This is a genomic window from Phaeovulum molybdatiresistens (assembly GCF_023544865.1).
Classification (GTDB): Bacteria; Pseudomonadota; Alphaproteobacteria; order Rhodobacterales; family Rhodobacteraceae; genus Pontitalea.
On the sequence record NZ_JAMJFX010000001.1, the window covers coordinates 280472 to 336204 of the forward strand.

At 66.1% G+C, this 55733-nt stretch carries 54 protein-coding genes (2 of these 54 running past the window's edge); 25 read left to right on the top strand and 29 right to left on the bottom strand.

Annotated elements, in window-relative coordinates:
• From MXB90_RS01370 to MXB90_RS01420, 11 genes are all read left to right on the top strand, one after another.
• Nucleotides 1-203, top strand: the 3' end of a protein-coding gene (locus MXB90_RS01370; protein WP_250040061.1) for an AAA family ATPase. 1063 nt of this gene lie to the left of the window's left edge; only the last 203 of its 1266 coding nucleotides appear in the window; its start codon lies beyond the left edge, outside the window; its stop codon occupies nucleotides 201-203.
• A gap of 13 nt (nucleotides 204-216) precedes the next feature.
• Complete coding sequence (locus MXB90_RS01375; RefSeq protein WP_250040068.1) at nucleotides 217-1668, top strand: CpaF family protein; 1452 nt, start codon at nucleotides 217-219, stop codon at nucleotides 1666-1668.
• Between the two features lie 5 nt (nucleotides 1669-1673).
• Nucleotides 1674-2642 (top strand): type II secretion system F family protein, encoded by a 969-nt coding sequence (locus MXB90_RS01380; protein ID WP_250040070.1) that lies wholly within the window; start codon nucleotides 1674-1676, stop codon nucleotides 2640-2642.
• A gap of 11 nt (nucleotides 2643-2653) precedes the next feature.
• Complete coding sequence (locus tag MXB90_RS01385; RefSeq protein ID WP_250040072.1) at nucleotides 2654-3667, top strand: type II secretion system F family protein; 1014 nt, start codon at nucleotides 2654-2656, stop codon at nucleotides 3665-3667.
• A gap of 6 nt (nucleotides 3668-3673) precedes the next feature.
• A complete protein-coding gene (locus MXB90_RS01390; RefSeq protein ID WP_250040075.1) occupies nucleotides 3674-4240 on the top strand; it encodes a tetratricopeptide repeat protein in 567 nt (188 codons plus the stop codon).
• A 38-nt stretch (nucleotides 4241-4278) separates the two neighbouring features.
• Nucleotides 4279-5136: a tetratricopeptide repeat protein gene (locus tag MXB90_RS01395; RefSeq protein ID WP_250040078.1), complete on the top strand. Its 858-nt coding sequence runs from the start codon at nucleotides 4279-4281 to the stop codon at nucleotides 5134-5136.
• Between the two features lie 6 nt (nucleotides 5137-5142).
• Nucleotides 5143-5637 (top strand): prepilin peptidase, encoded by a 495-nt coding sequence (locus MXB90_RS01400; RefSeq protein ID WP_250040088.1) that lies wholly within the window; start codon nucleotides 5143-5145, stop codon nucleotides 5635-5637.
• 108 nt (nucleotides 5638-5745) lie between these two features.
• Nucleotides 5746-7056 (top strand): P-loop NTPase family protein, encoded by a 1311-nt coding sequence (locus MXB90_RS01405; RefSeq protein ID WP_250040090.1) that lies wholly within the window; start codon nucleotides 5746-5748, stop codon nucleotides 7054-7056.
• 166 nt (nucleotides 7057-7222) lie between these two features.
• Nucleotides 7223-9610: a ligase-associated DNA damage response DEXH box helicase gene (locus MXB90_RS01410; protein ID WP_250040092.1), complete on the top strand. Its 2388-nt coding sequence runs from the start codon at nucleotides 7223-7225 to the stop codon at nucleotides 9608-9610.
• Between the two features lie 63 nt (nucleotides 9611-9673).
• The gene (pdeM, locus tag MXB90_RS01415) at nucleotides 9674-10342 is read left to right on the top strand and encodes a ligase-associated DNA damage response endonuclease PdeM (RefSeq protein WP_250040095.1); all 669 of its coding nucleotides are present in this window, start codon (nucleotides 9674-9676) and stop codon (nucleotides 10340-10342) included.
• 64 nt (nucleotides 10343-10406) lie between these two features.
• Nucleotides 10407-10835, top strand: a complete 429-nt coding sequence (locus MXB90_RS01420) for a PaaI family thioesterase (protein ID WP_250040097.1) — start codon at nucleotides 10407-10409, stop codon at nucleotides 10833-10835.
• A gap of 5 nt (nucleotides 10836-10840) precedes the next feature.
• Here the strand turns inward: MXB90_RS01420 and folD are convergent, their stop codons facing one another.
• From folD to ruvC, 17 genes are all read right to left on the bottom strand, one after another.
• The gene (folD, locus tag MXB90_RS01425) at nucleotides 10841-11731 is read right to left on the bottom strand and encodes a bifunctional methylenetetrahydrofolate dehydrogenase/methenyltetrahydrofolate cyclohydrolase FolD (RefSeq protein ID WP_250040098.1); all 891 of its coding nucleotides are present in this window, start codon (nucleotides 11729-11731) and stop codon (nucleotides 10841-10843) included.
• On the bottom strand, nucleotides 11728-12033 hold the full coding sequence (locus tag MXB90_RS01430) for a chorismate mutase (protein WP_250040099.1): 306 nt from the start codon (nucleotides 12031-12033) through the stop codon (nucleotides 11728-11730). Before MXB90_RS01430 ends, folD begins: the two co-directional genes overlap by 4 nt.
• 73 nt (nucleotides 12034-12106) lie before the next feature.
• A complete protein-coding gene (locus MXB90_RS01435) occupies nucleotides 12107-13777 on the bottom strand; it encodes a formate--tetrahydrofolate ligase (protein ID WP_250040100.1) in 1671 nt (556 codons plus the stop codon).
• 115 nt (nucleotides 13778-13892) lie between these two features.
• Nucleotides 13893-14684: a methyltransferase domain-containing protein gene (locus tag MXB90_RS01440; protein WP_250040101.1), complete on the bottom strand. Its 792-nt coding sequence runs from the start codon at nucleotides 14682-14684 to the stop codon at nucleotides 13893-13895.
• A gap of 31 nt (nucleotides 14685-14715) precedes the next feature.
• Nucleotides 14716-16626, bottom strand: a complete 1911-nt coding sequence (gene ftsH / locus MXB90_RS01445; protein WP_250040102.1) for an ATP-dependent zinc metalloprotease FtsH — start codon at nucleotides 16624-16626, stop codon at nucleotides 14716-14718.
• 80 nt (nucleotides 16627-16706) lie between these two features.
• Entirely contained in the window at nucleotides 16707-17933 is a 1227-nt protein-coding gene (gene tilS / locus MXB90_RS01450) for a tRNA lysidine(34) synthetase TilS (RefSeq protein WP_250040105.1), read from the bottom strand.
• On the bottom strand, nucleotides 17930-18757 hold the full coding sequence (gene ybgF, locus MXB90_RS01455) for a tol-pal system protein YbgF (protein WP_250040562.1): 828 nt from the start codon (nucleotides 18755-18757) through the stop codon (nucleotides 17930-17932). The genes tilS and ybgF overlap by 4 nt, the downstream gene beginning before the upstream one ends.
• A 17-nt stretch (nucleotides 18758-18774) precedes the next feature.
• Nucleotides 18775-19305 (bottom strand): peptidoglycan-associated lipoprotein Pal, encoded by a 531-nt coding sequence (gene pal, locus MXB90_RS01460; protein ID WP_250040107.1) that lies wholly within the window; start codon nucleotides 19303-19305, stop codon nucleotides 18775-18777.
• Nucleotides 19306-19379: 74 nt separating this feature from the next.
• On the bottom strand, nucleotides 19380-20699 hold the full coding sequence (gene tolB / locus MXB90_RS01465; protein WP_250040109.1) for a Tol-Pal system beta propeller repeat protein TolB: 1320 nt from the start codon (nucleotides 20697-20699) through the stop codon (nucleotides 19380-19382).
• A 110-nt stretch (nucleotides 20700-20809) separates the two neighbouring features.
• On the bottom strand, nucleotides 20810-21997 hold the full coding sequence (locus MXB90_RS01470; RefSeq protein ID WP_250040112.1) for a TonB C-terminal domain-containing protein: 1188 nt from the start codon (nucleotides 21995-21997) through the stop codon (nucleotides 20810-20812).
• A gap of 7 nt (nucleotides 21998-22004) precedes the next feature.
• Nucleotides 22005-22496, bottom strand: coding sequence for an ExbD/TolR family protein (locus tag MXB90_RS01475; protein ID WP_250040114.1), 492 nt, complete (start codon nucleotides 22494-22496; stop codon nucleotides 22005-22007).
• A 3-nt stretch (nucleotides 22497-22499) separates the two neighbouring features.
• Entirely contained in the window at nucleotides 22500-23195 is a 696-nt protein-coding gene (tolQ, locus tag MXB90_RS01480; protein WP_250040116.1) for a protein TolQ, read from the bottom strand.
• Nucleotides 23196-23310: 115 nt separating this feature from the next.
• Complete coding sequence (ybgC, locus tag MXB90_RS01485; RefSeq protein ID WP_250040119.1) at nucleotides 23311-23712, bottom strand: tol-pal system-associated acyl-CoA thioesterase; 402 nt, start codon at nucleotides 23710-23712, stop codon at nucleotides 23311-23313.
• Nucleotides 23709-24338, bottom strand: a complete 630-nt coding sequence (locus MXB90_RS01490) for a hypothetical protein (protein WP_250040122.1) — start codon at nucleotides 24336-24338, stop codon at nucleotides 23709-23711. The genes ybgC and MXB90_RS01490 overlap by 4 nt, the downstream gene beginning before the upstream one ends.
• Before the next feature lie 51 nt (nucleotides 24339-24389).
• The gene (ruvB, locus tag MXB90_RS01495; protein ID WP_250040134.1) at nucleotides 24390-25463 is read right to left on the bottom strand and encodes a Holliday junction branch migration DNA helicase RuvB; all 1074 of its coding nucleotides are present in this window, start codon (nucleotides 25461-25463) and stop codon (nucleotides 24390-24392) included.
• 88 nt (nucleotides 25464-25551) lie between these two features.
• Nucleotides 25552-26220, bottom strand: a complete 669-nt coding sequence (gene ruvA, locus MXB90_RS01500; protein ID WP_250040137.1) for a Holliday junction branch migration protein RuvA — start codon at nucleotides 26218-26220, stop codon at nucleotides 25552-25554.
• A complete protein-coding gene (gene ruvC, locus MXB90_RS01505; RefSeq protein ID WP_250040140.1) occupies nucleotides 26217-26723 on the bottom strand; it encodes a crossover junction endodeoxyribonuclease RuvC in 507 nt (168 codons plus the stop codon). Before ruvC ends, ruvA begins: the two co-directional genes overlap by 4 nt.
• Before the next feature lie 309 nt (nucleotides 26724-27032).
• Between ruvC and MXB90_RS01510 the strand changes: the two genes are divergently transcribed.
• Nucleotides 27033-27224, top strand: coding sequence for a DUF1127 domain-containing protein (locus tag MXB90_RS01510; RefSeq protein ID WP_250040142.1), 192 nt, complete (start codon nucleotides 27033-27035; stop codon nucleotides 27222-27224).
• Nucleotides 27225-27295: 71 nt separating this feature from the next.
• On the opposite strand, the gene MXB90_RS01515 is transcribed toward MXB90_RS01510, so the two are convergent.
• Together MXB90_RS01515 and MXB90_RS01520 are read right to left on the bottom strand one after the other, a co-directional pair.
• The gene (locus MXB90_RS01515) at nucleotides 27296-27643 is read right to left on the bottom strand and encodes a hypothetical protein (protein ID WP_250040144.1); all 348 of its coding nucleotides are present in this window, start codon (nucleotides 27641-27643) and stop codon (nucleotides 27296-27298) included.
• 82 nt (nucleotides 27644-27725) lie between these two features.
• Nucleotides 27726-28595: a 50S ribosomal protein L11 methyltransferase gene (locus MXB90_RS01520; RefSeq protein WP_250040146.1), complete on the bottom strand. Its 870-nt coding sequence runs from the start codon at nucleotides 28593-28595 to the stop codon at nucleotides 27726-27728.
• A 173-nt stretch (nucleotides 28596-28768) separates the two neighbouring features.
• Between MXB90_RS01520 and MXB90_RS01525 the strand changes: the two genes are divergently transcribed.
• Entirely contained in the window at nucleotides 28769-29833 is a 1065-nt protein-coding gene (locus MXB90_RS01525; protein ID WP_250040148.1) for a YeeE/YedE family protein, read from the top strand.
• Nucleotides 29834-29925: 92 nt separating this feature from the next.
• Here the strand turns inward: MXB90_RS01525 and MXB90_RS01530 are convergent, their stop codons facing one another.
• Nucleotides 29926-32124 (bottom strand): primosomal protein N', encoded by a 2199-nt coding sequence (locus tag MXB90_RS01530; RefSeq protein WP_250040150.1) that lies wholly within the window; start codon nucleotides 32122-32124, stop codon nucleotides 29926-29928.
• A 170-nt stretch (nucleotides 32125-32294) separates the two neighbouring features.
• Between MXB90_RS01530 and fsa the strand changes: the two genes are divergently transcribed.
• The 4 genes from fsa (at nucleotide 32295) to MXB90_RS01550 (ending at nucleotide 35459) form a co-directional block, all read left to right on the top strand.
• A complete protein-coding gene (gene fsa, locus MXB90_RS01535; protein ID WP_250040152.1) occupies nucleotides 32295-32945 on the top strand; it encodes a fructose-6-phosphate aldolase in 651 nt (216 codons plus the stop codon).
• 124 nt (nucleotides 32946-33069) lie between these two features.
• Entirely contained in the window at nucleotides 33070-33801 is a 732-nt protein-coding gene (locus MXB90_RS01540; RefSeq protein ID WP_250040565.1) for a DUF484 family protein, read from the top strand.
• Between the two features lie 38 nt (nucleotides 33802-33839).
• Nucleotides 33840-34724, top strand: a complete 885-nt coding sequence (locus MXB90_RS01545) for a tyrosine recombinase XerC (RefSeq protein WP_284040689.1) — start codon at nucleotides 33840-33842, stop codon at nucleotides 34722-34724.
• Nucleotides 34725-34763: 39 nt separating this feature from the next.
• Nucleotides 34764-35459, top strand: a complete 696-nt coding sequence (locus MXB90_RS01550) for a CDP-alcohol phosphatidyltransferase family protein (protein ID WP_250040156.1) — start codon at nucleotides 34764-34766, stop codon at nucleotides 35457-35459.
• 59 nt (nucleotides 35460-35518) lie between these two features.
• On the opposite strand, the gene MXB90_RS01555 is transcribed toward MXB90_RS01550, so the two are convergent.
• The 3 genes from MXB90_RS01555 to MXB90_RS01565 form a co-directional block, all read right to left on the bottom strand.
• Complete coding sequence (locus MXB90_RS01555) at nucleotides 35519-36355, bottom strand: DMT family transporter (RefSeq protein WP_250040158.1); 837 nt, start codon at nucleotides 36353-36355, stop codon at nucleotides 35519-35521.
• A 131-nt stretch (nucleotides 36356-36486) separates the two neighbouring features.
• Nucleotides 36487-39390 (bottom strand): isoleucine--tRNA ligase, encoded by a 2904-nt coding sequence (ileS, locus tag MXB90_RS01560; RefSeq protein WP_250040161.1) that lies wholly within the window; start codon nucleotides 39388-39390, stop codon nucleotides 36487-36489.
• 272 nt (nucleotides 39391-39662) lie between these two features.
• Nucleotides 39663-39869: a cold-shock protein gene (locus tag MXB90_RS01565; protein ID WP_250040567.1), complete on the bottom strand. Its 207-nt coding sequence runs from the start codon at nucleotides 39867-39869 to the stop codon at nucleotides 39663-39665.
• A 298-nt stretch (nucleotides 39870-40167) separates the two neighbouring features.
• Between MXB90_RS01565 and rocF the strand changes: the two genes are divergently transcribed.
• Together rocF and MXB90_RS01575 are read left to right on the top strand one after the other, a co-directional pair.
• A complete protein-coding gene (gene rocF / locus MXB90_RS01570; RefSeq protein WP_250040163.1) occupies nucleotides 40168-41094 on the top strand; it encodes an arginase in 927 nt (308 codons plus the stop codon).
• Complete coding sequence (locus tag MXB90_RS01575) at nucleotides 41091-42134, top strand: ornithine cyclodeaminase (protein WP_250040165.1); 1044 nt, start codon at nucleotides 41091-41093, stop codon at nucleotides 42132-42134. The genes rocF and MXB90_RS01575 overlap by 4 nt, the downstream gene beginning before the upstream one ends.
• A gap of 94 nt (nucleotides 42135-42228) precedes the next feature.
• Here MXB90_RS01575 and MXB90_RS01580 read toward each other — a convergent pair whose 3' ends face one another.
• The 6 genes from MXB90_RS01580 to MXB90_RS01605 form a co-directional block, all read right to left on the bottom strand.
• The gene (locus tag MXB90_RS01580; protein WP_250040167.1) at nucleotides 42229-42717 is read right to left on the bottom strand and encodes a holin family protein; all 489 of its coding nucleotides are present in this window, start codon (nucleotides 42715-42717) and stop codon (nucleotides 42229-42231) included.
• Nucleotides 42708-43319 (bottom strand): holin-associated N-acetylmuramidase, encoded by a 612-nt coding sequence (locus MXB90_RS01585; RefSeq protein ID WP_250040170.1) that lies wholly within the window; start codon nucleotides 43317-43319, stop codon nucleotides 42708-42710. Before MXB90_RS01585 ends, MXB90_RS01580 begins: the two co-directional genes overlap by 10 nt.
• A 72-nt stretch (nucleotides 43320-43391) precedes the next feature.
• Complete coding sequence (gene ccmE, locus MXB90_RS01590) at nucleotides 43392-43835, bottom strand: cytochrome c maturation protein CcmE (RefSeq protein ID WP_250040173.1); 444 nt, start codon at nucleotides 43833-43835, stop codon at nucleotides 43392-43394.
• A gap of 9 nt (nucleotides 43836-43844) precedes the next feature.
• On the bottom strand, nucleotides 43845-44873 hold the full coding sequence (gene argC, locus MXB90_RS01595) for an N-acetyl-gamma-glutamyl-phosphate reductase (RefSeq protein ID WP_250040175.1): 1029 nt from the start codon (nucleotides 44871-44873) through the stop codon (nucleotides 43845-43847).
• Between the two features lie 18 nt (nucleotides 44874-44891).
• Nucleotides 44892-45704 carry a glutamate racemase gene (gene murI, locus MXB90_RS01600; protein ID WP_250040177.1) on the bottom strand — a complete coding sequence of 271 codons (813 nt, stop codon included), beginning with the start codon at nucleotides 45702-45704 and terminating at the stop codon, nucleotides 44892-44894.
• A 97-nt stretch (nucleotides 45705-45801) separates the two neighbouring features.
• Entirely contained in the window at nucleotides 45802-49197 is a 3396-nt protein-coding gene (locus MXB90_RS01605) for an indolepyruvate ferredoxin oxidoreductase family protein (protein ID WP_250040179.1), read from the bottom strand.
• 154 nt (nucleotides 49198-49351) lie between these two features.
• Here MXB90_RS01605 and MXB90_RS01610 point away from each other — a divergent pair, with 154 nt between their 5' ends.
• The 6 genes from MXB90_RS01610 to MXB90_RS01635 all read left to right on the top strand — a co-directional run.
• Nucleotides 49352-50260 carry a LysR family transcriptional regulator gene (locus tag MXB90_RS01610; RefSeq protein ID WP_250040569.1) on the top strand — a complete coding sequence of 303 codons (909 nt, stop codon included), beginning with the start codon at nucleotides 49352-49354 and terminating at the stop codon, nucleotides 50258-50260.
• A gap of 270 nt (nucleotides 50261-50530) precedes the next feature.
• On the top strand, nucleotides 50531-52693 hold the full coding sequence (gene purL, locus MXB90_RS01615) for a phosphoribosylformylglycinamidine synthase subunit PurL (protein WP_250040181.1): 2163 nt from the start codon (nucleotides 50531-50533) through the stop codon (nucleotides 52691-52693).
• Between the two features lie 190 nt (nucleotides 52694-52883).
• Nucleotides 52884-53126, top strand: a complete 243-nt coding sequence (locus MXB90_RS01620; RefSeq protein WP_250040183.1) for a BolA/IbaG family iron-sulfur metabolism protein — start codon at nucleotides 52884-52886, stop codon at nucleotides 53124-53126.
• Between the two features lie 97 nt (nucleotides 53127-53223).
• A complete protein-coding gene (gene grxD, locus MXB90_RS01625) occupies nucleotides 53224-53583 on the top strand; it encodes a Grx4 family monothiol glutaredoxin (RefSeq protein ID WP_250040186.1) in 360 nt (119 codons plus the stop codon).
• Nucleotides 53584-53783: 200 nt separating this feature from the next.
• The gene (gene deoC, locus MXB90_RS01630; protein ID WP_250040571.1) at nucleotides 53784-54740 is read left to right on the top strand and encodes a deoxyribose-phosphate aldolase; all 957 of its coding nucleotides are present in this window, start codon (nucleotides 53784-53786) and stop codon (nucleotides 54738-54740) included.
• Nucleotides 54741-54747: 7 nt separating this feature from the next.
• Nucleotides 54748-55733 carry the beginning of an aldehyde dehydrogenase family protein gene (locus tag MXB90_RS01635; protein WP_250040188.1) on the top strand. 1354 nt of this gene lie beyond the right edge of the window, so only the first 986 of its 2340 coding nucleotides appear in the window; its start codon is at nucleotides 54748-54750; its stop codon lies beyond the right edge, outside the window.

The following is a 55733-nucleotide window of genomic DNA, read 5'->3' on the forward strand; positions in this document are numbered from 1 at the left end:
CGCGCGTCAAGCGGATGGCCGAAAGCCTGGACATCTCGATCGAGGTGCAGCTGCCCGATGGCGGCAAGCCGATCACCCAGGCCAATGACCACGGCCTGCCGCTGGCCGAAACGGCGGCAAAAGCGCCCCTGCGCAAGGAACTGCAAAAACTTGCCGAATCGCTGCTGGCCCTGACCCAGGTCGCCGAGAGCGCCGCCCCCTGAGGAGACTGACCCGATGTTCTCGCGCTACAAGAAGGCCGCGCAGCCGACCAAGGGCCCGGCGCTGAAACCTGCAGGCGCGGACCGGCCCGAGGCCACGGTCGCCCCGGTTGAGCACAAGCCCCTGCTCCAACGCCGCCCCGTTGCCCCCGCCGAGGCGCCCGCCCAGGCCGCCGCCCTCGACAAGGAGCGCAAGCGCAAGGAACGGATGAGCGAGCTGAAGGTGGAACTGCACCGCCGCCTTCTGGAAAACCTGAACCTGTCCGCGCTGGAACGCGCCTCGGAAACCGAACTGAAGGCGGAAATTGCCTCGATCGCGGGCGAGGCGATGGCCGAGATGTCGGTGGCGCTGAACGCCACCGAACGCCAGACGCTGAACCAGGAACTGTATGATGAGGTCATGGGCCTTGGCCCGCTGGAACCGCTGCTGAAGGACGAAACCGTCAGCGACATTCTGGTGAACGGGCCACAACAGATCTTTGTGGAACGCGGCGGCAAGCTGCAGCTGACCGACATCACCTTCAAGGACGAACGCCACCTGCTGCGGATCATCGACAAGATCGTGTCCGCCGTGGGCCGTCGGGTGGACGAATCCAACCCCTATGTCGACGCGCGTCTGGCCGACGGGTCGCGTTTCAACGCGATGGTGCCGCCGATCGCGGTGGATGGCAGCCTGGTTTCCATCCGGAAATTCAAGAAGGACAAGCTGGGCATCGACGATCTGGTGCGCTTTGGTGCCTTTACCGAGGAAATGGCCGCCTATCTGCAGGCCGCCGTCTCCACCCGGCTGAACGTGATTGTTTCGGGCGGGACGGGTTCGGGGAAAACCACCACGCTGAACGCGCTGTCGTCCTTCATCGACAATTCCGAACGCATCCTGACGATCGAGGATACGGCGGAACTTCAGCTGCAGCAGGTCCATGTCGGCCGGATGGAAAGCCGCCCCGCGAACGTGGAAGGCAAGGGCGCCGTCACCCCGCGCGACTGTCTGCGCAACGCGCTGCGGATGCGCCCCGACCGGATCATCGTCGGCGAAACCCGGGGCGAGGAAGTGATCGACATGTTGCAGGCGATGAACACCGGCCACGACGGGTCGATGACCACGATCCACGCCAACAGCGCCCGCGACGGGATCAGCCGTCTGGAAAACATGATCGCCATGTCGGGGATCGAAATGCCGACCAAGGCGGTCCGCAGCCAGATCGCCAGCGCCGTCAACCTGATCGTGCAGGCCAGCCGCCTGCAGGACGGGTCGCGCCGGATGACCTCGATCACCGAGATCACCGGGATGGAAGGCGATGTAATCTCGATGCAGGAAATCTTCCGCTACGAACGGCTGGGCCTTGCGCCCGATGGCAAGATCATCGGCCGCTTCACCGCAACCGGGGTGCGGTCGCATTTTTCCGACCGGTTCCGGCAATGGGGCTATGACCTGCCCGCCTCGATCTATGAGCCGGTGGAGGGCTGAACCCGATGATCATCAGCCCCACCCCGATCATCTACGGCCTGATCTTCGTCGCGGTCCTGCTGCTGGTGGAAGGGATCTACCTGCTGGTCTTTGGCAAGTCGATCTCGCTCAACAACAAGGTCAACCGCCGCCTGGCGCTGCTGGACAAGGGCGGCCGGCGCGAAGAGGTGCTGGAACAGCTTCGCAAGGAAGCCACCCAGCACATGAATGCCAAGGGCATCCCGCTGTATTCCCTGCTGGCGGAGAAGGCGCGCAAGGGCAACATCGCCTTTTCCCCCGCGGCGCTGATCGGGGTGATGGCGCTTTTGTCGGGCGTGGCCTTTGTCGGGCTGACGCTGGCCAGCCAGGCGGGGCTTGCGGTGCGCATCGCGCTGTCGGTCGGCATGGGGGTCGGCGCGGTCTATTTCTGGGTCAGCGGCAAGGCCTCCAAGCGGATCAAGCTGGCCGAGGAACAATTGCCCGAAGCCGTCGAACTGATGGTGCGCAGCCTGCGCGTGGGCCATCCGTTTTCCTCGGCGATCCAGATCGTCGCGAAAGAGGTGGCCGACCCGCTGGGGTCGGAATTCGGCATCATCGCCGATGAGGCCGCCTATGGCCGCAACGTCGCCGACAGCCTGCGCGACATGGCCGAACGCATGGACATGCAGGATCTGCGCTTCCTGGCGGTGGCCGTGTCGATCCAGCAAACATCGGGCGGCAACCTGGCCGAGATCCTGGATGGCCTGTCCAAGGTGATCCGCGCGCGCTTCCGGCTGTTCCGCCGGGTCAGCGCGATCACCGCCGAACCGCGCTGGTCGGGGATCTTCCTGTCCGCCTTCCCGATCGTGGTTCTGGTGATCATCCAGATCGTCGCGCCGAACTATTACGACGCGGTCAAGGATACACCCGCCTTCATCCCGACCGCGATCGTCGTTTTCGCGCTGCTGGGGGTGAACATGCTGTTCATGAAGATCATGACGACGATCAAGGTCTGAGGAGGCGGGAAATGGAACTTGTCCAATCGCTCAATGCGACGCTGACGAATGCCCTGGGGCCGATGGGCCCGCTGATCGCGCTGGGGGGCGTGGGTCTGCTGATGGTGCTGGCGACCCTGCCCGCGCTGCTGAAGAAGCGCGCCGACCCCTTTGACCGGCTGCGCGAAGGGCGCAAGGGGCCGGGCGGGGCCGCGGCGCTGCGCGGGCGCGACAAGGCGGGCAAGACCACCAAGGCAAGCCTGCGCCTGGGCGGCGGTTCGGACAAGCTGGACAAATATGCCAACTTCCTGGAACCCAAGACCGAACAAGAGATGTCGGCCGCCCGCATGCGGATGACGCGCGCCGGCTATCGCAGCGCCAGCGCCGTGCGGACCTTTCACGCCATTCAGTTCGGGCTTGGGCTTGGGATGCTGACGCTGGGCGGGGTCTATGCCTTCGTGATGAACGCCAGTGGCTCGCTCAGCCAGACCGAGGCGATCCTGTGGGTGCTGATCCCGGGTGTTGCGGGCTATTACGGCCCGCGGCGCTGGGTCGATCAGCGCATCGCCGCGCGCACCGCCGAAATCCAGAACGGCTTTCCCGACGCGCTGGACATGCTTCTGGTCTGCGTCGAGGCGGGGCAATCGCTGGATCAGGGGATCTTGCGGGTGGCCAGGGAACTGCGCACATCCTACCCCGTGATGGCCGAGGAATTCGAAACCGTCAGCCAGGAAATCAAGGCCGGCAAGGACAAGGCACAGGTGCTGCGCGCTTTTGGCGAACGGTCCGGCGTGCCGGATGTGGCCTCTTTCGTGACCGTGATGATCCAGTCGCAGACCTTCGGTACCTCTATCGCCGAGGCACTGCGGCTTTACGCCGCCGACATGCGCGACAAGCGGATCATGCGCGCCGAAGAGGCCGCCAACAAGATCCCCACCAAGATGACGCTGGGCACGATGATGTTCACGGTGCCGCCGCTTCTGATCATCCTTGTCGGCCCCTCGGTGCATGATATGATGGAAAACTTCAAATCCATGAGCTTCTAGACCTTCATGCCCCCTCTGCGCACCGGCCGCACCCTGGCCGCCCTGTTCGTGTTGCTGGCCGCCTGTTCCCCGGGCGGCCTTTCGCCGCAAGATGGCAGCCCCTATGCCCCTGGCACCGCCGCCCGGGGCGAGGCGGTGGATGGGCTGACCGTCGGTCACCGGCTGATGGCCGCGGGCGAATATGAACTGGCGCTGAAGGCCTATTACCGCGCTGCCGCCAAGCAGGGGGCGAATGTCGACGTTCTGTCCGCGGTGGGGTCGGCCAACCTGCATCTGGGCCGGCTGGGCCAGGCCGAACAGCTGCTGCGCCGCGCGATCGAACAGGATCGCAACTTTGTGCCCGCCTGGAACAACCTTGGCGTCGTGCTGATGGAAAAGGGCGAGGTGGCCGAGGCCGCGAAGGTCTTTGAAACCGCCTATGCGCTGGATAGTGGCCATTCGGACGCGATCCGGGAAAACCTGCGCCTCGCGCTCGCCAATCGGGGCGATCCGGGCTATGGTGTTCCCGAGGAACGGAACTTCACGCTGGTGCGGCGGGGGGCGGGTGAATACCTTCTTCTGACCAAACGCTGAACCCGATCCAGAGGCAACGAGCAAAAGGACGCAGAAACATGCGCCACCCTGTTTTCTTCATGCTGCTTGCGGGCGGCGTGCTTGCGCTGGCAGGCTGTCAGAAGAACGATGCCGATGTCGCCCGCGCGATGAAAAGCGTGAACGCGATCGACGAAACGAACCTGTCCGACATCATGCTGACCGTGGGCGACCCGAACGAGGCGGTGGCCTATTTCAAGCGCAGCGCGGATGAAAACCCCGACCGGATCGACCTGCGCCGTGGTCTGGCGAAATCGCTGGTGCGTGCTGGCCGCCCCGCCGAGGCCGCGCGCGTCTGGGCCGAGGTCATCGCGATGCCGGGCAGCGACAACGAAGATCGCGTGCAACTGGCCGATGCCCAGATCCGCGGCAATGACTGGAAGGGCGCCGAAGCGACGCTGAACCAGATCCCGCCCACGCATGAAACCTATCAGCGCTACCGCCTAGAGGCGATGGTGGCCGATGCCAACAAGAACTGGGCCAAGGCCGATTCCTTCTATGAAACCGCGGCGGGGCTGACGACGAAACCGGGCGGCGTGCTGAACAACTGGGGCTTTTCCAAACTGACGCGCGGCGATGCCAAGGGCGCGGAAAAGCTGTTCGCCGAGGCGCTGACGCATGATCCGCGGGTCTTTACGACCAAGAACAACCTGGTTCTGGCCCGCGCGGCGCAGCGCAAATACGACATGCCGGTGATCGACATGTCCCAGACCGAACGCGCGCAGCTGCTGTACACGGCGGCGCTGTCGGCGATCAAGCAAGGCGATGTGGCGATCGGCAAGGGCCTGCTGCAAGAGGCGGTCGACACCCATCCGCAGCATTTTGAGGAAGCCGCCCGCGCGCTGGCCGCGCTGGATGCCAACGTGGCCAAGGGCTAGGCGGCGATGCTTGGTCTGGCCCCCGCCACATCGGCGCTGATCCTCCTGATCCTGATCACCCCGATCTGTGCCTGGGTGATCTGGACCGACCTGAAGTTCATGAAAATCCGCAACAAGGCGGTTCTGGCCCTTCTGGCGGTCTTTGTCCTGGCCGGACCCTTCCTGCTGCCGCCTGACGTCTGGGCCTGGCGCCTGGCGCATGTGCCGGTGGTTCTGGCCGTCGGCGTTTTCCTGAACATGATCGCGCATTTCGGCATGGGCGATGCGAAATTCGCCGCCGCCGCCGCGCCGTTCTTCCCGCTTGAGGCGCTGTCAGCGGCCTTCCTGTTGCTGGCGGCCTTCCTGCTGGGCGCCTTCGCCGCCCATCGCCTGTTCCGCGCGATCCCGGCCGTGCGCGCCGCCGCCCCCGATTGGGTCAGCTGGCAGCGCGCCGATTTCCCGCTGGGCCTGGCGCTGGTGGGAACGCTGTGGACTTGGGTCGCCCTGGGTCTGCAGGCCTGATCCCCATCCCGCCTGGGGCTTTCCCTCATTTTGCCATATTGGCGCGGCAGCTTGCAGCGGGGCTGGCATCAAGCAGGCCGAAACGGCCGGAAAGAGGGACTGCAGGCAATGAACGTGATGGCAACGAACGTATTGGCGCCGGTGCCGGCCAAATCCCTGCAGGAGGTCGGCCTGACGGTTGTGATGATGCGCGACATCCTGCTCAAGACGATGTTCCGCACCAATATGGACACGGCCACCGGCCTGTCACGCCTGATCGCGCTGCCGCTGACCCTGACGCAGGAACTGATCGACATGTGCCGCGCCCAGCGCCTGGTCGAGGCGACCGGCACGCTGCACGCCAATTCCGGCGGCGAGATGGGCTATCAACTGGCCGATGCGGGCAAGGCCCGCGCGCTCGATGCGCTGTCGCAATCGGAATATTACGGCGCCATGCCGGTGCCGCTGGCGCAATACCGCGAACAGACGACGCGCCAGTCGATCCGCAACATCCAGCTGACGCGCGATCAGCTGACCTCGGCCATGGGGCACCTGATCCTGCCGCCGACGCTGCTGGACCAGCTGGGCCCCGCGGTTTCCTCGGGCCGGTCGATCCTGATGTATGGCCCGCCCGGCAACGGCAAATCCTCCATCTCGAACGGCATCCGCGATGCGCTGGGGGACAAGATCTACATCCCCCGCGCCGTCGAATATGCCGGCCAGGTGATCACCGTCTACGATCCGATCGTGCATTCCGCCGCGACCGAATCGGTGGATGACCCCAACAGCCTGCGCAAATCCGGCAACCGCTTCGACAACCGCTATGTGCTGTGCGAACGCCCCACCGTGATCACCGGGGGCGAATTGTCGCTCGACATGCTCGACCTGACCTATAATCCCACCGCACGCACCTATACCGCGCCGTTGCAGATGAAATCCTCAGGCGGGGTCTTCATCGTCGACGACCTTGGCCGCCAGGCGGAACCGCCGCAAAAGCTCGTCAACCGCTGGATCGTGCCGCTGGAGGAAAGCCGCGACATCCTGGCCCTGCAATCGGGCGAAAAGTTCGAGGTGCCTTTCGACACGCTGGTGATCTTTTCCACCAACTTCCACCCCAATCAGATCTTCGACAAGGCGGCGCTGCGCCGGATTTTCTTCAAGATCAAGATCGACGGCCCCAGCCAGCAGGATTTCCTGAAGATCTTCGCGCTGGTGGCGAAGAAAAAGAAAATGCCGCTGAACGAAGCGGCGCTGATCTATCTGCTGAAGACCAAATATCCCACGATCGACAACGTCTATGCAAATTACCAGCCGGTGTTCCTGATCGACCAGATGATCGCGATATGCGAATTCGAAGGCATCCCTTATCAGATGACCCCCGAACTGATTGACCGCGCCTGGGCCAACATGTTCGTGCGCGAGGAAGCGATCCAGCACTGACCGCCGCGCCCGGCGGCCGCGTCGGCATTTGAGTATTTGGGCCAAGAAGAAGCGGCGATCGCTTTCCCCTGCCTGGGCTTCTTCTTGGCAAAAATACTCCCGCCGGAGGCTTCCACAGGCCGTGCCAGGCCCTTGCGGCAGGCCGGCGCGGGCCTATCTTGGCCCCATGCGCGCGCTGCCCCCGATCCTGTCTGACTGGTTTGCCTCTCGTGGCTGGGGGCTGCATCCGCATCAGGCGGCGATGCTGGACCGCGCGCGCGATGCGGCGACGCTGCTGATCGCGCCCACGGGCGGCGGCAAGACGCTGGCGGGGTTTTTGCCCACGCTGGCGGAGTTGGCTGCCAACCCACGACCGGGGTTGCACACGCTTTACATCTCGCCGCTGAAAGCCCTGGCTGCGGACATCCGGCGCAACCTGACCACGCCCCTGGCCGAGATGGGTCTGCCGATCCGGGTTGAGGATCGCACCGGCGACACTGGTACCACCCAGCGCCGACGCCAGCGCGCTGACCCGCCGCAGATCCTGCTGACGACGCCGGAAAGCTTGGCGCTATTGCTGTCGTATGAGGACGCGCCGCGCCTGTTCGCCGGGCTGGCGCGGGTGATCGTGGATGAGATCCACGCCCTTGGTGAAAGCAGACGCGGCGATCAGCTGATGCTGTGTCTGGCGCGGCTGCAAAGCCTTGCGCCCGGGCTGCGGCGGGTCGGCCTGTCGGCGACAGTCGAAGACCCCGAGGCGCTTGGCCGGTTCCTGGCGCCGGGTGGCTGCACCATCCTGCGCGCCGACCCGGGGCCCGCGCCGGATATCGCGATGCTGTCGGGCGCCGCCCCGCCCTGGGCGGGCGGGGGCGGGCGCCATGCCATCGCCGAGGTGCTGGCGGCGATCCGCGCCCATCGCACCACAGTGATCTTTCACAACACCCGCGCCCAGGCCGAGCTGTTCTTTCACGATCTGTGGATGGCCAATAGCGATGGCCTGCCGATCGGCATCCACCACGGCAGCCTCGCGCGCGAGGCGCGCGCGCGGGTCGAGGCGGCAATGGCCGCCGGCAGCCTGCGCGCGGTGGTGGCGACCGGATCGCTGGATCTGGGGATCGATTGGGGCGACGTGGATCTGGTGATCCAGATCGGCGCGCCCCGGAACATCAAGCGCCTGGTGCAGCGGATCGGGCGCGCCAATCACAGCTACAACGCCCCGTCCAAGGCGCGTCTGGTTCCGGCCAACCGCTTCGAGGTTCTGGAATGCATCGCCGCGCTGCAGGCCGTCGCCGAAGGTGATCTGGATGGCGAACCACGCCCCGCCGGGCCATTGGACGTGCTGTGCCAGCATATCCTGCTGACAGCCTGCGCCGGGCCCTTTGCGGCCGATGCGCTGTTTTCCGAAGTCCGCCGGGCCTGGCCCTATGCCGCCCTGACCCGCGCCGATTTCGATGCCTGCCTGGAATTCTGCGCCACGGGGGGCTATGCGCTGCGCGCCTATGACCGGTGGCGGCGGCTGATGCAGCGCGATGGCCGCTGGCAGCTGCGCGATCCGCGCGCGGCGCGCGATCTGCGCATGAACATCGGCACGATCGTCGATACCGAAACGCTGAAGGTGCGCCTGGCGGGCCGAGGCGCCGCGCTGGGAGAGGTAGAGGAGGCCTTTGCCGCGACCCTGACACCGGGCGACACCTTCCTGATGGGGGGCCAGATCGTGCGCTATGAGGGCCTGCGCGACATGGTGGTCGAGGTGTCGCGGGCGCCGGGCAGGGTGCCGAAGGTCGCCGTCTTCTCGGGCACGAAATTCGCCACGTCCACGCAACTGGCCGCGCGCATCCTGCGGCTGATGAACGACCCCGCCGCGTCCCTGCCCGCGCATACGGCCGCCTGGCTGGCCTTGCAGCGCCAGATCAGCCGCATGCCCGAGGCGGGGCGGATGCTGGTCGAAAGTTTTCCCCATGACGGGCGCGAATATGCCTGTTTCTGGGGCTTTGCGGGGCGCAATGCGATGCAGACGCTGGGCCTGTTGCTGACCCGCCGGATGGAACAGGCAGGGCTGGCGCCGCTGGGGTTTGTCGCCTCGGATTATGCCACGCTGATCTGGGGACTGGGGCCGGTGACGGATGCGGCGGCGCTGCTGGATGGCGATGGCTTGCGCGATGGGCTGGAGGGTTGGCTGGCCGGCAACGCGGTGATGAAGCGCACCTTCCGCACGGTGGCCACGATTGCGGGGCTGATGCAACGCAACCTGCCGGGTCAACGCAAGAACGGGCGGCAGGCGACGTTTTCCTCGGACATCCTGTATGACACATTGCTGCGCCACGATCCCGGCCATCTGATGCTGCGCATCACCCGGGACGAGGCGATGCGCGGGCTGGTGGATTTTTCGCGTATCGAGGACATGCTGGCGCGGACAGAGGGGCGGATCGACACGCTGCGGCTGGATCGGTTGCCGCCACTGGCCGCGCCGCTTTTGCTGGAGGTGGGCAAGGTGCCGGTCGAGGGCGCGGGACGCGCGCGCCTGATGGCGGCCGAGGCCGAGCGGCTTCTGGCCGAAGCGGGGCTTTCAGGGTAAGCGACGCGCGGGGGCTGTCTGCCCCCGCACCCCCGAGGATATTTGGACAAAGCCGAAGGCAGCATGGCGGGATATCGGTTCGACTTTCACGGCGCGGCGCTGGAGGCGCGGGGATCGGGCGCGCTGTGGTGGGCGGCGCGGCGGGTGCTGGTCGTGTCGGACCTGCATCTGGGCAAATCCGCGCGCATGGCCCGGCGCGGCGGCGCGCTATTGCCCCCCTATGAGGGGCGCGAGACCCTGCACCGGCTGGAGGCAGAAATTCGGGCGACCGATGCCGCCTGCGTCATCTGCCTTGGCGACAGTTTCGACGATCTGGACGCCGTAGCCTTGCCCGAAGATGAGGCGGAATGGCTGGCGCGGCTGATGGCGGGGCGGGACTGGATCTGGATCGAGGGAAACCACGACCCTGCGCCCATCGCACCGGGCGGGCGGAATGCGGCCGAGCTACGCCTGGATGGGTTGGTGCTGCGCCATATTGCGCGGCCCGATGCGCGGGCCGAGATTTCGGGCCATTACCACCCGAAGGCGCGTCTGGCCGGACAAAGCCGGCCGGCATTCCTGCTGGATGGGGCACGGGTGATCCTGCCTGCTTTCGGGGCCTATACCGGGGGGCTGGATGCCACCGATCCCGCGCTGCAAGACCTGATGGGGGCGACGGCGCGGGCGGTTCTGACCGGGCCTGCGGCGCTGGTGATGCCGTTACCCCGACCGGCGCGCGCGCGGCGCGGATAGGGGCCGCTTTGCCTGTTGCCAGCGCCCCCCGCGCCGGGCCAGACTGCATCCGGGAGGACCCTTGATGACCGACATGCCCCTTGCCGCGCGCATCCACGACAGCTTTGCCCGGCAGGGCCTGATGCAGACCTTTGGCGCGCGGATCAGCGCGCTGGAACCCGGTCGGTGCGAGATCACCGCGCCGATCCTGCCGGCCGCCTGCCAGCAGCATGGCGCGGGCCATGCCGGGCTGACCTTTGCCCTGGGCGATACTGCCGCAGGCTATGCCGCCCTGAGCCTGATGCCCGAGGGGCGCGAGGTGATGACCGCCGAGATCAAGATCAACCTGCTGGCCCCGGCGATCGGCACGCACCTGATCGCGACGGGCCGGGTCGTCAAGGCGGGCAAACGGCTGAGCGTGGTCACCGCCGAGGTCGCAGCCGAGGCCGCCGATGGCAGCCGCAAGCTGATCGCCGTCCTGCAGGGAACGATGGTGCCGGTGGACCCTGCCTGAGCCGGTCAGGCCGTCAGGCCTTCGGGTTCCGGCAGGCCATGCGCGCGGCAGCAGGCGGTGACGGTATTGGCCAGCAGGCAGGCGATGGTCATCGGCCCGACACCGCCGGGCACCGGCGTGATCGCCCCCGCCACCTGCACGGCCGAGGCGAAATGCACATCACCCACCAGGCGGGATTTGCCGTCGCGCTCGATCCGGTTGATGCCCACGTCGATCACCGTGGCGCCGGGCTTGACCCAATCGCCGGGGATCATCTCGGGGCGGCCGACGGCGGCAACAAGGATATCGGCGCGCCGGCACACCTCGGGCAGGTCGCGGGTGCGGCTGTGGGCGATGGTCACCGTGCAGCTTTCGCCCAGCAGCAACTGTGCCATCGGCTTGCCGACGATGTTGGACCGGCCCACGACAACCGCATTCATGCCGCTCAGATCGCCCAGATGGTCACGCAGCATCATCAGGCAGCCCAGCGGCGTGCAGGGCACCATCGCCTTTTGCCCCGTGCCCAGAAGCCCCACGTTCGAGATGTGGAATCCATCCACATCCTTGGCCGGGTCGATCGCGTTGATCACCAGATCGGCGTTCAGATGCGCGGGCAAGGGCAGCTGCACCAGAATGCCATGCACCGCGGGGTCGGCATTCAGCCGGGCAATCAGCGCCAGAAGCGTCTGTTCGGTGGTGTCGGCGGGCAGCTTGTGTTCATAACTATTCATCCCGGCGGCTTGGGTCTGGATACCCTTGTTCTTGACATAGACCGCCGATGCCGGGTCTTCGCCGACCAGCACCACGGCCAGCCCCGGGATCAGGCCATGTTCGCTGTGCAGGCGCGCGGCATGGACGCCGACCTTTTCGCGCACCCGCGCGGCAAAGGCCTTGCCGTCGATGATGGTGGCGGTCATGCCTCCTCTCCTTTTCCCAAGACCTGTTCTTCGCGGACGATCGCCCATTCGATGATCTGGCGCCAAAGCACCTCGGCCTGGGCGGGGTCCAGCCCTTCGCGTTGGGCCACGGCGCGGACATGGGCCACGACCTCTTCCACACGGGCGTCAATGCGCGCGGGAAGGCCCACGCCCTGTTTGATCTGCGCCGCGCGTTCGATCAGCCGCGCGCGCGTGGCCAGCAGCGCCACAAGCCGGGCATCCAGCGCATCGATCTCCGTGCGCAGTTCTGCCATGCTGGCGATGGTTTCCGGTGCCTTCATCCGCGCCCCCAAGCCTTGCACATTCGTGCAGACCCTATCGCAGGGATCGCGCCAAGGCTCAAGCCCGGAAGCCCTAGAACAGGCCCATCACCGCGCCATCCGGCCCAAGGCCGATCGTTTCGGCGGCGGGGGTGCGGGGCAGGCCCGGCATTGTCATGATCTCGCCGCAGATCACCACGATGAAGCCTGCGCCCGCCGACAGGCGCACCTCGCGGATCGGCAGGGTGTGGCCGGTGGGCGCGCCGCGCAGCTGTGGATCGGTGGAAAAGCTGTATTGCGTCTTGGCCATGCAGATCGGGAAATGGCCATAGCCCGCCGCCTCCCAGGCGCGCAGCTGATCGCGGATCGCCTTGTCGGCGATGACCTCGCCGGCGTGGTAGATGCGCCGCGCGATCGTGTCGATCTTGTCGAACAGGGTCATGTCATCGGGGTAAAGCGGGGCAAAGGCCCCGGCCCCGCTTTCGGCCAGCGCCACGACCCTGCGCGCCAGATCCTCGGCCCCGGCGCCGCCTTCGGCCCAGTGACGACAAACGATAGCCTCGGCGCCCTGCCCCGCCACATAGTCCCTGACCGCGGCGATCTCGGCCTCGGTATCGGTGGCGAAATGATTGATCGCCACAACGACCGGGACGCCGAAACCCTTGGTATTGGCGATGTGGCGGCCAAGATTGGGACAGCCCTTCTGCACCGCTTCGACGTTTTCGGCGCCCAGATCCGCCTTGGCGACGCCGCCGTTCATCTTCATCGCGCGCACCGTGGCCACGATCACCGCCGCCGCCGGCGTCAGCCCCGCCTTGCGGCATTTGATATCAAAGAACTTCTCGGCCCCCAGATCGGCGCCAAAGCCCGCCTCGGTCACGACGTAATCCGCCAGTTTCAGCGCGGTCGTCGTGGCCATCACCGAATTGCAGCCATGCGCGATATTGGCGAACGGCCCGCCATGGACGAAGGCCGGGGTGTGTTCCAGCGTCTGCACCAGATTGGGCTGCATCGCCTCTTTCAGCAGCACCGTCATCGCGCCATCGGCCTTCAGATCGGCGCAGGTGATCGGCGTCTTGTCGCGCCGATAGGCCACGACGATGCGCCCTAGCCGGTCCTGCAGGTCGGCCAGGTCGCGCGCCAGGCACAGGATCGCCATCACCTCGGAGGCGACGGTGATGTCAAACCCGGTCTGGCGGGCAAATCCGTTGGACACGCCGCCCAAGCCCACGACGATGTCGCGCAGCGCGCGGTCGTTCATGTCCATCACCCGGCGCCAGGTGATCCGGCGTTCGTCAATCTCCAGCGCGTTGCCCCAGTAGATGTGGTTGTCGATCATCGCCGACAACAGGTTATGCGCCGCCGTGATGGCGTGGAAATCGCCGGTGAAATGCAGGTTCATCTCCTCCATCGGCACGATCTGGGCAAAGCCGCCCCCCGCGGCGCCGCCCTTCATGCCGAAATTCGGGCCAAGGCTGGCCTCGCGGATGCAGATCGCGGTTCGTTTGCCGATCCGCGACAACGCATCGCCCAGACCCACGGTGGTGGTGGTCTTGCCTTCGCCCGCGGGCGTGGGGTTGATGGCGGTCACCAAGATCAGCTTGCCATCCGCCCGCCCCCCCAGCCCGTCGATGAAGGCGCGATCGACCTTGGCCTTGTCGCGGCCATAGGGGATCAGCGCGTCTTCGGGAATGCCCAGTTTCGCGCCAATCTCGGCGATCGGGCGTTTTTGGGCGGCGCGGGCGATTTCGATATCGGATTGCATCCAGTCCTCCGTCAGCTGGCCCCAGCCTAATCGGGCGATGGGCCAAGGCGAACCGAAATGCGACACAACAGGGCAGAAAACGCCCTGCCCGCCGGGCCGCGCAGGGACGCCCGGGTCAGCCGCCGACGCGCAGGGTCAGGAACATCCGCCGATAGGGAAAGATCACGCTGCCATCGGCTTCGGTCGGATAGGCCGCGCCAAGCGCCATTTCATAGCGGTGCAGGAAGGCCGCCGCCTCATCCGGGGCCAGCAGGTCCAGGAAGGGGCGCATCGTGGTGGGTTCAGTGAACAGCCGCACCGGGTGCCCCGTTTCCGCGGCGGGCAGGCGCTGAAGGTAATCGGTTTCCCAGACATCCGCCGCCCCCAGCGGGACCAGCATCCGCAAATAGTCGATCGGGGCGGCAACCGGGGGCTGCCAGCCGGTGAAATCGAACCGGTCGGGGAACATTTCCGCCGCAAATTCCCGCAAGAACCTGTGCGAGGGCGCATTGTGCTGGCGCGACATCTGCAGCGCCAGCACCCCGCCGGGCGCCAGACGACCCGCAAGATCGGGGATCAGCCGGTCATGATCGGGCAACCATTGCAGCAGGCCATTGGCAAAGATCAGCGCCGGGGGCTTGCCCGGGCGCCAGTCCACCGCATCGGCCAGATCACAGCGGTGATAGGCACCTGTCGCCGCGGCCTCGGCCAGCATGGCGGGCGCGGCATCGACGCCGATGATCTTGCGATCGGGGAAACGATCCGCGATCGCCGGACCCGCCGCGCCATTGCCGCAGCCCAGATCGACGATCTTGCCACCGGGCAGGTCATCGGGCACCCGCGCCAGCAGATCCCGCGCAGGCCGCAGCCGCAGCGATGCATAGCGACCGTAAAGGGCGGGGTCCCACCGACCACCCTGCGCGGCCATACCCCGGACGGCAGACAGGCGCGTCACCGGATCAGGCCGACGGCTCGGGGGCGACGTCACCGCCCTTGGGCGCCGCGGGCTTGGTCTTTGGGATCGCCGTCACCGAAGGCAGGCTGCCCGAGGGCGGCACTTCGGCATCGTCATCGCCACCCAGCGGCGTTCCCGCGATCACCTTCTTGATCTCATCCCCGGTCAGCGTTTCATATTCCAGCAAGCCCTTGGCCAGACGTTCGAACTGTTCGGACTGTTCCAGAAGGATCTGGCGAGCCTGCTGATAGCCTTCCTCGATCAGGTCCTTCACCTCTTGCTCGATCAGTTCCTTGGTATGGGCCGAAACCGAGAAGCCGCCGGCATTGCCGGAATACCCCTCATGCGCCTCGGCATAGTCGATATTGCCGACCTTGTCGGACATGCCCCAGCGCATGACCATGGCACGCGCCAGGGCGCTGGCCTGCTGGATGTCGCCTGCCGGGCCGTTAGACACACCTTCCTCACCATATTTGATGATCTCGGCGGCCTTGCCCGCCATCGTCATGGTGATTCGCTGCTTGGCTTCATCCTTGTGCATGTTCAGCCGGTCCATTTCGGGCAGGCTGACGACCATACCCAGCGCGCCGCCGCGCGGGATGATGGTGGCCTTGTAGACCGGGTCGCATTTGGGCAGCGCCATGCCGACGATGGCGTGGCCGGCCTCATGATAGGCGGTCTTTTCCTTCTGCTCGGGCGTCAGCACCATGGACCGACGCTCAACCCCCAGCATCACCTTGTCCTTGGCGTTTTCGAAATCGGCCATGGTGACCTGACGGCGATCGACGCGCGCCGCCATCAGCGCGGCTTCATTCACCAGGTTCATCAGATCGGCACCCGAAAAGCCCGGCGTACCGCGCGCGATCAGGCGCAGGTCGACATCGGGGGCCAGCGGCACCTTGCGGGCATGCACCGACAGGATCTTTTCGCGGCCCTTGATGTCGGGGTTGGGCACATGGATCTGGCGGTCAAAGCGGCCGGGACGCAGCAGGGCCGGGTCCAGCACATCGCGGCGGTTTGTGGCGGCGATGATGATGATGCCCTCATTCGCCTCAAAGCCGTCCATTTCGACCAGCAGCTGGTTCAGCGTCTGTTCGCGTTCGTCATTGCCGCCGCCGATGCCCACGCCGCGCGCACGGCCCACGGCGTCGATTTCATCGATGAAGACGATGCAGGGGGCGTTTTTCTTGGCCTGTTCGAACATGTCGCGCACGCGGCTTGCACCCACGCCCACGAACATTTCCACGAAGTCCGACCCCGAGATGGTGAAGAACGGCACACCCGCCTCGCCCGCGATGGCGCGCGCCAACAGGGTCTTACCCGTGCCGGGCGGGCCGACCAGCAGCGCGCCTTTCGGGATCTTGCCGCCCAGGCGGCTGAATTTCTGCGGATTGCGCAGGAATTCGACGATTTCTTCCAGCTCTTCCTTGGCCTCATCGATACCGGCCACGTCGTCAAAGGTCACACGGCCTTGCTTTTCGGTCAGCAGCTTGGCCTTGGATTTGCCAAAGCCCATCGCGCCGCCCTTGCCGCCGCCCTGCATGCGGTTCATGAAGAAGATCCAGATGCCGATCAGCACCAGGAACGGCAGCCACACCCCCAGCAGCGACATGAAGCCCGACTGTTCCTGACGGACCACCGAAACCTCGACCCCGCTTTCGATCAGCTTTTCGGCAATCGGGTCGGATGCGGGCTTGATCGTGGTGTAGGTGCTGCCGTCGGCGACCTGGAAGGTCACCGTCTCGCCATCCAGGCGGACGTTCTTGACCTCACCCTTCTCGACCCGGTCCATGAAGGCCGAATAGCTGGTCGAGCGCGCATTGACCGAGCTTTGCCCGTCACCAAACAGATTGAAAAGCGCCAGGATGAGCAGGAAAAGCACCGCCCAGAAGGCAAGATTGCGCGCGTTACCCAAGGGGAAACCTCCAATAGTTCGCCGGCGCCGGATGCAGGTCCGCGCCTTTGGGTCTGAAAATAGGGATTAGTTGGGCAGGTTCAACGCCTGAATAGCGATCGGCGGAAACTGCCGCATGCGATCTGCGCTTTCCAGCCGTTTTCCGCCCCTGCAAGCGGCGCCGCCACAAGCTGCGCGCCCGCCCAGATGGCGGGGCTGGCCAGCAGGCTGGCCCGTGGCAGGCCCGTGGCGCGCCAGTCGGGGCAGTGGCGCAGCCCCTCGGCGCCAAGCGCGGCGATGGTCAGGCCCGGCCGGACCGGGCCGTCCAATTGCCAGCGGTCCCAGATCTGGCCCGCGGGCAGGCGAAGGCCGGCCACGGCGCGGGATTCGCGGGTGATGCGGATCTGGCCGGGGCTGACCAGCACGCGGCAGCCGTGCAGGGTGCAGTCGCGCAGATCGGCCAGAAGCCTGGCCACCTTGGCCGCGCGGGGCGCATAGTCGGCACCCGACACCCAGATCAGCGCGGCATTGATCAGGCGGCGGCGCATCTCGGGGTGGACACCGGGGCCAAAGGCCGCGGCCTCAATCACCAGATCGCCCGCAACCTCGGTGACATGGGCCGCGACCAGCCGGTCAAGGTCGGCGCAAAGCGTGGCCTCGGCTTGCGCCAGATGGCCCACGACGGTCGTGATCGTGTCCGTCCCGATCCCCAGGGGTGCCAGCGCGGCAAGGGCACGGCGCGCCTTCACGCGGTCAAAGCGCGGGTTGTCGTTCGACGGGTCGTCAACCCACGGCAGACCCCGCGCCGAAAGCCAGGCACGCAGATCGGCGCGGGTCGCGTCCAGAAGCGGGCGGTGCCAAGTGACGCCCTCGGCCTGAAACCGGGGGCGCATGCCCGACAACCCTTCAAGCCCCGCGGCGCGCGACAGGCGCATCAGAAAGGTTTCCGCCTGATCGTCGGCGGTATGGCCCAGCGCGACATGCGCGATACCCTGCGCCCGCGCCCAGCCACCGATCAGCGACAGCCGCGCGCGGCGCGCCTGATCCATCAGATTGCCGCGCGCCGCCGTCCCCTGCCAGCCCAGCGTGGCATGGCTAACCCCCAGCCGGGCGCAGGCGCTTGCGACAAAATCGGCCTCGGCCTTCGCCTCGGGACGCAGGCCATGATCGACGGTGACGGCCTGAAGCTGAAACCGGCCCGTCGCGTGCAACAGTTGCAACAGCGCCATCGAATCGCCGCCGCCGGAAACGGCAACCCCGACACGCGCGGGCATGTCGGGGGGAAAGGCCGCTTGTGCCAGATCTTCCAGCACCTTGGGCGCGGTCACTGGCAGCCCAGCCCCTGCATTGCGGATGCCGCCTGCCCCGCCGCCGGCGCGCCGGGAAAGCGGATGCCAACCTCGGCCAGGGTGGCGCAGGCCTCGACCTGCTGGCCCAGATCACCCAGCGAGCGGCCCAGCATCAGCAGGCTGTCCGCGGCGCGCAGGCCCTGCGGCTCGGCCGAAAAGGCCTCAAGCCAGGCGCGGGCCGCACCGGGAAGATCGCCCGCCTGCTGCAACGCCTCGCCACGCAGGAACATCGCCTCGGCGGTCAGCGGGCCGCCCGGGTAGGTTTGGGCAAAGGTCGCAAAGAGGTCAGCGGCGCCGCGAAAGTCACCTTGACCGAGCACCCCCTTGGCCCGGTCGAAATCCGCCTGTTCGTTCATTGCCATCGACGGCGCGGCGGCGGGCGCGGTGGCATTGGGGGCCGGGGCGGTGACCGCCGCGGCCGTGACCGGCGCACCGCCCAGGGTGGGCGTCTGGCCGATTGTGGAAATGTCGCAGCCCGGTTCCAGTTCACACAGGCGAAATTCCAGATCGCCCAGGCGGTTGGTGCCATCGCTGACGACGCGATTGATGCGGTTTTCCAGCGCCTCGGCGCGCGCGGTCAGGCGCGACAGCGCCGCCTCCATCGTGTTCATCCGGTCCAGCGCCGATGCACCGCCCGCCGCCTGCAGCCCCGGCGCGCCCGAGGTCACCAGCTCGGATCGCAGGCCCTGCAGATCGGCCGACAGCTGCGACAGCTCGGCCCGGATATCGGCAAGGGTGCCCGCATCCTGCCCAAAGGCAGGCGCGGCCAGGCCCAGGGCCAGCGAAAGAACGACCGCCCGCATCATCGCGCCACCGCCCCTCAGCTGCCCGCGCCGATCGAGATCACCGTGACCGCGCGGCGGTTCTGGGAATAGCACGATTCGGTCGAACAAACCGCCAACGGGCGTTCTTTGCCATAGGAAACAGTGCGCAGGCGGTTCGGGGCAACCCCTTGCGAAATCAGGTATTCCTGCACCGAATTGGCGCGGCGCGCACCCAGCGCAAGGTTGTATTCACGTGTGCCCTGTTCGTCGGCATGGCCTTCGATAATGGCGGAATATTGCGGCCGGCTGGCCAGCCACTGCGCCTGACCGCGCAGGGTATTCTGCGCATCAGGGCCAAGCGTCGATTGATCGACCGCGAACAGAACCTTGTCGCCGATGGTCTGGGCGAAATAGGCCGGCGAGTTCGGGTCCGAGGCCAGACCCATCTGGTCCACGCCCCCCGCGCCGCCGCCAAAGGCACCGCCCGGATCGACGACACCGCCGCCCGCGCCATAGCGGTCGGGGTTGTTACAGGCCGCAAGCGCAAGCGCGGACAGAAGAAGAAGTGCCTTGGGTGCGAAAGTCATGGTTTACCGCCTTTTTTCACTGGCTCGATGCCATTCATACTAACAGGTTCGCCGCAGCTTGGGAATCACCCGCCTCAGGGCAGAAGCGGCGACCAGGCCGGGTCCGAGGCCGCGCCCGGAAGCGGCACCGCCTTCAGGTTGCGCCCCGAAATATCCACCGAGAACAGCTGCGCCCCGCCCGCCGCACCGGGGCTTTCACGGGTGAACATGATCACGCGGCCGTTGGGCGACCAGGTCGGCCCTTCGTCCAGGAAGGACGAGGTCAGCAACCGTTCTTCCGACCCGTCGGTGCGCATCACGCCGATGTGGAAACGCCCGGCATGTTGCTTGGTGAACGCGATCAGGTCGCCGCGCGGTGACCAGACCGGCGTGCCATAGCGCCCCTCACCAAAGGAGATCCGCACCGCCTCGCCGCCGCCAGCGGGCATGATATACAGCTGCTGGCTGCCCGAACGGTCGGATTCGAACACGATCCGGCTGCCATCGGGGGAATAGGACGGCGCGGTTTCGATCGCAGGCGTATTGGTCAGCCGCTGCGGCGCGCCACCGTTCACGCCCATGCGCCAGATGTCGGTATTGCCGCCCTGTTCCAGCGAATAGACGATGCTGCCGCCATCGGGCGAAAACCGCGGGGCAAAGGTCATCGTGCCAGGCACCTCGGGCAGAAGCTGGCCCGAAGCATTGGCAACGTTCAGCATCTTGATGCGCGGGAAGCCGCTTTCAAAGGTCGTGTAAAGGATCCGGTCGCCGGTGGGCGAAAACCGCGGGGCCAGAACGATGGTGCTGGAATCCGTCAGATACTGCACATTCGCGCCGTCATAATCCATCACCGCAAGACGCTTCTGACGGTTGTCCTTGGGCCCGCTTTCGGACACGAACACCACCCGGCTGTCGAAATAGCCCGATTCCCCGGTGATCCGGCTATAGGCGATGTCGGCGACCTTGTGCGCCAGCCGCCGCCAGCTGGCCGGCGAGGCCGCAAGCTGCTGCCCCTCGCCCAGCTCCTGGCCCGAGAACACATCGAACAGGCGGAACTTGACCACCACGCGCCCGCCCGAAACCGACACCGCCCCGGTCAGCAGCGCCTGGGCATTGATCGCCTGCCAATCGGGGTAGGACACGGGCGCATCGAAAGATGAAATCCGCTGGATATGCGCGCTTTGCGGAATTTCGCGGAACAGCCCCGTGCCTGACAGGTCGGCGGCGATGACGCGGGTGATATCGGCGGCCAATTGCCCGGCATCGCCGCTTTCGGCCACGAAACCGGGCAGCGCGAAGGGCAAGGGCTCGATCACACCATCGGTGATCTCGATGCGCAGCGGTCCTTGCTGGGCATGCAGCGCGACGGGGGTCAGCGCAAGGGCGGCCAGGGCGGCCAGGGCGAAACGGATCATTCGGTGCATCCCTGAAATGCGGGTGAAACTGTTGTAACGGGTTTTCGCGGCGGCTGGGATCACAACTGCCTCAGCGGGCGCGCGGTTCCCGAACGGGGCGGCGGCGCGGGTCATTTCATCCTCATCTTTTCGGGATTGAAGACGATCTCGATTTCACGCCAGTGGTCGTATTTCTCGGGCGGCAGCGGGAAGCCATCCGATCCACAGCGCACGATGGCGCGGCGCCCGGCCTCAAAGGCCTGGTTGGCCGCAGCCTCGGACCCGCCTTCATGGCTGATCCGGCGGATGGACCCCACATCGGGGCGGCCATCAGGCATCATCGTGACGCCCAGCGTGACAACGGTGCGCAGCGCCTCGGTCGACAGCGCGCCCACGTTCCAACAGGCTTTCACATCGACGATCAGCGCATCTTTTTCCCCCGAGGTCAGCGGCGGGCCTGCGGCCGCGCGACCAACGCCACCCGTGCCAGAGCCTGTTTCCGCCGCCAGCGCCTCGGCCAGCGCATCGGCGACGGCATCGGATTGGCTTGGCGCCGCGGGCGTTGCGGCAGGCGCAGCGGTTTCCACCTGCGGCGCGGGCCGGGCGGGGGCGGGCTGCGCGGGGCGCGCGCGCGGTCGGGCCGACGTCAGCGGGGCCGAAGATTGCGGCCGCTCATCCGTTTCCGTGGCCTCGGTCACGATCTCGGTCGTGGCCTCGGGCGGGGCGGCTTCGGGTTCCGGCGCCTCGACGGTTTCCTCGGGCTCGGCGGTCTCATCGGGGCGGGTTTCGGCCTGCGCCATTTCGGACACCTGCGCATCCGGCGGGGGCGCCTCGGCAGGGGTCGGGGCCACGCGCGGGGCCGGGCGCGGCCGGGGGCGCGGGCTGATTTCCATCAGCACGGTCGCCGAAGGTTCCTCGACCGGGGGCATCGGCTGCATCGGGGGGGCTTCTGTCACCTCAGCCTGGGCAGGCGGGGTGGTCAAATCGCTCATGTCCGGGGTGGCTTCCGGCTCCGGCTCGGCCATGGGCGGGGGTGGGGCCTCGGCGGCCACCTCGGGGTCAGGCTGCGGCGCAGGCGGGGTGTCCTGCGCAACCGACGGTGCCTGCGGCTGCGCCACCGCCACATCCGACGGGCGCGGCGCCGCCGCCATCATCGCGGCAAATTCCGCCTCGGACATCACCGAAACCTCGGTCATGATCACCGGATCGGTGGGGCGCGCGCGGAACAGATCGCCGCCAAAGGCGACCCAGGCGATCAGCCCCAGATGAAGCGCCGCCGAAAGCCCGGTGCCAATCCTGTCCGCCCGATCCATGGGCATGATGACCTCAATTCCCTGCCGGGACGGTCTGGCCGCCGGTCAGCGTGGGCCCGCCCGCATCCGTCACCAGAACGATATTGGTGAAGCCGCCCGCATTCAGCGCGCCCATCACCTGCACCACGCGAGAGTATTCGATCCCGCCATCGGCGCGCAGGAACACCTTGTCGCTTTCGCGTTCCTGCGACACGGCGCGCAGCCGGTCGACCAGCTCGCCATCGGCGACCGGCGTGTTCATCAGCGACACGGTGCCATCCAGCTGCAACGAGATCGTCAGCGGCTCTTCCTGTTCGGTGGGCACGGTCCGCGCGGCGGTCTTGGGCAGTTCCAGCGGCACGCCCACCGTCATCAGGGGCGCCGCCACCATGAAGATGATCAACAGAACCAGCATCACGTCGACAAAGGGCGTGACGTTGATCTCGCTCATCGCGGCATGCTTGCCGCGCGCGCCGCGACGGCGGCGACCGCCCCCGCCCGACTTTTTCATCACCCCCGCACCCATGGCTCAGGCGTCCAGCTGGCGCGACAGGATCGTGGCGAATTCGTCGGCAAAGGCCTCATACCCCGAGGCGATGCGGTCGGCATCAGCCGACAGCTTGTTGTAGAAGATCACCGCCGGGATTGCCGCCAGCAGGCCCAGACCCGTGGCCAGAAGCGCCTCGGAAATCCCGGGCGCCACAACGGCCAGCGAGGTGTTTTGCGAAATCGCGATTTCCTCGAAGGCGACCTTGATCCCCCAGACCGTGCCGAACAGCCCCACGAAAGGCGCGGTCGACCCAACGGTCGCCAGGAACGGCAGGCCCGCGTTCAGGTGTTCGGTCTCTTTGGCGATCGCCACATCCATCGACCGGTCGATGCGCGCCTGCGCCCCGGTGATCAGCGCGCCATCGCTGCGGTGGCTGCGGCGCCATTCCAGCATGCCGGCGGCAAAGATCTTCTGGCTGGCCCCATCAGGTGCCGGGCCGATCTGGTCGAACAGCTCATCCAGCGGCTCGCCAGACCAGAAGGCGCGATCAAAGGTCGCGGCTTCGGCGCGGGCCGCGCGGAAGGTGATGAACTTGCGGATGATGATCGACCAGGACCAGAAACTGGCCACGATCAGCATGATCATCACGACTTGAACGATAAAGGATGCGCGCGCGAACAGCGCCACTAAGGAGAAGTCAATCTCCTGCGCCATCGCAAGGGCTTCGGTTTCCATCTGTCACTGCTCGCCGGTTGGGGCCACATTGTCGCGGCTCTGATTAGCAGTGATTCTATACAAGGTTCAGGGGGAGCGCCATAACAACTGCGTCATTTGGCCCGATGCCCCGCGTCTAGTGCAAGGCGGGCGCAATCTTGTGCCGAACATCGGCAGGAAGCCGCTGAGGCGCGCCGCTGTCGGTCAGGCACACAAGGGTCACGGTCGCGGCGAACAACCGCTCGCCCGCGCGCAAAACCTCCTGTTCCAACACGATGCGCGCGCCCGAGGCTGATACAAGCGCGGTGGTGACGACAAGCTCATCATCAAAGCGCGCGGGGCGCAGGTAATCGGCCTCAACCCGGCGCACGGCAAAGACGATGCCATGATCGCGCTTCATCGCCGCCTGATCCACGCCCAGCGCGCGAATCCATTCCGACCGGCCCCGTTCGATGAATTTCAGATAATTGGCGTAATAGACGATGCCGGCAAGGTCGGTATCCTCGTAATAGACGCGAACGGGAAAGGCATGGGTCATTGCACGCCCCTCGCCCCGATCCGCGCAGCCAGCCGCAAGGCATGGGCGGGATCGCGCGCCACCGCAGGCAGAACCGGATCATAGCCCGCCCGGATGACCGCCGCGATCTCGGGGCGCAATACCGTCACCCCGCGCGCCAGCGCCAGGGGCGAGGCCTCGGCAAAAGCGCGATCCGACCACAGCAGGATCATTTGCGCCGCCTGGCTCAGCGCCAGGGTCTCGGCCGGCACCTCATCCAACGCCTCGTCCATCCGCACAAAGGCGAAACAGGCCCGGATCGCGCCCTCCTGATCGAAACGGAACACGCGATACTGGTTCGCGCCCCCGTCATCCAGCCGCACCACCATATCGTGCAACCCCTCGATCAGCTGATCCAGATTGGGCACATCCAGCAATTCATGCCAGTCGCGGAAGAAAAAGATCATCAGGTTCGCGCCCAGTTCGGGGTCGGTCTCGGCCATCTTGTGCCCCGCCAGCGCCACCATCGCCTCAACCGCGCCCTTCACAACCGACAGCGTCGCGGCATCCACTCCAAAGACCACCGGAACGATCGGCCGCCCCCAGCGCGCGAACAGATATTCGCCCGTGCCGCGGGTAAACAGCGCCTCGACCTCTGATGCCTGCATCCTGGATCCCCCTTCTTCTTGGCCCAAATACTCCCGCCGGAGGCGTCCGCGCTATCCGTCCCCGAACAGGTCGACCTGCGGCACCCCGGATGAGGCCCCGCCCCCCGCCGCACCTGCCGCCACCGACGCGCGCGGCGCCTCAAGGCCCAGATGGCGCCAGGCGCGGGCGCCCAGCATACGCCCGCGCGGGGTGCGGCTGATCAGGCCCTGCTGCAACAGATAGGGCTCGATCACCTCTTCGATCGCGTCGCGGCTTTCCGACAGCGCGGCGGAAAGCGTCTCGACCCCAACCGGGCCACCGCCATAATGTTCCGCGATCAGCATCAGATAGCGTCGGTCCGCGCCATCAAGCCCAAGCTTGTCGACGCCCAAACGGGTCAGCGAGCCGTCCGCAATCTCACGCGTCAGCCGCCCGTCACCCTCAACCAGCGCGAAATCGACAACCCGGCGCAACAGCCGCCCGGCAATCCGCGGCGTGCCGCGCGCGCGCCGGGCAATTTCGCGCGTGCCGGCCGGTTCGGCCGGAATACCCAGAAGCCGCGCGCCACGCGCCACGATCAGATCCAGCTCATCTTCCGTATAGAACTGCAACCGGGTCGGGATGCCGAAACGGTCGCGCAGCGGCGTCGTCAGCAGGCCAAGCCGTGTGGTCGCGCCGACCAGCGTGAAGGGCTGCAGCTCAATCCGGACGGTGCGGGCGGCAGGGCCCTCGCCGATCACCAGATCAAGCTCAAAATCCTCCATCGCGGGGTAAAGCACCTCTTCCACAGCCGGGTTCAGGCGGTGGATTTCGTCGATGAACAGGACATCACGCGTCTCAAGGTTGGTCAGGATCGCGGCCAGATCGCCCGCCTTGGCCAGCACCGGCCCCGAGGTCATCTTGAAGTTCACCCCCAGCTCGCGGGCCATGATCTGCGCCAGCGTGGTTTTGCCAAGCCCCGGCGGGCCGTGGAACAGGGTGTGGTCCATCGCCTGACCGCGCATCTTGGCGCTTTCGATGAAGACCCGCAGATTGGCGCGGGCTTCGGCCTGGCCAACGAACTCCTCAAGGGCCTGCGGGCGCAGGGCGCGGTCGGCATCATCGGGCAGCCGGTCAGGGCGAAGGGTGGGGTCTGGTTCGGTCATGATATGCCAGTGTCGTGCCTATTGGCGGGCGTTGCAAGGGGGGGGGGGGGGGGGCGCCCCCCCCCCTATTTCGGCCAAGAAGAAGGGGTCAGCCTTTCGGGGCCAGAAGGCGCAGGGCTGCGCGGATGAGTTTTGCGGTATCGCTGGCTTCGGGGTTTTCCGAGGCCTGCGCCACGGCGGCCGCAGCCTCGGACGGGTTGTAACCCAGATTGGTGAGGGCGCTGAGCGCCTCGGCGGTGAAGTTGGCCTGCGGCGCGGGTTGCGGGGCGGCGGCCTTGCGCGGCCGGGGGGCCGGTTCGACCACCTCATCCGATGGGGCCAGATCGACCGTCAGCGCCCCGCCCATCGCCATGACCGATGGCGCCTTGTCCTTGAGTTCCATCACGACGCGCTGCGCGAGTTTCGGCCCCACCCCGGGCGCGGCCTTGATTGCCGACCAATCGCCCAGCGCGATCGCCCGACCGACACCTTCGGCGCCAAGTGTGCCCAGGATCGCCAGAGAGGCCTTGGCGCCGATGCCCTGCACCGAGGTCAGCAGGCGGTGCCATTCCTTTTCCAGAAGGCTGGGGAAGCCGAACAGCTGCAGCAGATCTTCGCGCACCAGCAGGTCGGTGTAAAGCGCGCAGGCCTGGCCCACCGGCGGCAGGCTGCTGGCGGTTCGGGCCGAGACATGGACGATATAGCCCACGCCGCGCACGTCGATCAGGACATGGTCCATCGCCCGGTGCAGGATGGTGCCCGCGATACGCCCGATCATGCGACTTTTCCTTTCATCGCCGCCGCCATGCGGCCAGCGGATTGCAGATGGTGGGCGTGGCAGATCGCCACCGCCAGCGCATCGGCCGCGTCCGGCCCGGCCAGATCCACCCCCGGCAACTGGAAGCGCACCATGTGCTGGATCTGGCCCTTGTCGGCATGGCCCACGCCAACCACCGCCTTTTTCACCGCGTTCGGGGCATATTCCCCCACGCTCAACCCCGCCTGCGCGGGCACCAGCAGTGCAATGCCGCGTGCTTGGCCCAGTTTCAGCGTGGCCACCGCATCCTTATTCACGAAGGTCTGTTCAACCGCCGCAGCATCCGGGGCGTGGCGGGCGATCACCGCCGTCAGGGCGGTGTGCAACGAGCACAGCCGCAGCGCCAGATCCTGCCCTTCGGAATGGATGATCCCGTTGGCGACATGCGTCAGGCGCGAACCCGCCATCTCGATCACACCCCAGCCGAGGTTGCGAAGCCCCGGATCGATTCCGATCACGCGCATATGCCTGTTCCGCCTGCTCTGTTGCCTTTTTCACACGACTAGCACGAAAGAAGAACATCGCAAAGCGCGAACAGATCGCGCAGGCAGAAGAACGGTCGTTCCGGGTTTGGCGGAAAGTTCACGCCGCGACGCAGAAAAACGTGCCGCAGCGCCACGGCAACAGAACACCCGTCCCCCCCGCGCCAAGCCATGCGGCAGGCGCATATCGGGCCTGCCGCCCTGTCGGTTGTTTTCGCGCCCTGCCCGGCTTAGGTGCGCCGCATCGGGCCGGTTGCCCGAAAACAATGCACCTTATGAAGGATCACGGAAATGTCCGCCTATGACACCCACCGCGTCCTGACCCGGAGCGGTCGTCCCGGGTTCGTGACGAAACTGGTCGCAGCCATCCTGGCGTGGAACGATGCGCGCGTGACGCGCGCCGCCCTGATGAAGCTGAGCGATCGCGAACTGGACGACATCGGGATTTCCCGCGGCGATATTGCCCGGGTTGCGCGCGGCTGAACCAGCGCCATACGACAGATGAAAAGGCCGTGCCGGTTACCCGGCACGGCCTTTTTCGTGCTGAAATGACCTCAGTTCAAAACCGATTTTATCACAGCGGCAATTTGATGGGTGGCCGGATCAGGGTGCAGCACCCAGGCGCTGACCTGTTCGACCAGCGTTCCCGCAGCAAGCGCCGCGACCTTGTCCTGATACCCCTCGGCGCCCAGTTGCGCCAGGATCGCCCCTTTGAACAGCAACACCGCCGCCAGCACCAACGCGATCGAGCGCAGCGGGATCGCGATGCGCCGACGCCCGCGCGCGCCATCGAAATCTGCGCGGCCAAGCGCGTCCGTCGCTTCAAACGAACGCCCGGCGGCATGCATCTGATTGATGCGAACCAGACGGTGTTCAAAATCTTTCATGTTCAGGTCGGTCATCGGGTCGATCCATGGCATGAGAAGGCGAATGCCTTTCACTATGCCTTATTCCTGACCCAATTTCGACAGCTAAATGTGGCGATTACGTCCGCTTAAGAACCAATGTCGTCCAGTCGCCGAATTCATCGCGCGATATCAGAACAAATCCCTGCGCCTCATAGGCGGCGATCACCTCATCCGCCTGTGCATGGAGGATGCCAGACAGAATCACATGCCCTGATTCGGCGCAGAAACGGCCCATGTCAGGGGCCAGCGCGATCAGCGGTCCTTTCAGGATATTGGCAAAGATCAGGTCATAGGGCGCGTCCTGCTGCAGGCGGGGATGATCGAACCCTGCCGCTTCAACGCAGACCACCCGGCCTTCCAGCCCATTCGCGACAACATTGGCGGCCGCCGTTTCGACCGCCACCGGATCGATGTCCGAGGCCAGAACCGGATCGGGCCAGATCTTGGCCGCCGCCATCGCCAGCACCGCCGTGCCGCAGCCAATATCGGCCACCCGCTGCGCGCGCAGGCCCGCCCGGTCCAGCCGGTCCAGCGCGGTCAGACAGCCCAGCGTCGTCCCGTGATGCCCGGTTCCAAAGGCCATCGCCGCCTCGATCAGCAGCGGCACAGAGCCTTCGGGAACCTTGTCCGCATCATGGCTGCCATAAACAAAGAACCGCCCCGCCACGACCGGGGCCAGTTCGCGTTTCACATGCGCCACCCAATCAACATCGGGCAACTCGGACACCGCGAAAGATTCGGCCCCATGCGCGGCTGCCAGCAGTGCAAGCACGGTTTCATCGGGATGATCCAGGAAATAGCTGCCGACTTCCCAGCGCTCCGACCCGTCCTCGATCTCGAACACCCCAACGCCATAGGGCGCCGGATCAAGATCCTCCAGCATCTCGGCCAGCGCCTCGGCGCGGTCGCGGTCGGGAAGGGTTGTGAAAGCAGTAAAGGTGGGCATCGCGGCCTCCCGGCTGAAGATTTCGTGCAGCTAGGGCCTTTGGGCCCCGCCCGTCAAGCCGGGCCGCATCCGGGGGCTGCGCGTCGCGCGTCTTTCGCGTATGATTTATGTCAAGGCAGCGGGCGTCGAAACATGGCACCTAGGCGCGGTCCAGACGCAAGGGGGATACCGGGATGGATATCATCGCTCTGGTGGAACGAATCGGTGAAGGACCGACAGCGGCGCTGTTCGGGGTGATCACCGGCATCATCTTTGGTGTCGCCGCGCAACGGTCAAACTTCTGCCTGCGTGCAGCTACCGTGGAATTCGCGCGCGGCAGGCTGGGGCCGAAGGTGGCGGTCTGGCTGCTGACCTTTTCGACCGCCGTGGTCTGGGTGCAGGGCGCCCAGCTTCTGGGCCTGTTCCGGGCCGAGGACAGCCGCGTGATGGCGGTGCCCGGCAGCTGGTCGGGCGCAATCATCGGCGGGCTGATGTTCGGCGCGGGCATGGTTCTGGCGCGCGGCTGTTCCGGCCGGCTTCTGGTGCTGGCGTCCACGGGCAACCTGCGCTCGGTCGTATCGGGGCTGATCTTCGCCGTCGTCGCCCAGATGAGCCTGAAGGGCGTGCTGTCCCCCCTGCGCGACAATCTTGCCGCGCTCTGGACCACGCCGGGGGGCGAAAACGTCAACCTTCTGGCCAGCCTGCGCCTGCCGGACTGGTCGGGCCTGACCTTCGGGTTCGCCGTCGCGGCGCTGGCGCTGTATCTGTCGCGGCGCAACCAGATCGGGGCCCGGGTGCTTGTCTTCGCCTCGGGCGTGGGCTTTGCCGTGGCGGTGGGCTGGGTGCTGACCTGGACCCTGTCACAGGTCAGCTTCGATCCGGTCCCGGTGACGTCGGCCACCTTCTCGGGGCCTTCGGCCAATACGCTGATGTTCTTCCTGGATCGCGACGCGGTGCTGGAATTCGACGTGGGCCTTGTGCCGGGCGTGGTGATCGGCGCCTTCCTGTCCTCGGTCCTGGGCCGGCAGTTCGCCTTCCAGGCCTTTGAAGGCGTGCAGGTGATGCGCCGATCCATGATCGGGGCGGCCTTGATGGGCTTTGGCGCGATGCTGGCGGGGGGATGCGCCATCGGCGCGGGCGTCACCGGCGGGTCGATCTTTGCGGGCACCGCCTGGCTTGCGCTGTTTTGCATGTGGATCGGCGCGATCGTGACGGATTTCCTCGTCGATCAGCGCAGCCCGCAGCGCCAGACCGCCTGATCCCCTTCGGATTTGCCCAAATATCCTCGGGGGAACGGGCCACGGCCCACGGGGCCGGGGGCCGTGGGGGGCAGACAGCCCCCCCGACCCTCTCAAAGAAAGCTCTGCGGGTCGATGTCGATCGCCACGCGCAGGTTCGCGGGCGCGCGCAACTGCCCGACCCATTCGGCAACGGCCGCCTGCAGTGGCACACCTTTGTCCGCCTTCACCAAAAGCCGCACCCGGTGCCGCCCCCGCACCCGCGCGATCGGGGCGGGCGCCGGGCCGTAAAGCGTGGCCCCCACACGCCGCAACGGCATATCCGCCCGCGCCAGCGCCGCGCCAAAGTCAAAGACCTGCTGCAGATCCGGCCCCGACAGGATGATCCCCGCCATCCGGCCAAAGGGTGGCACGCCCTGCGCCCGCCGCGCCTCGGCCTCGGCGCGCCAGAAGGCCTCATCATCGCCCGACAGGATCGCCCGGATCACCGGATGGTCGGGCTGATGGGTCTGCAACAGCGCCAGCCCCTTGCGCCCGTCGGCCCGCCCCGCGCGGCCTGCCACCTGCCGCATCAGCTGAAACGTGCGTTCCGCCGCGCGCAGGTCCGACCCTTGCAGCCCCAGATCCGCGTCAATCACCCCCACCAGCGTCAGCAGCGGAAAGTTGTGCCCCTTGGCCACGATCTGTGTGCCGATGATGATGTCGGCGCCGCCGCCCGCAATGGTGCCGATCGCCTCTTTCAGCGCGCGCGCCGATCCGAACAGGTCCGAGGACAACACCGCCACCCGCGCGCCCGGGAAGCGCTCAGCCACCTCTTCGGCCAGCCGTTCTACCCCCGGCCCCACCGGCGCCAGCCGCCCCTCGGCACCGCAGGACGGGCAGGCGGTGGGCACCGGCTTGCTTTCGCCGCATTGATGGCAGACCAGCCGCTTCAGAAACCGATGCTCGACCATACGCGCATCGCAATGGTCACAACCGATCTGGTGGCCGCAGGCCCGGCACACCGTCACCGGCGCATAGCCACGCCGGTTCAGAAACAGCATCGCCTGTTCGCCCTTGCCGATCCGATCCGTCACCGCCGCCGCCAGCGTGGGCGAAATCCAGCTGTTGGCCGCCATCTTCTCGGCCCGCAGGTCGATCGTCCGCATCTCGGGCAACTCGGACTCGCCAAACCGCGACACCAGATCGATGCGCGCATATTTGCCCGCTTCGGCATTGACCCAGCTTTCCAGGCTGGGCGTGGCCGAGGCCAGCACCACCTGCGCCGACGCCAATGAGGCACGCAGCACCGCCATGTCGCGGGCATTATACAGCGCGCCTTCCTCTTGCTTGTAGGAGGTGTCGTGCTCCTCATCCACGACGATCAGCCCAAGGTCACGAAACGGCAGATACAGCGCCGATCGCGCACCCACGACCAACTGCACCCCGCCCTCACCCGCCATCCGCCACAGCCGCCGCCGCTCCGTCTGGCTGACGCCCGAATGCCATTCGCCGGGGCGCGCGCCAAAGCGTTCCTCAACCCGGGTCAGAAATTCTGATGTCAGCGCGATTTCCGGCAAAAGCACCAGCGCCTGCCGGCCCTGGCGCAGACATTCGGCCACCGCCTCAAGGTAAACCTCGGTCTTGCCAGACCCCGTGACCCCGCGCAAAAGCGTCGTGCCATAGCGCCCCGACCGCACCCCCGCACACAGCCGCACGGCGGCCTCGGCCTGTTCTGTGGACAGGCTTTTACCCGGCAAATCAGGGTCCAGCCGCGGAAAGGGCAGATCGCGGGGAATGTCCGCCTCATCCACCGCGCCGGCCTTCACCAGCCCCTTCACAACCTGTGTCGTCACCCCGGCCAGCCCGGCCAGTTCCGCCAACATGAACCCCGCCCCACCGTGATCGCGCAACACCTCAAGCACCCGTTCGCGCGCCTCGGTCATCCGGTCGGGCAGAACCGCCCCCAGCCGATAGATCTTGCGCGTCCCCGGCGCCTCGCCCAGACCCGGCGCACGCGTGGCCAACCGCAACATCGCGGGCAGGGGCGTCAGGGTGTAATCCGACATCTTCACCAGAAAGGCGCGCAACTCCTCGCGCATGGGCGCGGCATCCAGCACCCGCGTCACGGGCCGGATCTTCGCCGGATCAAAGCCGCCCTGCCCCGGCCCCCAGACCACGCCCAGCACACGCCGCGGGCCCAGCGGCACCTCGACAAAGGCCCCCACCGCACAGCCCCCTTCGGGCGCGCGATAATCCAGCGGCCGCCCGATCGGTTCGGCCGTCAGCACCGCGACCAGCGCGCCCGCCTCAAACCAGTCCGGATCAGCCATGCCCGCCCCCCCTTCGGATTTGCCCAAATATCCTCGGGGGGCGGCGCGTCCCGCGCCGGGGGGGGCAGACAGCCCCCCTGCCCCGGACACCGCCCGCGCCACGGATGGGGGGTTCCGGCAGACCCCGGATTGCGCTATCACGCGCCAAACCCGCCTGCAGGAGTCTTGCCATGAAATTCTTCGTCGATACCGCCGACGTCGCCGCCATCCGTGAACTCAACGACCTGGGCATGGTCGATGGCGTCACCACCAACCCCTCGCTGATCCTGAAATCGGGCCGCGACATCATCGAGGTCACGAAAGAGATCTGCGACATGGTCTCGGGCCCCGTCTCGGCCGAGGTGGTCGCGACCGAATCCAAGGAAATGATCAAAGAAGGTCTGAAGCTGGCCAAGATCGCCCCCAATATCGCGATCAAGGTTCCGCTGACCTGGGATGGCCTGACCGCCTGCAAGGCTTTCGCATCCGAAGGCCACATGGTCAATGTCACGCTCTGCTTCTCGGCGGCGCAGGCGATCCTGGCGGCCAAGGCCGGCGCCAGCTTCGTGTCACCCTTCATCGGGCGGCTGGATGACAACAACTTCGACGGTGTCCAACTGATCGAGGACATCCGCACCATCTATGACAACTACAGCTTTACCACCAACATCCTTGCCGCCTCGATCCGGTCGGTGAACCACATCACCGATTGCGCCCGCATCGGCGCCGATGTGATCACCGCGCCCCCCGCGGTGATCAAGGCGATGGCCAACCATGTGCTGACCGACAAGGGCCTGGACCAGTTCCTGAAGGACTGGGCCAAGACCGGCCAGTCGATCTGATCCCTGCCGGACCGGCGATGGCCCGCCACCGCGGGCCATCCTTTCGGCACAAAATTTCCCTGCGAATTCCCCCGATCGGTGTAAGGTTGCGGCCATGACGACAGAAGCCGGCAAGGACACAGGCATGAACGACACCGCGCAGACCGCCGCGCCCGCACAGGCCGCGCTGGCCGAAGACCTGCGCGAAAAGATCCTCTCCGCCCCCGAGATGATCCTGGAAGATCGTGACCTGATGCGCGCCCTGATCGCGGGCAACGAACGCACGATGGGCGGCAATATCGTCGATCTGCGCGGCATCGCGATGGAACGGCTGGAACGCCGGCTGGAACGGCTGGAAGACACCCACCGATCCGTGATCGCGGCGGCCTATGAAAACCTGGCCGGCACCAATCAGATCCACCGCGCCGTTCTGAAGATGCTCGACCCGGTGGATTTCGAATCCTTCCTGACCAACCTGTCCACCGAGGTGGCCGAGATCTTGCGCGTGGACGCCCTGCGCCTGGTGCTGGAAAACCGCGACGCCCGGCAAGACGCAGCGCTGCAGCGCCTGGGCGAGGTGCTGTGCCTGGCCGAGCCGGGCTTTATCGAAGCCTATCTGCGCGCCGGTCGCTCCGGTCCGCCGCGCAACGTGACCCTGCGCCAGACCCTGCCCCAGGCCGCCGCCGTCTTCGGCGATGCCGCCGGCTGGCTTCGGTCCGAGGCGGTGCTGCGCCTCGATTTCGGCGAAAATCGCCTGCCCGGCCTGCTGGTTCTGGGCGCCGAAGACCCGCAACAGTTCAAGCCCTCTCAGGGCACGGACCTGCTGACCTTCTTCGCCGGCGCTTTCGAACGGGCCATGCGTCGCTGGCTGGGCTGATGGGTCCGGGCTTTTCCGCGGCCGCAGGCGATGCGCTGATGCGCTGGCTGGATCATCTGCGCGCGCTGGATGGCGCTGCGGATGAAACGGTCACCGCCTATCGCACCGACGTGGCGGCCTTCCTTGGCTTTCTGCACAACCATCATGGCGAAAGCCTGGGGTTGGCGCGGCTTGGCGCCATCACCCAGGCCGACATGCGCGCCTTTCTGGCGCATGAACGCGGCCGGGGCCTGTCCTCGCGTTCGCTGGCGCGGCGGCTGTCCTCGGTGAAATCCTTCATCCGCTGGCTGGCCGACCGCGAAGGCTTTGACCCGACCCATGTGCTGGCCACCCGCGCGCCGCGTTATCAGCGAAAACTGCCCCGCCCCCTGACCGAAGAGGCCGCCCGCGCGGTGATCGATCAGGTCGACCTGCAGGCGGCCGAACCCTGGATCGCCGCGCGCGATGCCGCGGTGGTGACGCTGCTTTATGGCTGCGGCCTGCGCATCTCAGAGGCGCTGGGGCTGACCGGCGACTGCGCCCCACTGCCCCAGGTGCTGCGCATCCGCGGCAAGGGCGGCAAGGAACGGCTGGTGCCGGTCCTGCCCGCCGCGCGCGCCGCGGTGGATGATTACCTGCGCCTGTGCCCCTATGACATCGCGCCTGCCACACCGCTGTTTCGCGGGGCCCGCGGCGGCGCGCTGAACCCGCGGCTGATCTCGGGCGCGATGGCGCGCGCGCGCATGGCGCTTGGCCTGCCCGCCACCGCCACGCCGCACGCCCTGCGCCACAGCTTTGCCACCCATCTTCTGGCCGCCGGCGGCGATCTGCGCGCGATCCAGGAATTGCTGGGCCATGCAAGCCTGGCAACCACCCAGGTCTACACCGCCGTCGATTCCGCCCGGCTGATGGAAATCTACAATTCCGCCCACCCGCGCGCCTGACGCCATTGCAGCCGCCCGCCGAATGGGCGATGGAGAATCATGGATATCCGCCTGAAAGCCCTTTCCGTGCATCTTCTGACCGCAACCGGCGCGGTTCTGTCGATGCTGGCCATGCTGGCCGCCGTCGACGGGGAATGGAGCCTGATGTTCCTCTGGCTCGTTGTGGCTTTGGTGGTGGACGGGGTCGATGGACCACTGGCGCGGCGCTACGCGGTGCGCAAGAACTGGCCCACCTATGATGGCGTCCTGCTGGACCTGATCATCGACTATCTCACCTATGTCTTCATCCCGGCCTTTGCGCTGTTCAAGTCGGATCTGCTTCCCGGCTGGACAGGCTGGATCGCGATCATCGTGATCACCTATACCTCGGCGCTCTACTTCGTCGACACGCGCATGAAGACCAAGGACAATTCCTTCGCGGGCTTCCCCGCCTGCTGGAACATGGTGGTGCTGGTCCTGTTTGCGATCGCACCGAATTTCTGGGTGGTTCTGGCCCTGGTGGTCGCGCTGGCCGGGGCCATGTTCACCAACCTGAAATTCATCCACCCGATGCGCACCCAACGCTGGCGCAGCCTGTCGATGCCGGTGGCACTGGCCTGGACGGCCTGCGCCGGCTGGGCCGCCTGGGTCGATTTCCACCCCGACAGCTGGGCCAACTGGGGCCTGGTGGTGACCACGCTTTACCTGCTTCTGGCTGGCATCGCGCAGCAGATCATCCCCGAAAAACGCGCCTGAGGCTTCTTCTTGGCCGAAATACTCCGGGGGTCCGGGGGCGGCGCCCCCAGCCTTGCCGCCTAGATGCGCGTCACGATCACCCCAAGAACGATCATCCCCGCCGCCAGCGCCTTGGCCGGGCCCATCCGCTCGCCAAAGGCGATCCAGCCGATCAGCACCGCAAACAGGATCGAGGTTTCCCGCAGCGCCGCCACCAGCGCGATCGGCGCCAGCGTCATCGCCCAGACCGAAATCGCATAGGCCCCGTAGGACGCCGCCGAGGCCAGCCCCCCCAACAGCCATTCGCTGCGCCCGCCAGCCAGAACCGACCGCCCGCGCAACGCCACCATGCCGGCTGCAAACAGCGCCCCATCGACCACGAAAATCCAGCCGACATAGGCCACCGCATCGCCCGACACCCGCGCGCCCAGCCCGTCGATCAGCGTGTAACAGGCCGTCGCGCAGGCCGATCCCAGCGCAAAGGGCAGCAGGCGTCGGCTTTCCCCGTCGGTGAACACCCCCCGCGCCATCAGCAGGATACCAAGGCCCAGCGTCGCAATACCCAGATATTCCCCCGCCCGCAGCGAATCGGCCAGAAACAGCGCCCCTACCACCGCCACGATCATCGGCGCCGCACCGCGCGCGATCGGATAGACGCGGCTCAGATCGCCCTGTTCATAGGCATAGGTCAGAAAGAACTTGTAGGCGAAATGGGTGCAGCCCGCGGCCAGAACCCAGGGCCAGACCTCGGGCGCGGGCCAGGGGCGCGTGGCCACAACCGCCAGGCCGATCGGGATTTCCATCACCGACAGCACCACCATTGACCCGACCTTGGACCGCCCCCGCTTGATCAGCGCGTTCCACACCGCGTGCAGGAAGGCCGCGCCCAGAACCGCCACCATCACCCCGACCGTCATCCAGCCCCCCATGCCGCCGCCCCGCGCGGCCCCGGGGCCACATCGCCAATCGGTAAGCGGCGGCGCGACGCAAGACAAGCGGTCACGCCCCCCGCCTGCCGGAACCGGCGCGGGGGGCGGTTAGCGGGCCGTCAGCCCAGCGCGTCGTTGCAGCGCTTGCAGGTCGCCGCGTGGGCATGGCTGCCCACATCGGGCAGGATCTTCCAGCAGCGTTCACATTTCTCGCCCAGGGCCGTTTCGAACACGACCGAGACGCCGGGCACCTCGGGCAGGCGGAAGGCCTCATTCGGGGCGGGATCGGCGGTCAGTTCCAGGCCCGAGGTGATGCAAACATCGGCGAAATCGACCGAATGCAGCGCCTTCAGCAGGCCCGCATCTTCAACATGCACCACGGGCGCGGCCTCCAGGCTGGCGCCAATCACCTTGGCGGTGCGCTGCACCTCCAAAGCGGCGGTCACGGCGCGGCGGGCACGGCGGATGCCATCCCATTTCTGCGCCAGCGGCTCATCCAGCCAGTCGGCGGGCGTGTCGGGCATGTCGACCAGATGGACCGAGCTGTCCTCGCCCGGGAATCGGCTCAGCCAGACATCCTCCATGGTGAACACCAGGATCGGCGCCAGCCAGGTGGTCAGGCGGTGGAACAGGATGTCCAGCACCGTGCGCGCGGCACGCCGGCGCAGGCTGGCAGGCGCGTCGCAATACAGCGCATCCTTGCGGATGTCGAAATAGAAGGCCGACAGGTCCACCGTGCAGAAGTTGAACAGCGCCTGGAACACGCCCTGGAAATCATAGGCGTCATAGCCCTTGCGGACGGTGTGGTCCAATTCGGCCAGGCGATGCAGAACCCAGCGTTCCAGTTCGGGCATGTCGGCGGGGGCGACGCGTTCAGCCTCGTCAAAGCCCGACAGATTGCCCAGCAGGAAGCGCATGGTGTTGCGCAGACGACGATAGCTGTCGGCCACGCCTTTCAGGATCTCTTTCCCGATCCGCAGGTCGACCGTGTAGTCGGACTGGGCCACCCACAGGCGCAGGATGTCGGCGCCATATTCCTTGATCACATCCTCGGGGGCGACGGTATTGCCAAGCGATTTGGACATTTTCATGCCCTTCTCGTCCAGCGTGAAGCCATGCGTCAGCACCCCGCGATAGGGCGCGCGGCCCTTGGTCGCGCAGGCCTGCAGCATTGACGAATGGAACCAGCCGCGGTGCTGGTCAGTGCCTTCCAGATAGAGATCGGCAATCCCGTCCGGCGTGCCATCCGCCCGGTCGCGCAGCACGAAGGCATGGGTGGACCCACTATCGAACCACACGTCCAGCACGTCATAGACCTGTTCATAATCCGACGGATCGACGATGCCTTCCAGCACGCGGTCCTTGAAACCTTGCACATACCAGACATCGGCGCCCTCGGCCTCAAAGGCCGCGACGATGCGGGCGTTGACCTGCGCGTCGCGCAGCAGGAAGTCGGGATCGGTGGGTTTGGCGCCCTTTTTCACGAAGCAGGTCAGCGGCACGCCCCAGGCGCGCTGGCGCGACAGCACCCAATCTGGCCGGTTCTCGATCATCGAATACAGACGGTTGCGCCCGGTCTGCGGCGTCCATTTCACCAGCCGGTCGATCGAGGCCAGCGCGCGCGCCCGGATCGTGTCGCCGTATTCGCCCATGCCATCGTCCAGAGCCTTGTCGATCGCGGCGAACCACTGCGGCGTGTTGCGATAGATCAGCGGCGCCTTGGACCGCCAGGAATGCGGATAGCTGTGCTTCAACTTGCCCTTGGCCAGCAGTGCCCCCGCGCCATGCAGCGCCTTGATGTTGGACACATTCGCCGGGCCTTCCTTGCCCTCGGGGGTGATGATCTGCTGACCGCCGAACAGCGGCAGGTCGGCGCGGTAGCTGCCGTCCTCCATCACGTTCCAGGTCATCGGCAGGCCGAATTTCAGGCCCAGCTGATAGTCGTCATCGCCGTGGCTGGGCGCGGTGTGGACAAAGCCGGTGCCGGCATCGTCGGTGACATGATCGCCGGGCAAGAGCGGCACGTCATAGTCCCATTCGCCCGCGCCGCCCTCAATCCCGCGATAGGGATGCGCCAGCAACAGCCCCTCCATCTCGCCCGCTTCGACGGCGCGCAGGCGGGTAAAGCTTTCGACCTTGGCCGCGGTCATCACCCCCTCGGCCAGCCGGTCGGCCAGAACGATGGTTTCGCCAACCCGCGCGGTCGCGTTTTCCGCCGCGGCGTCGATGCGGTAAAGCCCGTATTCGATCGCCGGGTTGAAGGCCACGGCGCGGTTCTGCGGGATCGTCCAGGGCGTCGTCGTCCAGATCACGACGCTGGCGCCATCCAGCCCCGCCACGGCGGGGCGGAACCGCACCCAGATCGTGTGGCTGGTGTGGTCGTGGTATTCCACTTCGGCCTCGGCCAGGGCGGTCTTTTCGACCGGCGACCACATCACGGGCTTGGACCCCTGATACAGGCTGCCGTTCATCAGCAGCTTCATGAATTCGTCCGCGATCACCGCCTCGGCGTGGTAATCCATGGTCAGATAGGGCGCGTCCCACTTGCCGGTGATGCCCAGGCGCTTGAATTCGTCGCGCTGGATGTCGATCCAGCCCTCGGCAAAGCGACGGCATTCCTGGCGGAAGGCGACGATGTCCACGTCATCCTTGTTCAGGCCCTTGGCGCGGTATTGCTCCTCAATCTTCCATTCGATCGGCAGGCCGTGACAGTCCCAGCCCGGCACATAGCGCGAATCGCGGCCCATCATCTGCTGGCTGCGAACGATGAAATCCTTCAGCACCTTGTTCAGCGCATGCCCGATGTGCAGATGGCCGTTGGCATAGGGCGGGCCGTCATGCAGCACGAAGGGCGCGCGCCCCGCCGCCTGGTCGCGCAGCCGGTCATAGACCCCGATCCGCGCCCAGCGCGCCAGCCAGTCGGGTTCACGCTGCGGCAGGCCCGCGCGCATCGGGAAATCGGTTTCGGGCAGAAAGACGGTGTTGCGGTAATCAGGCGAAGTCTGGGGCGTGTCGGCGCACATCTGGCATATCCTTGACGGGAGGGGGGCGCATCACCCGCGCCCGGTACTGGCGTGCAAATCCCGGCAACCCTGACGCGTCAGAGCGCCGGGCCGGTAATTCGATGTATGTGATATACGGGCCAGATCATGCCGCCTTATAGGCCCCGCGCCGCCCTGCGGCAAGGCGGTCAAACGCGCGATTACGGCCCCTGTTCGCGTGACGGATCGGCCCGGCGCAAAAGAAAACGGGGCAGGTTTGCACCCGCCCCGTTTCCTGAAATATCGCGGACCGATCAGGCCAGAGCGAGATTCGTCGCCGATTCACGGCCGTCGCGGCCGGATTCGATGTCGAAGGTCACTTTCTGACCGTCGTTCAGCTGACGGATGCCAGCGCGCTCAACGGCGGAGATGTGGACGAAGATGTCCTTGTTGCCATTGTCCGGCGCGATGAAGCCGTAGCCTTTGGTGGTGTTGAACCATTTCACGGATCCCGTAGCCATCGTGATGTCTCCTTCAAATTTGCCGCCTGCACCATTGCAGCGGCCCGGCTCAGTCAGTGCAGAATCGAAAGACTGGCCGATGAAGGAACAGCGGGTCGATAAAGGTAACGTCGCCCAGCAAATATGGGGCGGGGTCGAAAAAAAAGCAAGGATAATGCGCGGAAAAAGAATGCGGTGTTGGGGGTGACCATTTTGACAGGGAATATTGCGCAAAATGAGCATCTATCGCACTTTTTGTGCAAGATTTCGCTTCAAATCATGCCGAACCCAAGAAAGCATGCGGCAAAGGGGGATCTTCATGACCAAGACCTGCATTCTGATCGGCGCGCCAGTCGATACTGGCCAGCGCAATCCCGGCTGTCTGATGGGGCCGGCCGCCTATCGCGTGGCGGGGCTTGCGCAGACGCTGGCCGATCTGGGCCACCGCGTCGAAGACCGGGGCGATGTGGCGCCCCACCCGGTCCGCGGCGCGACCTGCGCCAACCCGGCGGTGCATCATCTGGACGAAACCCTGGGCTGGACCGCGGCCCTGGCCGAGGCCGGGGAACAGGCGATGGATCAGGGCTTTGCGATCTTTCTGGGCGGCGATCATTCGCTGTCGCTGGGTTCAGTCGCAGGCGTGGCCCGCCATGCCCGCGCGGCGGGGCGGCCGCTGTTCCTGCTGTGGCTGGATGCGCATTCCGATTTCCACACCTTTGACAGCACGACATCGGGCAACCTGCACGGCACGCCTGTGGCCTATATTGCGGGCCGGGAAGGCTTTGCGCCGCTAGCGCCCTTCCCCGCCCTGGTCCCGCCGGAAAACATCTGCCTGTTCGGCATCAGGTCCGTTGACCCGGCCGAGCACAAGGCGCTGTCGCGCCACCGGATCGAGATCAACGACATGCGCGTTCTGGATGAACGCGGCATCGCGGCCCCACTGCGCGCCTTCCTTGATCGGGTGCAGGCGGCCGGCGGGCTGCTGCATGTGTCGCTGGATGTGGATTTCCTGGACCCCTCGATCGCGCCGGCAGTGGGCACCACCGTGCCCGGCGGCGCCACCTTCCGCGAGGCGCATCTGGTGATGGAACTGCTGCACGAAAGCGGGCTTGTGACCTCGCTCGACCTGGTCGAGTTGAACCCCTTTCTGGATGATCGCGGGCGCACCGCGAAGCTGATGGTGGATCTGGTGGCCAGCCTGATGGGCCGCAAGGTCTTTGACCGCAAGACACGGAGTTTCGGATGATCCCCCCGTCCCGCCAGGCGCTGGTGCCCTTTGTTTCGGTGGCCAACATGATGCGGCTGGTGCATCGCATCGGGCTGGAAACGATGCTGGCCGAGCTGACCGACGAGATTGAGGCCGATTTCCGCCGCTGGCCGGATTTCGACAAGACCCCGCGCGTGGCCTCGCACAGCGAGGTGGGGGTGATCGAGCTGATGCCCACCTCGGACGGGCAGACCTATGGCTTCAAATATGTGAACGGCCACCCCAAAAACACGCGTGAGGGCCTGCAGACCGTCACCGCCTTCGGCGTTCTGGCCGATGTGGACACGGGCTATCCGCTATTGGTGTCGGAAATGACCTTGCTGACCGCGCTGCGCACCGCCGCCAGCAGCGCACTGGCCGCGCGGCATCTGGCGCCACGGGGGGCGCGGGTCATGGCGATGATCGGCAACGGCGCCCAGTCGGAATTCCAGGCGCTGGCCCTGCATGCCGTGAACGGGATCAAGGAGGTGCGGCTGTGGGACATCGACCCCGCCGCCACCGCCAAATGCCGCGCCAATCTGGCCGGAACCGGGCTGCGTGTGCTGCCCTGCCGCACCCCCGAAGAGGCGATCGAGGGCGCGCAGATCATCACCACCTGCACCGCGGACAAGCAGTTGGCGACGATCCTGACCGACAACATGGTCGGCGCGGGCGTGCATATCAACGCGATCGGCGGCGATTGCCCGGGCAAGACGGAACTGGCCCCCGGCATCCTGCACCGCGCCGATATCTTTGTGGAATACCCACCGCAGACGCGGATTGAGGGCGAGATCCAGCAATTGGCCCCGGACCACCCGGTGACTGAACTTTGGCAGGTGATCACCGGCGCCGCAGCGGGCCGGGTGTCTGACGCGCAGGTGACCTTGTTCGACGGGGTGGGTTTTGCGGTCGAGGATTTTTCAGCCCTGCGCTATGTGCTGCGGCAGTTGCAGGGCACGCAGCTGTTTCAGGAACTGGACATGATCGCCGACCCCGACGATCCGCGCGACCTGTTCGGCATGCTGATGCGGGCGCGGTAAGGGGGCGAGAGAAGAAGGGGGGCTGTCTGCCCCCCACGGGCCCCGCCCTGCGGGCCGGGCCCGCCCCCCGAGGATATTTTTGCAAATCCGAAGATCAGCGCGCGGCTTGGGCGCGCCATTCGTCCAGCGCGGGGTTGTCGCCGGTGGCCGGCGGCGGCGTGGCCGGGGCGCCGGTCGGCGTGGGCGTGCGAACGCGAAAATAATGCGCCTCGCGCGCGCCGAAATAGAAGCTGACGATCGCCCCCAGAAGCCACCAGAGCGGCTCGGGCACCGCGGCAAGGCCCACCATGCGTTCGGCGAAACTGACCGGGTCAACCATGGCGTGGATGAACAGCCCCAGCGTGCCCAGCGCCAGCATCGGGCGCGGCATCCGGTTCAGCCCGTTCACGAAGCGGTCGAACCAGCCCGAACCCACATGCTGGAATTCGGCGCCATGTTCGCCCAGCGCCGCGACATAGGCGGCATGGGCGGCCTCCATCTTTTTGGTCGCGTTGGGTACAAAGACCTCGGCCACGCCGGTGGCGGCATTGCCCAGCGCCGTGGTGGCGGCGGCCCCGCCGAAGATCTTGTCGATCAGCCCCATGATGCGGTCCTTTCCTTGTGTTCTGCGGGCGTCAGGTGAAAGCGCGGGGCGATGAATTCCTCGGCGCGGCGGATCCAGCCGCCCTTGTCGCCCTGCCGGGTGCGCGCATATTTGCGGCTGGCCGGGCGCGCATCGGCCAGAGCGTAGTAATAGTTGCGCCGCGCGATCCCGTAGGCATCGGCAAAATGGTCAGGCGCAGCGGCGGCAGCGGCATGGGCGGCGGTGGTGGTCTGCGGCCCCAGGACACCATCCACCGCAACAGGCTGGCCCATCTGGTTCAGCAGCCGCTGCAGGATGCGGATCGCCTGCGCGCCCGCATTCACATACATGTCGAAGACCGAAGCCTGGATCGGGGCGGGCAATTCCCCCAGACGCGGCGCATCGAAGTAATGGCGGATGAAGATATCCTCGGCCTGATCAGGGCTTAGCGCGCGCACATCGGCCCCCGTCACGCGGCCATCGCCCGTCATGTCGATGCCAAGCCGCTGCAGTGTCGCGAGGGTGACGCCGTATTTGGTTGCGCCGCCCGGATCATCCGGGTCATTCACATAGCCGCCTTCACGGGCGACGATTTCACGGGCAATGTCTTTGACTGATTTCATGGCGGTGTCCCCAAGTTTCCCTGGGGGACTGTCCGTCATGTTCCGTTAAGGTCGCCTTGGGGCTGCGAACGCCTAGCTGTTCGGATCCTGATAGACGCCCTGTTCCTTCAGCGCGTCCATCACTTCCTTGGGCATGTAGGTTTCGTCGTGCTTGGCCAGGATTTCGCTGGCCACGAAGACCTCGCCCTCCATCCGGCCGGTGCCGATCATGCCCTGGTTTTCCGAAAACAGATCCGGCAGCACGCCGGCAAAGCGCACCGGAATAACTGCGGCGCCATCGGTCACGTTGAAGGTGATGACCTCGCTTTCGCCGCGCTTCAGGCTGCCGTCCTCGACCAGACCGCCAAGGCGGAACACCTCACCCTCGGCCGGGGGTTCTTCGACCACCTGGATCGGCGAGCGGAAGAAATTGATCCCATCGCGCATCGCGTAGCCGATCATCGCGGTGGACACCACCAGCGCCAGGGCTGCGACCAGAAGCACCTGGATGCGGCGTTTCTTCTTCAGGCTCTTCATCATCACTCCTTACGGGAAGACCGGCGCCAGCATCAGACCGGCTGTCTCCTCGTTTCCAAGCATCAGGTTGGCGTTCTGCAAGGCCTGACCCGACGATCCCTTGGCCAGATTGTCCAGCGCGACAACAACCAGGGCACGTCCGGGCAGGCGATCACCGATCACGCCCACATGCACGAAATTGGACCCGGCGATCGACCGTGTCGAGGGGAGTGCGCCAAAGGGTAGCACCTCAAGAAACACCTCGGGGGCGTAGCGCCTGGCCAGGGCGGCGTGAATCTGCTGCGCATCGCCGCGGACATAAACGGTCGCCAAGATGCCACGGTTGAAGGGCATCAGGTGGGGCGTGAATTGCACACGCACGGGCCGCCCCGCCAACTTGCTGAATTCCTGATCGAATTCGCCCAGGTGGCGATGCGCGCCACCTGCGGAATAGGGATGGGTGCCACCCGACAGTTCGGCATGCAGCAGATTTTCCTTGAGGCTGCGACCCGCGCCCGACACCCCCGCCTTCAGGTCGATCACAATCTCGTCAAGGTCGATCACACCGGCCTCGATCAGCGGGCGGATGGCATATTGACCGGCCGCCGCATTGCAGCCGGTGCCCGCCACCAGACGCGCGGCACGAATCTCATCACGATAGAATTCGGTCAGGCCATAGACCGCCTCGGCCTGCAGATCGACGGCCGCATGGGGCTTGCCATACCATTTTTCGTAATCCGCCGGATCGCGCAGCCGGAAGTCGGCGGACAGGTCCACCACCTGCAGATCACGCGGCAGGCCCGCGATCACCGCCTGGCTTGTGGCATGGGGCAGCGCGCAGAACGCCAAGTCGATGCCGGAAAAGTCGATATCCTCGATCTTGACCAGATCGGGCAGGTCCAGATGGCGCAAATGGGGAAAGACCTCGCCCATGCTCATCCCCGCCTTGCGGTCGCCCGACAGCGCGGTGATGCGCATCGTGGGATGGGTCGCGATCAGGCGGACAAGTTCCGCCCCCGTATAGCCCGAAGCGCCAAGGATGGCGATGGTCTGGGTCATGGCAAGGCTCCTTCCGTGTCAGGCAGCTTCGAACTTGATCGGGTGGCGCAGGAACTGCGTCGCCTTGGACGACACCGAGACCGGATCCCCCGTGGTCAGGAATTTCGACACCTTGCCCGGCCCGGCGAATTCGGGATGCCGGGTCAGATAGTCGGCAAGGCTTTCGGCAACCAGGTTGGCCTGGCTATAGACCGCCACATTATCCCCCAGCGCCTCTTGAAAGGCCTTTTGCATCAGGGGGTAATGCGTGCACCCCAAGATCGCGGCCTCGGGGTGGGGCATCCGGCGCTTCAGCGCCTCGACATGGCTGCGCACCAGTGCCTCGGCCAGAATTTCATCGCCCGATTCGATGGCATCGACCACGCCGCCACAGGGCTGCGCCTCGACATCCACGCCGATCGCGCGATAGGCCAGTTCGCGCTGAAACGCGCGGCTGGCCACGGTGGCGGGGGTCGCGAACAGCGCCACATGCTTGACCGCGACCTCGCGCGGGGGGGAATTGTCGCCCCACTGGCGTTCGGTCAGCGCCTCGATCAGCGGGACGAAAACGCCCAGAACGCGCTTGTTTTTGGGCACCCAGCTTTCCTGCATACGCTTCAGCGCCGCGGCGGACGCCGTGTTGCAGGCCAGGATCACCAGATCGCAGCCCTCGGCCCAAAGCCGTTCCACGCCCCGGCAGGTCAGCTGATAAATATCTTCGGCATCGCGCACGCCATAGGGCGCATGGGCATTGTCACCGTAATAGACAAAGGCGACATCGGGCAGCCGCTTTGCCACGGCCTCATAGACCGTCAGCCCGCCAAGGCCCGAATCGAAAACCCCAACCGCCATGCCTGTCTCCTGCGCTTTTCAGGGTGCGCCCGGCACGCGGCTGCGGCCGGGTCGCCTTGTCATAAGCTGCATTGCGGCGGAAATAAACGCCCGATTCTTACTCGGCCGCCATGCGCTCGGGGGCACCCCCGGCCCGGAACGCGGCCAGCAGCTCGGCCCGCCGCGCTGCGGCCTTTTCGACCGCCGCATCCTTGACCGGGCCAAAGCCACTGATCGTCAGAGGCAATTCGGCCAGTTCGCGCGCGATGTCCTGCGTGGCCGGGGTGACAGCTGGCAGGATCTCGGCCATGTCGGATTCATATTGCGCGATCAGCGCGTGTTCGGTGCGCCGTTCCGCGCTGCGGCCAAAGGGATCGAAGGCGGTGCCCCGCAGCCCTTTCATCCGCGCCAGAAGCCGGAACACCGGCACCATCCAGGGCCCGAATTCCCGCTTTTTCGGCCTCCCATCCGGCCCCGTGCCCCCCAGCATCGGCGGGGCCAGATGGAAGGTCATGCGAAAATCGCCGCCGAATTCCGCCCGCGCCTTGTCCACCGTTTTCAGATGCAGCCGCGCGACTTCGTATTCATCCTTGTAGGCCAAAAGCTTGTGATAGCCCTTGGCCACCGCCTCGCGCAGGTCTTCGGGCGCGCGGGCGACCAGCGCACGGAACCGATCGGCCAGCGCCGCATCCTGATATTGCACCAGATGCGCGGCGCGGAACGCCACCGGGTCGGCCTTGGGCTGATCCGCCTCGGGCGCGATCAGGCGGGCGGCGGCCTCGGGCATGGCCACGGCCCAGCGGCCCAGGTCAAAGGCACGGCTGTTCGCCGCAACCCCGGCACCGTTCAGCTCGATCGCCCGCAGGATCGCCGCGCGCGTCAACGGCACATAGCCCTGCTGCCAGGCCGCGCCCAGCACCGCCATGTTGGAATAAATCGAATCGCCCAGCACCCGGCGGGTCAGTTCGGTCGCATCGAAAAACGCCAGCCGATCCCCCAGCCGCGCCTCCAGCCCAAGCCGCAGCTGCCCGGTCGGCAGGTGGAAATCGCGGTTGCGGGTGAATTCGCCGGTGACGATTTCATGCGCATTGACCACCGCGCCGGTGCGCCCCGTGGTCATCAGGCCCAGCGTCTTGGCCCCCGCCGTCACCACAAGATCGCCGCCGATCACGCAATCGGCCTCGCCCACGGCGACGCGGATCGCGCTGATATCCTCGGGGCGGTTGGCCAGCCGCAGGTGGATGTGGACCGCCCCGCCCTTTTGCGCCAGGCCCGCCATTTCCATCATGCCCGCGCCCTTGCCGTCGATATGCGCCGCCATCGCCAGAACCGCGCCCACGGTCACCACGCCGGTGCCACCAACCCCGGTGATCACCACGTTATGGGTGCCGGAAATGGCGGGCAGCGCGGGTTCGGGCAGATCGGGCAGGGTGAAATCGGCGGTCGCGGCCTTTTTCACCTGCGCGCCTTGCAGCGTCACGAAGGACGGGCAAAAGCCCTTGAGGCAGGAAAAATCCTTGTTGCAGCTGGATTGGTCGATGGCGCGCTTCGTGCCCAGTTCGGTTTCCACCGGCACGATCGACACGCAGTTCGATTGCACCCCGCAATCGCCGCAGCCTTCACAGACATCGGTATTGATGAAGACCCGCCGATCCGGGTCGGGGAAGGCGCCGCGCTTGCGGCGGCGGCGCTTTTCGGCGGCACAGGTCTGCACATAGACAATGGCGGACACGCCCGGTGTCTTGGCCAGACGGTCCTGCACCGGCATCAGCCCCGCGCGTTCGACCTTTTCCACATCGGCCGGAAAGGCGCCCAGGTCGATCTGTTCCTTTTCGTCATAGACCACGACGATCGGCTTGACGCCCATCGCCTGGATCTCGCGCACGATCTGCGGCGCGGTCAGCCCGCCTTCGTTCTGCTGCCCGCCGGTCATCGCCACAGCGTCGTTGAACAGGATCTTGTAGGTGATGTTGGTGCCCGCCGCCAAAGCAGCGCGGATCGCCAGACTGCCCGAATGGTTGTAGGTGCCATCGCCCAGGTTCTGGAATACGTGCTTGCGGCTGGAAAACGGCGCCTCGCCGATCCAGTTCGCGCCCTCGCCGCCCATGTGGGTAAAGCCCTGCGTGTCACGGCCCATCCATTGCACCATGTAGTGACAACCGATCCCGGCATAGGCGCGGCTGCCCTCGGGCACCTTGGTGGAACTGTTGTGCGGGCAACCCGAACAGAACCAGGGCGTGCGCGTGGCAATTTCGGGCGCGTTATCGGCGCGGCGGGCATCGGCGATGCGGGCAAGGCCTGCCTTGACATGTTCGGTGCCGCGGCCCTCCTCGATCAGGATCTTGCCGATCTTTTCGGCAATCATCACCGGGTCCAGCGCGTAGCGGGTGGGGAACAGTTCTTCCCCGGTCTGGTCATGGCGCCAGCCCAGCACACGCCGGCCACGGCGGTTGTCAAAGATCGCTTCCTTGACCTGCACCTCGATCAGCTTGCGCTTTTCCTCGACGACCACGATCATTTCCAGGCCCTCGGCCCATTCGGAAAAGCTTTTCATGTCCATCGGGAAGGTCTGACCCACCTTCCAGGTCGTCAGGCCCAGCCGCTCGGCCTCGGGGCCGTCGATGCCCAGAAGCGCCAGCGCATGGACCAGATCCAGCCAGTTCTTGCCCGCCGCGACGAAGCCGATCTTGGCCCCCGCCCGCCCATGCACGCGCCGGTCAATGCGGTTGGCGCGGGCGAAGGCCTCGGCGGCAAAGCGTTTGTGGTCGATCATCCGCGCTTCCTGCGCGACCGGCGTGTCGCCCAGCCGGATATTCAGGCCCCCGGGCGGCATCTTGAAATCGGGCGTCACGAACTGCATCCGGAACGGATCGCCATCGACCACCGCCGTGGCCTCGACCGTGTCCTTCATCGTCTTCAGCCCGACCCAGACCCCGGCGAACCGGCTGAGCGCATAGCCGTAATGGCCGAAATCCAGAATTTCCTGCACACCCGCGGGCGACAGCACGGGCATATAGGCATCGACCATCGCCCAGTCCGACTGATGCAGCACGGTCGAGCTTTCGCCGGTGTGATCATCGCCCATTGCCATGATCACACCGCCCCTGGCCGAGGTGCCCGCCATATTGGCATGACGCATCACATCGCCCGACCGGTCCACCCCGGGCCCCTTGCCATACCACAGTGCAAAGACGCCGTCGTATTTCCCCTCGCCGCGCAGTTCGGCCTGCTGGCTGCCCCAGATCGCGGTGGCGGCCAGATCCTCGTTCAGGCCGGGCTGGAACAGCACATTGGCGGCCGAAAGCTCTTTCTTCGCGCGCGCCATCTGCAGATCGACCGCGCCCAGCGGGCTGCCGCGATAGCCGGTGACATAGCCCGCCGTGTTCCACCCCGCCGCCCGGTCCCGCGCGGCCTGCGCCAACACCAACCGCACCAGCGCCTGAGTGCCGTTCAGCAACACCGGGCTTTTCGCAAGGTCGAAGCGGTCGGCCAGAGAAATGTCCTGCCTGCCCATCATTCCCCCCTATTCGAACTAGACTATCTCAATGATAGGTCAAAAACGTTGACCTACAAAGGGAAATTTCCGTTGCCACATCTTTGTTATCGGTGTCAGGGCAATATATGCGATGGTGCGCGACGATGTGCTGGTGTTCGGGAAGGCGACGGAAATGGATTGGGACAAGCTGAGAATCTTTCACGCGGTGGCGGATGCGGGGTCGCTGACCCATGCCGGCGATGCGCTGCACCTGTCCCAATCGGCCGTCAGCCGCCAGATCCGCGCGCTGGAAGAAAGCCTTGGCACGACCCTGTTTCACCGCCATGCGCGCGGCCTGATTCTGACCGAACAGGGTGAATTGCTGTTCGACGCCACCTCGACCATGGCGCGCAAGCTGGACACCGCCGCCGCGCGCATCCGCGACAGCGAGGAAGAGGTTTATGGCGAACTGAAGGTGACCACCACCACCGGCTTTGGCACGCTGTGGCTGGTGCCGCGCCTGACCAAGCTTTATGAACGCTACCCCGACCTGAAGATCGACCTGATGCTGGAAGAACGCGTGCTGGACCTGCCCATGCGCGAGGCGGACGTTGCCATCCGCATGAAGGAACCCAGCCAGGCCGATCTGATCCGCAAACGGCTTTTGACCATCCGCATGCGGCTTTACGCCACCGCCGAATATCTGGCGATGAATGAACGGCCCAAAACCCTGCACGACATTGCCCGCCACCGCGTGATCTGCCAAAGCCCCACCACGCCGCAGATCCAGGCCGGTGCCTCGCTGGTGCAAAAGCTGCTCAGCTTCGATGTGCATTCGACGCTGATGGTGAACAATTACTTCGGCGTGCTTCAGGGCGTGCTGAACAACATCGGCATCGGCGTTCTGCCCGATTACCTGACCGTGGATTTCCCCAATCTGGAACGCGTCCTGCCCGATGTGGAATCGGTCGAGGTGCCGGTCTACCTGGCCTATCCGGAAGAGCTGCGCCAATCGCGCCGGGTCGCGGCCTTCCGCGACTTTGTTCAGGAAGAAATCCTGAACTATCGCCGCGCCCAGATTGCGGACACAACCCAGGATTGAGGTGAGGCATTACCGCAACGCATAGCGGCCATGATGCAGTCGCAGCACGATTCCCCTTGAATGGTTCGCACACTGCCCATAAATCGTGCTTCGAAGGCGATGGCTTGAGGAAACTCTCATCACCTTCTACCTCCCTGTTGGACTATGGCCGAGCTTTGTCTCGGCCTTTTTTTTTGCTTGTGCCAGAATTCCACGCGTTTCACGCCAAATCGGCCTTTCCCGAAAGGCCCCCCTGTTCTAAGAGGCGGCATCTGCACGAGGAGGCCCCCGATGGAAGAGCCGAAGATCAACCCCGACCTGATCGCCGCGCACGGGCTCAAGCCCGACGAATACGATCGCATCCTGGACATCATCGGCCGCGAGCCGAGCTTCACGGAACTCGGCATCTTCTCGGCGATGTGGAACGAACATTGTTCCTACAAGTCCTCGAAGAAATGGCTGCGCACCCTGCACACCACCGGCCCCCAGGTGATCTGCGGCCCGGGTGAAAACGCAGGCGTCGTCGATATCGGCGACGGCCAGGCCGTGGTCTTCAAGATGGAAAGCCACAACCACCCGTCCTACATCGAACCGCATCAGGGCGCGGCCACCGGCGTCGGCGGCATCCTGCGCGACGTGTTCACCATGGGCGCGCGCCCGATCGCCGCGATGGACGCGCTGAGCTTCGGCCTGCCCTCGCATCCGAAAACCGCGCATCTGGTCAAGGGCGTGGTCGAGGGCATCGGCGCCTATGGCAACGCCTTCGGCGTGCCGAACGTGGGTGGCGAGGTGCGCTTTCACGCTGCCTACAATGGCAACTGCCTTGTGAACGCCTTTGCCGCGGGCCTGGCTGACGCCGACAAGATCTTCTACTCCGCCGCCTCGGGCGTGGGGATGCCGGTGGTCTATCTGGGCGCCAAGACCGGCCGTGACGGCGTGGGCGGGGCGACGATGGCCAGCGCCGAATTCGACGACACGATCGAGGAAAAGCGCCCCACCGTGCAGGTCGGCGACCCCTTCACCGAAAAATGCCTGCTGGAAGCCTGTCTTGAGCTGATGGCTTCGGATTCGGTGATCTCGATCCAGGACATGGGCGCCGCGGGCCTGACCTGTTCGGCCGTGGAAATGGGCGACAAGGGCGGGCTTGGCATCAAGCTGCAGCTGGACGCCGTGCCGCAGCGCGAAAAGAACATGACCGCCTATGAGATGATGCTGTCCGAATCGCAGGAACGCATGCTCATGGTGCTGAAGCCCGAAAAAGAGGCCGAGGCGCGGGCGATCTTTGAAAAGTGGGATCTCGATTTCGCCATCGTCGGCGAAACCATCGCCGAAGACCGCTTCCTGATCCTGCACGGCAATGAGGTGAAGGCCGATCTGCCGCTGTCGAAACTGTCCTCAAGCGCGCCTGAATATGACCGGCCCTGGGTGGAAACGCCCGCGGCCAAGCCTTTCCCCGGCCTGCCCGCGATCACGCCGATCGCCGCGCTGAAGGCGCTGGTCGGGTCGCCCAACCACGCCCACAAGGGCTGGGTCTGGGAACAATATGACACGCAGGTCGGCGCCGATACCGTGCGCCGCCCCGGGCTGGGCGCCGGCGTGGTTCGTGTGCATGGCACCGAAAAGGCGCTGGCCTTCACCAGCGACGTCACCCCGCGCTATGTGCGCGCCAACCCCTTCGAAGGCGGCAAGCAAGCCGTGGCAGAGGCCTGGCGCAACCTGACCGCCGTGGGCGCGACGCCGCTGGCCGCGACGGACAACCTGAACTTTGGCAACCCCGAAAAGCCGGAAATCATGGGCCAGTTCGTCGGCGCGATCAAAGGCATCGGCGAGGCGTGCCGCGCGCTCGACTTCCCGATCGTGTCGGGCAACGTGTCGCTGTATAACGAAACCGACGGCACGGGCATCCTGCCCACGCCCACCATCGGCGCCGTGGGCCTGCTGGCCACGCTGGATGACCTGATCGCGGGAGCCCCCGGCGCGGGCGATCAGGCCGTCGTGATCGGCGAAACCCGCGGCCATCTGGGCCAGTCGGCCCTGGCCTATGAAGCCTTCGGCATCGAGGACGGCGACGCCCCGCCCGTGGATCTGGCAACGGAACGGCGCAACGGGGACTTCCTGCGCGCCAATCGCAAGCTGGTGAAGGCCGCCAGCGACCTGTCGGACGGCGGGCTGGCGCTGGCCGCGTTCGAAATGGCCGAGGCCGCAGGCGTTGGGATCACGCTGGACGCCGCCGACATCGGCTTCCTTTTTGGCGAGGATCAGGCCCGTTATCTGGTCGCGGTTGCCGCCACCGACCTCGCCGCGCTGACCGCTGCCGCCAAGACGGCCGGGGTGCCGGTGGCGCTGGCTGGCCAGTTCGGCGGCGACACGGTCAAGCTGGGCGGGGACAGCGCGTCGCTGGCCGCGCTGCGCACGCTCTACCGTTCAGCCTTCGCCAAGGCGATCGAGGGCTGAACCCGGAAAACGGGGGGCTGTCTGCCCCCCGCACCCCCCGAAGGTATTTTCGGCAAGATGAAACAGCCGCTTCTTCTTGGCTGAAATACTCCCGCCGGAGGCTTCCGTCCGTAGCGCAGGAAGAACAGCTGGCCCTTGCGGGCCCGCGCCGTGCGGCCTAGATTCCCCGAAAGGACGCGAGGAGAACGCCATGCCGATGGAAGCCCATGACATCGAAGCCCTGATCCGAAGCCGGTTTCCGGATGCGAAGATCACCATCACCGATCTGGCGGGGGACGGAAACCACTGGGCGGCAGAGGTCATCGACGCATCATTCAAGGGCATGAACCGTGTGCAGCAGCAACGCGCCGTCTATGCGGCGCTGCAGGGTGCCATGGACGGACCCAATGGGGCGCTTCACGCCCTGGCGTTGACCACCAAGGCGCCCGACTGAGGGGCGAGGGCTGTGGGCGGGGCCTGACTTTCGTCAAAGCGCCGGGCGCACAGGAATGCAACAGGACAGCGGACCGACCGCGAACAGGAACAGACACATGACCGCAATCGACCAGATCAAGCAGGACATCGCCAGCAATGACGTGGTGCTTTACATGAAGGGCACCAAGGAAATGCCGCAATGCGGGTTTTCCAGCCGCGTGGCCGGCGTGCTGAATTTCATGGGCGTCAGCTATAAGGACGTGAACGTCCTGGCCGATGCCGACATCCGCCAGGGGATCAAGGATTTCTCGGACTGGCCGACGATTCCGCAGCTTTACGTCAAGGGCGAATTCGTCGGCGGTTGCGATATCGTGACCGAGATGACCCTTTCGGGCGAGCTGGATCAGCTGTTCGACGCCAAGGGCGTTGCCTACAACAAGGATGCCGCCGACCAGATCCGGGCTGCGAACGCCTGAGCCGGCGCCAGCCTGACGCAAGGCCCCGCCCCGGCGGGGCTTTTTGCATTGCGGTGCGGTTCTGCCCCGGTTGAAGCGGGGCGCGGCTTTCGCTAGCCTTCACCGGGTCGCCCGCGCACCCGGCGCGGGGCACGCGTATCCAACAGGGACAATCCATGCCCAATACCCCGGCGTTCACCACCGCGACCCCAGCCACCCAAATGGGGACGGCGCCTGCGCCCCACAATCCCGGGGTGCCGCTGGCGACGGACTGGTTCGACCGAATCGCCATCAACACCCCCGCCGCCGAACGGCGCGCCGAAACGCTGACCACCCGGCGCAGCCTGAAGAAGGAATGGCAGGCCGCCTGGCTGGTCAATGCGATCCGCTGCATGGATCTGACGACGCTTGCGGGCGACGATACCGAGGCGCGGGTGGAACGGCTCTGCGCCAAGGCGCGCAACCCGCTGGCCGATCACATCCTTGAAGGGCTTGGCCTGGGCGCGATGCAGACCGGTGCGGTCTGCGTCTACCCCACGATGGTCGCCGCCGCCGTGCGCGCGCTGGAGGGCTCGGGCATCCCCGTCGCCTCGGTCGCCACGGGCTTTCCGGCGGGGCTGATGCCGTTGGACCTGCGGCTGGCCGAAATCCATTATGCCGTGGATCAGGGCGCGCAGGAAATCGACATCGTCATCACCCGCGCCCATGTGCTGCGCGCCGACTGGGCCGCGCTTTATGATGAAATCGCCGCGATGCGCGCGGCGTGCGGGCCGGCGCATATGAAGGCGATCCTGGCCACCGGCGATCTGAAAACGCTGCGCAATGTCTACAAGGCCAGCATGGTGGCGATGCAGGCAGGCGCCGATTTCATCAAGACCTCAACCGGGAAAGAGGGCGTGAACGCGACGCTTCCGGTGTCGCTGACCATGGTGCGGGCGCTGCGTGATTATGGCGCGCGGACGGGATTGCGCGTGGGCTTCAAGCCTGCCGGCGGGATGAAGACGGCCAAGGATGCGCTGGCCTGGCAGATCCTGATGAAAGAGGAACTGGGCACCGACTGGCTGCGCCCCGGTCTGTTCCGCCTGGGCGCCTCGTCCATGCTGGCCGATATTGAACGTCAGTTAGAGCACCACGTCACCGGGCGCTATGCGTCCTCCAGCCGCCACGCCATCGCCTGAGGGAAAGATGCCGACCGTGACCGAGATCCTTGAGACGATGGACTATGGCCCCGCCCCCGAGGCCACCACAGAGGTGCGCGCCTGGCTTGCCGCGCGCGTGCGTTTTGGCCATTTCATCAACGGCGATTTCACCGCGCCGGGCCAGACCTTTGCCACCACCAACCCCGCCACCGGCGAGCCCTTGGCCAAGGTGAGCCAGGGCACCCCCGCCGATGTGGCCGCCGCCGTGGCCGCCGCGCGCAAAGCACAGCCGAAATGGGCCGCGCTGTCAGGGCATGAACGCGCGACCTGGCTTTACGCCATCGCCCGCCACATCCAGAAACGCGAACGCTTCCTGTCGGTGCTCGAGGTGCTGGACAACGGCAAACCGATCCGCGAGGCGCGCGACATCGACCTGCCGCTGGTCATCCGCCATTTCTACCACCACGCCGGCTGGGCCGAGATCCTGGCCGACGAATTCCCCGGCGCCGCGCCGCAGGGCGTCTGCGGCCAGATCATCCCGTGGAACTTCCCGCTGCTGATGCTGGCCTGGAAGATCGCGCCCGCACTGGCCGCCGGGAATACGGTGGTGCTGAAACCGGCCGAATACACGCCCCTGACCGCGCTGGCCTTTGCCGAGATTTGCGCGGAAATCGGCTTGCCCAAGGGCGTGGTCAACATCGTGACCGGCGATGGCGACACCGGGGCCGCGCTGGTCACCGCCCCCGTGGACAAGATCGCCTTTACCGGCTCGACCGAGGTGGGGCGCGTGATCCGCCGCGCCACCGCCGGAACGGGCAAGTCGCTGACGCTGGAACTGGGCGGCAAATCGCCCTTCATCGTCTTTGCCGATGCCGATCTGGATGCCGCGGTCGAGGGCGTGGTGGATGCGATCTGGTTCAACCAGGGCCAGGTCTGCTGCGCCGGATCGCGCCTGCTGGTGGCCGAGGCGGTGGTGGCCGATTTCACCGCCCGTCTGACCGCGCGGCTGGGCAAGCTGCGCGTGGGCGACCC

What these genes read in the sequence shown, in the direction of transcription:
- ccmE (WP_250040173.1), bottom strand. Translation starts at nt 43,835, where the DNA reads ATGAAGAGCCTGAAGAAGAAACGCCGCATCCAGGTGCTTCTGGTCGCA.
- argC (WP_250040175.1), bottom strand. Translation starts at nt 44,873, where the DNA reads ATGACCCAGACCATCGCCATCCTTGGCGCTTCGGGCTATACGGGGGCG.
- MXB90_RS01375 (WP_250040068.1), top strand. Translation starts at nt 217, where the DNA reads ATGTTCTCGCGCTACAAGAAGGCCGCGCAGCCGACCAAGGGCCCGGCG.
- MXB90_RS01545 (WP_284040689.1), top strand. Translation starts at nt 33,840, where the DNA reads ATGCGCTGGCTGGATCATCTGCGCGCGCTGGATGGCGCTGCGGATGAA.
- MXB90_RS01540 (WP_250040565.1), top strand. Translation starts at nt 33,070, where the DNA reads ATGAACGACACCGCGCAGACCGCCGCGCCCGCACAGGCCGCGCTGGCC.
- rocF (WP_250040163.1), top strand. Translation starts at nt 40,168, where the DNA reads ATGACCAAGACCTGCATTCTGATCGGCGCGCCAGTCGATACTGGCCAG.
- MXB90_RS01380 (WP_250040070.1), top strand. Translation starts at nt 1,674, where the DNA reads ATGATCATCAGCCCCACCCCGATCATCTACGGCCTGATCTTCGTCGCG.
- MXB90_RS01555 (WP_250040158.1), bottom strand. Translation starts at nt 36,355, where the DNA reads ATGACGGTCGGGGTGATGGTGGCGGTTCTGGGCGCGGCCTTCCTGCAC.
- pal (WP_250040107.1), bottom strand. Translation starts at nt 19,305, where the DNA reads ATGACTTTCGCACCCAAGGCACTTCTTCTTCTGTCCGCGCTTGCGCTT.
- ruvA (WP_250040137.1), bottom strand. Translation starts at nt 26,220, where the DNA reads ATGATCGGGCGTATCGCGGGCACCATCCTGCACCGGGCGATGGACCAT.
- MXB90_RS01400 (WP_250040088.1), top strand. Translation starts at nt 5,143, where the DNA reads ATGCTTGGTCTGGCCCCCGCCACATCGGCGCTGATCCTCCTGATCCTG.
- pdeM (WP_250040095.1), top strand. Translation starts at nt 9,674, where the DNA reads ATGGCGGGATATCGGTTCGACTTTCACGGCGCGGCGCTGGAGGCGCGG.
- MXB90_RS01605 (WP_250040179.1), bottom strand. Translation starts at nt 49,197, where the DNA reads ATGGGCAGGCAGGACATTTCTCTGGCCGACCGCTTCGACCTTGCGAAA.
- MXB90_RS01550 (WP_250040156.1), top strand. Translation starts at nt 34,764, where the DNA reads ATGGATATCCGCCTGAAAGCCCTTTCCGTGCATCTTCTGACCGCAACC.
- MXB90_RS01575 (WP_250040165.1), top strand. Translation starts at nt 41,091, where the DNA reads ATGATCCCCCCGTCCCGCCAGGCGCTGGTGCCCTTTGTTTCGGTGGCC.
- MXB90_RS01440 (WP_250040101.1), bottom strand. Translation starts at nt 14,684, where the DNA reads ATGGCCGCGCAGGGTGGTCGGTGGGACCCCGCCCTTTACGGTCGCTAT.
- deoC (WP_250040571.1), top strand. Translation starts at nt 53,784, where the DNA reads ATGGGGACGGCGCCTGCGCCCCACAATCCCGGGGTGCCGCTGGCGACG.
- grxD (WP_250040186.1), top strand. Translation starts at nt 53,224, where the DNA reads ATGACCGCAATCGACCAGATCAAGCAGGACATCGCCAGCAATGACGTG.
- MXB90_RS01585 (WP_250040170.1), bottom strand. Translation starts at nt 43,319, where the DNA reads ATGAAATCAGTCAAAGACATTGCCCGTGAAATCGTCGCCCGTGAAGGC.
- MXB90_RS01390 (WP_250040075.1), top strand. Translation starts at nt 3,674, where the DNA reads ATGCCCCCTCTGCGCACCGGCCGCACCCTGGCCGCCCTGTTCGTGTTG.
- MXB90_RS01520 (WP_250040146.1), bottom strand. Translation starts at nt 28,595, where the DNA reads ATGCCCACCTTTACTGCTTTCACAACCCTTCCCGACCGCGACCGCGCC.
- MXB90_RS01510 (WP_250040142.1), top strand. Translation starts at nt 27,033, where the DNA reads ATGTCCGCCTATGACACCCACCGCGTCCTGACCCGGAGCGGTCGTCCC.
- ybgC (WP_250040119.1), bottom strand. Translation starts at nt 23,712, where the DNA reads ATGACCCATGCCTTTCCCGTTCGCGTCTATTACGAGGATACCGACCTT.
- MXB90_RS01580 (WP_250040167.1), bottom strand. Translation starts at nt 42,717, where the DNA reads ATGGGGCTGATCGACAAGATCTTCGGCGGGGCCGCCGCCACCACGGCG.
- MXB90_RS01475 (WP_250040114.1), bottom strand. Translation starts at nt 22,496, where the DNA reads ATGGGTGCGGGGGTGATGAAAAAGTCGGGCGGGGGCGGTCGCCGCCGT.
- folD (WP_250040098.1), bottom strand. Translation starts at nt 11,731, where the DNA reads ATGACCGCCACCATCATCGACGGCAAGGCCTTTGCCGCGCGGGTGCGC.
- MXB90_RS01435 (WP_250040100.1), bottom strand. Translation starts at nt 13,777, where the DNA reads ATGCAATCCGATATCGAAATCGCCCGCGCCGCCCAAAAACGCCCGATC.
- ruvB (WP_250040134.1), bottom strand. Translation starts at nt 25,463, where the DNA reads ATGACCGAACCAGACCCCACCCTTCGCCCTGACCGGCTGCCCGATGAT.
- MXB90_RS01525 (WP_250040148.1), top strand. Translation starts at nt 28,769, where the DNA reads ATGGATATCATCGCTCTGGTGGAACGAATCGGTGAAGGACCGACAGCG.
- MXB90_RS01430 (WP_250040099.1), bottom strand. Translation starts at nt 12,033, where the DNA reads ATGAAGGCACCGGAAACCATCGCCAGCATGGCAGAACTGCGCACGGAG.
- ileS (WP_250040161.1), bottom strand. Translation starts at nt 39,390, where the DNA reads ATGTGCGCCGACACGCCCCAGACTTCGCCTGATTACCGCAACACCGTC.
- MXB90_RS01610 (WP_250040569.1), top strand. Translation starts at nt 49,352, where the DNA reads ATGGATTGGGACAAGCTGAGAATCTTTCACGCGGTGGCGGATGCGGGG.
- MXB90_RS01410 (WP_250040092.1), top strand. Translation starts at nt 7,223, where the DNA reads ATGCGCGCGCTGCCCCCGATCCTGTCTGACTGGTTTGCCTCTCGTGGC.
- MXB90_RS01565 (WP_250040567.1), bottom strand. Translation starts at nt 39,869, where the DNA reads ATGGCTACGGGATCCGTGAAATGGTTCAACACCACCAAAGGCTACGGC.
- tolB (WP_250040109.1), bottom strand. Translation starts at nt 20,699, where the DNA reads ATGATCCGTTTCGCCCTGGCCGCCCTGGCCGCCCTTGCGCTGACCCCC.
- MXB90_RS01620 (WP_250040183.1), top strand. Translation starts at nt 52,884, where the DNA reads ATGCCGATGGAAGCCCATGACATCGAAGCCCTGATCCGAAGCCGGTTT.
- MXB90_RS01385 (WP_250040072.1), top strand. Translation starts at nt 2,654, where the DNA reads ATGGAACTTGTCCAATCGCTCAATGCGACGCTGACGAATGCCCTGGGG.
- tolQ (WP_250040116.1), bottom strand. Translation starts at nt 23,195, where the DNA reads ATGGAAACCGAAGCCCTTGCGATGGCGCAGGAGATTGACTTCTCCTTA.
- ybgF (WP_250040562.1), bottom strand. Translation starts at nt 18,757, where the DNA reads ATGCGGGCGGTCGTTCTTTCGCTGGCCCTGGGCCTGGCCGCGCCTGCC.
- MXB90_RS01395 (WP_250040078.1), top strand. Translation starts at nt 4,279, where the DNA reads ATGCGCCACCCTGTTTTCTTCATGCTGCTTGCGGGCGGCGTGCTTGCG.
- MXB90_RS01470 (WP_250040112.1), bottom strand. Translation starts at nt 21,997, where the DNA reads ATGCCCATGGATCGGGCGGACAGGATTGGCACCGGGCTTTCGGCGGCG.
- MXB90_RS01530 (WP_250040150.1), bottom strand. Translation starts at nt 32,124, where the DNA reads ATGGCTGATCCGGACTGGTTTGAGGCGGGCGCGCTGGTCGCGGTGCTG.
- ruvC (WP_250040140.1), bottom strand. Translation starts at nt 26,723, where the DNA reads ATGCGCGTGATCGGAATCGATCCGGGGCTTCGCAACCTCGGCTGGGGT.
- MXB90_RS01490 (WP_250040122.1), bottom strand. Translation starts at nt 24,338, where the DNA reads ATGCAGGCATCAGAGGTCGAGGCGCTGTTTACCCGCGGCACGGGCGAA.
- MXB90_RS01405 (WP_250040090.1), top strand. Translation starts at nt 5,746, where the DNA reads ATGAACGTGATGGCAACGAACGTATTGGCGCCGGTGCCGGCCAAATCC.
- purL (WP_250040181.1), top strand. Translation starts at nt 50,531, where the DNA reads ATGGAAGAGCCGAAGATCAACCCCGACCTGATCGCCGCGCACGGGCTC.
- fsa (WP_250040152.1), top strand. Translation starts at nt 32,295, where the DNA reads ATGAAATTCTTCGTCGATACCGCCGACGTCGCCGCCATCCGTGAACTC.
- MXB90_RS01420 (WP_250040097.1), top strand. Translation starts at nt 10,407, where the DNA reads ATGACCGACATGCCCCTTGCCGCGCGCATCCACGACAGCTTTGCCCGG.
- MXB90_RS01515 (WP_250040144.1), bottom strand. Translation starts at nt 27,643, where the DNA reads ATGACCGACCTGAACATGAAAGATTTTGAACACCGTCTGGTTCGCATC.
- murI (WP_250040177.1), bottom strand. Translation starts at nt 45,704, where the DNA reads ATGGCGGTTGGGGTTTTCGATTCGGGCCTTGGCGGGCTGACGGTCTAT.